The organism is Haloferax sp. AS1 (assembly GCF_014530665.1).
GTDB lineage: Archaea > Halobacteriota > Halobacteria > Halobacteriales > Haloferacaceae > Haloferax > Haloferax volcanii.
In genome coordinates this window covers 349,672-401,784 of record NZ_SPSA01000001.1, presented here as the reverse complement: position 1 = coordinate 401,784, position 52,113 = coordinate 349,672, and the positions used below count along the sequence as shown (strand labels likewise).

68 protein-coding genes and 3 tRNA genes (2 of these 71 cut by a window edge) are annotated in these 52,113 nt (G+C 64.5%); 23 read left to right on the top strand and 48 right to left on the bottom strand.

Translation table 11 applies throughout. The annotated features are described in order from the left end of the window. The 7 genes from E4P24_RS02175 to E4P24_RS02145 all read right to left on the bottom strand — a co-directional run. Positions 1-85, bottom strand: the 5' portion of a protein-coding gene (locus tag E4P24_RS02175; protein ID WP_004065334.1) for a hypothetical protein. 155 nt of this gene lie to the left of the window's left edge; 85 of the gene's 240 nt are visible here — the first part of the coding sequence; the start codon lies at positions 83-85; its stop codon lies beyond the left edge, outside the window. A gap of 96 nt (positions 86-181) precedes the next feature. Then, positions 182-556, bottom strand: coding sequence for a hypothetical protein (locus E4P24_RS02170; protein WP_115802113.1), 375 nt, complete (start codon positions 554-556; stop codon positions 182-184). A gap of 1,063 nt (positions 557-1,619) precedes the next feature. Then, positions 1,620-2,621: a site-specific integrase gene (locus E4P24_RS02165; RefSeq protein WP_188148045.1), complete on the bottom strand. Its 1,002-nt coding sequence runs from the start codon at positions 2,619-2,621 to the stop codon at positions 1,620-1,622. After that, complete coding sequence (locus E4P24_RS02160; protein ID WP_004044540.1) at positions 2,618-2,809, bottom strand: sigma factor-like helix-turn-helix DNA-binding protein; 192 nt, start codon at positions 2,807-2,809, stop codon at positions 2,618-2,620. Before E4P24_RS02160 ends, E4P24_RS02165 begins: the two co-directional genes overlap by 4 nt. After that, on the bottom strand, positions 2,806-2,976 hold the full coding sequence (locus E4P24_RS02155; RefSeq protein WP_188148044.1) for a hypothetical protein: 171 nt from the start codon (positions 2,974-2,976) through the stop codon (positions 2,806-2,808). Before E4P24_RS02155 ends, E4P24_RS02160 begins: the two co-directional genes overlap by 4 nt. After that, complete coding sequence (locus E4P24_RS02150; protein ID WP_004044541.1) at positions 2,973-3,206, bottom strand: hypothetical protein; 234 nt, start codon at positions 3,204-3,206, stop codon at positions 2,973-2,975. Before E4P24_RS02150 ends, E4P24_RS02155 begins: the two co-directional genes overlap by 4 nt. Before the next feature lie 106 nt (positions 3,207-3,312). Beyond that, the gene (locus tag E4P24_RS02145) at positions 3,313-3,498 is read right to left on the bottom strand and encodes a CopG family transcriptional regulator (RefSeq protein ID WP_188148043.1); all 186 of its coding nucleotides are present in this window, start codon (positions 3,496-3,498) and stop codon (positions 3,313-3,315) included. Positions 3,499-3,603: 105 nt separating this feature from the next. On the opposite strand from E4P24_RS02145, the gene E4P24_RS02140 reads away from it, so the two are divergent. Genes E4P24_RS02140 through E4P24_RS02125 form a run of 4 tightly spaced genes read left to right on the top strand, consistent with a single transcriptional unit; the run spans position 3,604 to position 5,261 of the window. Continuing rightward, a complete protein-coding gene (locus tag E4P24_RS02140; protein ID WP_188148042.1) occupies positions 3,604-3,840 on the top strand; it encodes a hypothetical protein in 237 nt (78 codons plus the stop codon). A gap of 15 nt (positions 3,841-3,855) precedes the next feature. Beyond that, positions 3,856-4,455, top strand: coding sequence for a hypothetical protein (locus tag E4P24_RS02135; protein WP_188148041.1), 600 nt, complete (start codon positions 3,856-3,858; stop codon positions 4,453-4,455). Next, positions 4,445-4,948 (top strand): hypothetical protein, encoded by a 504-nt coding sequence (locus tag E4P24_RS02130; protein ID WP_188148040.1) that lies wholly within the window; start codon positions 4,445-4,447, stop codon positions 4,946-4,948. Before E4P24_RS02135 ends, E4P24_RS02130 begins: the two co-directional genes overlap by 11 nt. Further along, a complete protein-coding gene (locus E4P24_RS02125) occupies positions 4,938-5,261 on the top strand; it encodes a hypothetical protein (RefSeq protein ID WP_188148039.1) in 324 nt (107 codons plus the stop codon). The genes E4P24_RS02130 and E4P24_RS02125 overlap by 11 nt, the downstream gene beginning before the upstream one ends. Before the next feature lie 12 nt (positions 5,262-5,273). Here E4P24_RS02125 and E4P24_RS02120 read toward each other — a convergent pair whose 3' ends face one another. The 7 genes from E4P24_RS02120 to E4P24_RS02090 all read right to left on the bottom strand — a co-directional run bounded on the left by E4P24_RS02120 (position 5,274) and on the right by E4P24_RS02090 (position 9,321). Beyond that, the gene (locus tag E4P24_RS02120) at positions 5,274-5,858 is read right to left on the bottom strand and encodes a site-specific integrase (protein ID WP_188148038.1); all 585 of its coding nucleotides are present in this window, start codon (positions 5,856-5,858) and stop codon (positions 5,274-5,276) included. Positions 5,859-5,973: 115 nt separating this feature from the next. Then, on the bottom strand, positions 5,974-6,393 hold the full coding sequence (locus tag E4P24_RS02115) for a hypothetical protein (RefSeq protein WP_188148037.1): 420 nt from the start codon (positions 6,391-6,393) through the stop codon (positions 5,974-5,976). A gap of 504 nt (positions 6,394-6,897) precedes the next feature. Next, entirely contained in the window at positions 6,898-7,560 is a 663-nt protein-coding gene (locus E4P24_RS02110) for a hypothetical protein (protein ID WP_188148036.1), read from the bottom strand. Positions 7,561-7,618: 58 nt separating this feature from the next. Continuing rightward, positions 7,619-8,233 (bottom strand): ATP-binding protein, encoded by a 615-nt coding sequence (locus tag E4P24_RS02105; protein WP_004044547.1) that lies wholly within the window; start codon positions 8,231-8,233, stop codon positions 7,619-7,621. A gap of 2 nt (positions 8,234-8,235) precedes the next feature. Next, complete coding sequence (locus E4P24_RS02100) at positions 8,236-8,688, bottom strand: hypothetical protein (protein WP_188148035.1); 453 nt, start codon at positions 8,686-8,688, stop codon at positions 8,236-8,238. Beyond that, positions 8,681-9,142 (bottom strand): hypothetical protein, encoded by a 462-nt coding sequence (locus E4P24_RS02095; RefSeq protein WP_223173866.1) that lies wholly within the window; start codon positions 9,140-9,142, stop codon positions 8,681-8,683. Before E4P24_RS02095 ends, E4P24_RS02100 begins: the two co-directional genes overlap by 8 nt. Next, the gene (locus E4P24_RS02090; RefSeq protein WP_008612835.1) at positions 9,139-9,321 is read right to left on the bottom strand and encodes a hypothetical protein; all 183 of its coding nucleotides are present in this window, start codon (positions 9,319-9,321) and stop codon (positions 9,139-9,141) included. Before E4P24_RS02090 ends, E4P24_RS02095 begins: the two co-directional genes overlap by 4 nt. Before the next feature lie 129 nt (positions 9,322-9,450). On the opposite strand from E4P24_RS02090, the gene E4P24_RS02085 reads away from it, so the two are divergent. The 10 genes from E4P24_RS02085 to E4P24_RS02045 are packed head-to-tail and all read left to right on the top strand — an operon-like array spanning position 9,451 to position 12,973. Then, positions 9,451-9,648: a sugar kinase gene (locus E4P24_RS02085; protein WP_188148033.1), complete on the top strand. Its 198-nt coding sequence runs from the start codon at positions 9,451-9,453 to the stop codon at positions 9,646-9,648. Beyond that, positions 9,649-10,155: a hypothetical protein gene (locus E4P24_RS02080; protein WP_188148032.1), complete on the top strand. Its 507-nt coding sequence runs from the start codon at positions 9,649-9,651 to the stop codon at positions 10,153-10,155. 10 nt (positions 10,156-10,165) lie between these two features. Further along, a complete protein-coding gene (locus E4P24_RS02075) occupies positions 10,166-10,606 on the top strand; it encodes a hypothetical protein (RefSeq protein WP_144859981.1) in 441 nt (146 codons plus the stop codon). Positions 10,607-10,639: 33 nt separating this feature from the next. Then, the gene (locus E4P24_RS02070; protein WP_144859979.1) at positions 10,640-11,086 is read left to right on the top strand and encodes a hypothetical protein; all 447 of its coding nucleotides are present in this window, start codon (positions 10,640-10,642) and stop codon (positions 11,084-11,086) included. Beyond that, on the top strand, positions 11,079-11,207 hold the full coding sequence (locus E4P24_RS19135) for a hypothetical protein (protein WP_255505159.1): 129 nt from the start codon (positions 11,079-11,081) through the stop codon (positions 11,205-11,207). The genes E4P24_RS02070 and E4P24_RS19135 overlap by 8 nt, the downstream gene beginning before the upstream one ends. Continuing rightward, the gene (locus tag E4P24_RS02065) at positions 11,207-11,812 is read left to right on the top strand and encodes a hypothetical protein (RefSeq protein ID WP_223173865.1); all 606 of its coding nucleotides are present in this window, start codon (positions 11,207-11,209) and stop codon (positions 11,810-11,812) included. The genes E4P24_RS19135 and E4P24_RS02065 overlap by 1 nt, the downstream gene beginning before the upstream one ends. Continuing rightward, on the top strand, positions 11,809-12,237 hold the full coding sequence (locus E4P24_RS02060) for a hypothetical protein (RefSeq protein WP_188148031.1): 429 nt from the start codon (positions 11,809-11,811) through the stop codon (positions 12,235-12,237). The genes E4P24_RS02065 and E4P24_RS02060 overlap by 4 nt, the downstream gene beginning before the upstream one ends. Next, entirely contained in the window at positions 12,237-12,635 is a 399-nt protein-coding gene (locus E4P24_RS02055) for a hypothetical protein (protein WP_144859284.1), read from the top strand. Before E4P24_RS02060 ends, E4P24_RS02055 begins: the two co-directional genes overlap by 1 nt. Continuing rightward, entirely contained in the window at positions 12,628-12,831 is a 204-nt protein-coding gene (locus E4P24_RS02050; RefSeq protein ID WP_144859282.1) for a hypothetical protein, read from the top strand. The genes E4P24_RS02055 and E4P24_RS02050 overlap by 8 nt, the downstream gene beginning before the upstream one ends. Continuing rightward, complete coding sequence (locus tag E4P24_RS02045) at positions 12,821-12,973, top strand: hypothetical protein (RefSeq protein WP_186372523.1); 153 nt, start codon at positions 12,821-12,823, stop codon at positions 12,971-12,973. The genes E4P24_RS02050 and E4P24_RS02045 overlap by 11 nt, the downstream gene beginning before the upstream one ends. A 184-nt stretch (positions 12,974-13,157) precedes the next feature. On the opposite strand, the gene E4P24_RS02040 is transcribed toward E4P24_RS02045, so the two are convergent. The 9 genes from E4P24_RS02040 to E4P24_RS01995 all read right to left on the bottom strand — a co-directional run bounded on the left by E4P24_RS02040 (position 13,158) and on the right by E4P24_RS01995 (position 21,252). Continuing rightward, complete coding sequence (locus E4P24_RS02040; RefSeq protein WP_144859280.1) at positions 13,158-13,568, bottom strand: hypothetical protein; 411 nt, start codon at positions 13,566-13,568, stop codon at positions 13,158-13,160. 217 nt (positions 13,569-13,785) lie between these two features. Next, positions 13,786-14,238, bottom strand: coding sequence for a hypothetical protein (locus E4P24_RS02035; RefSeq protein WP_223173864.1), 453 nt, complete (start codon positions 14,236-14,238; stop codon positions 13,786-13,788). 184 nt (positions 14,239-14,422) lie between these two features. Beyond that, a complete protein-coding gene (locus E4P24_RS02030; protein WP_144859278.1) occupies positions 14,423-14,878 on the bottom strand; it encodes a hypothetical protein in 456 nt (151 codons plus the stop codon). Between the two features lie 277 nt (positions 14,879-15,155). Next, a tRNA-Ala gene (locus E4P24_RS02020) sits at positions 15,156-15,227 on the bottom strand. A 254-nt stretch (positions 15,228-15,481) separates the two neighbouring features. Further along, positions 15,482-15,790: a 30S ribosomal protein S10 gene (rpsJ, locus tag E4P24_RS02015; RefSeq protein WP_004044563.1), complete on the bottom strand. Its 309-nt coding sequence runs from the start codon at positions 15,788-15,790 to the stop codon at positions 15,482-15,484. 2 nt (positions 15,791-15,792) lie between these two features. Next, entirely contained in the window at positions 15,793-17,058 is a 1,266-nt protein-coding gene (tuf, locus tag E4P24_RS02010) for a translation elongation factor EF-1 subunit alpha (protein WP_004044564.1), read from the bottom strand. 191 nt (positions 17,059-17,249) lie between these two features. Further along, the gene (locus E4P24_RS02005) at positions 17,250-18,203 is read right to left on the bottom strand and encodes a homoserine dehydrogenase (protein ID WP_115802112.1); all 954 of its coding nucleotides are present in this window, start codon (positions 18,201-18,203) and stop codon (positions 17,250-17,252) included. Beyond that, the gene (locus E4P24_RS02000; protein ID WP_004065336.1) at positions 18,200-18,769 is read right to left on the bottom strand and encodes a hypothetical protein; all 570 of its coding nucleotides are present in this window, start codon (positions 18,767-18,769) and stop codon (positions 18,200-18,202) included. Before E4P24_RS02000 ends, E4P24_RS02005 begins: the two co-directional genes overlap by 4 nt. 299 nt (positions 18,770-19,068) lie before the next feature. Next, positions 19,069-21,252: an elongation factor EF-2 gene (locus tag E4P24_RS01995; RefSeq protein ID WP_004044567.1), complete on the bottom strand. Its 2,184-nt coding sequence runs from the start codon at positions 21,250-21,252 to the stop codon at positions 19,069-19,071. Between the two features lie 190 nt (positions 21,253-21,442). Between E4P24_RS01995 and E4P24_RS01990 the strand changes: the two genes are divergently transcribed. Continuing rightward, on the top strand, positions 21,443-22,198 hold the full coding sequence (locus E4P24_RS01990) for a DUF5781 family protein (RefSeq protein WP_004065337.1): 756 nt from the start codon (positions 21,443-21,445) through the stop codon (positions 22,196-22,198). A 107-nt stretch (positions 22,199-22,305) separates the two neighbouring features. Here the strand turns inward: E4P24_RS01990 and E4P24_RS01985 are convergent, their stop codons facing one another. The 9 genes from E4P24_RS01985 to E4P24_RS01945 form a co-directional block, all read right to left on the bottom strand. Continuing rightward, the gene (locus E4P24_RS01985; RefSeq protein WP_004044569.1) at positions 22,306-22,920 is read right to left on the bottom strand and encodes a 30S ribosomal protein S7; all 615 of its coding nucleotides are present in this window, start codon (positions 22,918-22,920) and stop codon (positions 22,306-22,308) included. A gap of 2 nt (positions 22,921-22,922) precedes the next feature. After that, entirely contained in the window at positions 22,923-23,351 is a 429-nt protein-coding gene (locus tag E4P24_RS01980) for a 30S ribosomal protein S12 (protein WP_004044570.1), read from the bottom strand. A 227-nt stretch (positions 23,352-23,578) separates the two neighbouring features. After that, complete coding sequence (locus E4P24_RS01975) at positions 23,579-24,472, bottom strand: mechanosensitive ion channel family protein (RefSeq protein ID WP_004065338.1); 894 nt, start codon at positions 24,470-24,472, stop codon at positions 23,579-23,581. Positions 24,473-24,526: 54 nt separating this feature from the next. Further along, positions 24,527-24,946, bottom strand: a complete 420-nt coding sequence (locus tag E4P24_RS01970) for a NusA-like transcription termination signal-binding factor (RefSeq protein WP_188148030.1) — start codon at positions 24,944-24,946, stop codon at positions 24,527-24,529. Between the two features lie 2 nt (positions 24,947-24,948). Next, positions 24,949-26,208 (bottom strand): DNA-directed RNA polymerase subunit A'', encoded by a 1,260-nt coding sequence (gene rpoA2 / locus E4P24_RS01965; protein ID WP_004044573.1) that lies wholly within the window; start codon positions 26,206-26,208, stop codon positions 24,949-24,951. Next, positions 26,201-29,125, bottom strand: coding sequence for a DNA-directed RNA polymerase subunit A' (locus tag E4P24_RS01960; RefSeq protein ID WP_006600744.1), 2,925 nt, complete (start codon positions 29,123-29,125; stop codon positions 26,201-26,203). Before E4P24_RS01960 ends, rpoA2 begins: the two co-directional genes overlap by 8 nt. A 12-nt stretch (positions 29,126-29,137) precedes the next feature. Beyond that, the gene (rpoB, locus tag E4P24_RS01955; protein ID WP_004044575.1) at positions 29,138-30,967 is read right to left on the bottom strand and encodes a DNA-directed RNA polymerase subunit B; all 1,830 of its coding nucleotides are present in this window, start codon (positions 30,965-30,967) and stop codon (positions 29,138-29,140) included. A 1-nt stretch (position 30,968) separates the two neighbouring features. Next, positions 30,969-32,534, bottom strand: a complete 1,566-nt coding sequence (locus E4P24_RS01950) for a DNA-directed RNA polymerase subunit B'' (protein ID WP_004044576.1) — start codon at positions 32,532-32,534, stop codon at positions 30,969-30,971. Then, complete coding sequence (locus tag E4P24_RS01945) at positions 32,531-32,758, bottom strand: DNA-directed RNA polymerase subunit H (protein ID WP_004044577.1); 228 nt, start codon at positions 32,756-32,758, stop codon at positions 32,531-32,533. The genes E4P24_RS01950 and E4P24_RS01945 overlap by 4 nt, the downstream gene beginning before the upstream one ends. Positions 32,759-33,025: 267 nt before the next feature. On the opposite strand from E4P24_RS01945, the gene E4P24_RS01940 reads away from it, so the two are divergent. After that, a tRNA-Asp gene (locus E4P24_RS01940) sits at positions 33,026-33,098 on the top strand. 29 nt (positions 33,099-33,127) lie between these two features. After that, positions 33,128-33,200, top strand: a tRNA-Asp gene (locus tag E4P24_RS01935). Positions 33,201-33,606: 406 nt separating this feature from the next. On the opposite strand, the gene E4P24_RS01930 is transcribed toward E4P24_RS01935, so the two are convergent. Genes E4P24_RS01930 through E4P24_RS01920 form a run of 3 tightly spaced genes read right to left on the bottom strand, consistent with a single transcriptional unit; the run spans position 33,607 to position 35,365 of the window. After that, a complete protein-coding gene (locus tag E4P24_RS01930) occupies positions 33,607-33,963 on the bottom strand; it encodes a CrcB family protein (RefSeq protein ID WP_006600745.1) in 357 nt (118 codons plus the stop codon). Then, positions 33,960-34,295 carry a CrcB family protein gene (locus E4P24_RS01925; protein WP_004065342.1) on the bottom strand — a complete coding sequence of 112 codons (336 nt, stop codon included), beginning with the start codon at positions 34,293-34,295 and terminating at the stop codon, positions 33,960-33,962. The genes E4P24_RS01930 and E4P24_RS01925 overlap by 4 nt, the downstream gene beginning before the upstream one ends. A 20-nt stretch (positions 34,296-34,315) precedes the next feature. Next, on the bottom strand, positions 34,316-35,365 hold the full coding sequence (locus E4P24_RS01920) for an ATP-binding protein (protein WP_188148029.1): 1,050 nt from the start codon (positions 35,363-35,365) through the stop codon (positions 34,316-34,318). 75 nt (positions 35,366-35,440) lie between these two features. On the opposite strand from E4P24_RS01920, the gene E4P24_RS01915 reads away from it, so the two are divergent. Continuing rightward, entirely contained in the window at positions 35,441-35,884 is a 444-nt protein-coding gene (locus tag E4P24_RS01915; RefSeq protein ID WP_004065344.1) for a hypothetical protein, read from the top strand. A gap of 24 nt (positions 35,885-35,908) precedes the next feature. On the opposite strand, the gene E4P24_RS01910 is transcribed toward E4P24_RS01915, so the two are convergent. Then, on the bottom strand, positions 35,909-37,177 hold the full coding sequence (locus E4P24_RS01910; protein ID WP_188148028.1) for a tRNA(Ile)(2)-agmatinylcytidine synthase: 1,269 nt from the start codon (positions 37,175-37,177) through the stop codon (positions 35,909-35,911). A 142-nt stretch (positions 37,178-37,319) separates the two neighbouring features. Between E4P24_RS01910 and E4P24_RS01905 the strand changes: the two genes are divergently transcribed. Then, a complete protein-coding gene (locus tag E4P24_RS01905) occupies positions 37,320-38,294 on the top strand; it encodes a transcriptional regulator (RefSeq protein ID WP_004044583.1) in 975 nt (324 codons plus the stop codon). 58 nt (positions 38,295-38,352) lie between these two features. Here E4P24_RS01905 and E4P24_RS01900 read toward each other — a convergent pair whose 3' ends face one another. The 6 genes from E4P24_RS01900 to E4P24_RS01875 form a co-directional block, all read right to left on the bottom strand. After that, entirely contained in the window at positions 38,353-38,607 is a 255-nt protein-coding gene (locus tag E4P24_RS01900) for a glutathione S-transferase N-terminal domain-containing protein (protein WP_004065346.1), read from the bottom strand. 102 nt (positions 38,608-38,709) lie between these two features. Continuing rightward, positions 38,710-40,098 carry an aryl-sulfate sulfotransferase gene (locus E4P24_RS01895; RefSeq protein WP_004065348.1) on the bottom strand — a complete coding sequence of 463 codons (1,389 nt, stop codon included), beginning with the start codon at positions 40,096-40,098 and terminating at the stop codon, positions 38,710-38,712. Positions 40,099-40,189: 91 nt separating this feature from the next. Further along, positions 40,190-41,602, bottom strand: coding sequence for an NCS2 family permease (locus E4P24_RS01890; RefSeq protein WP_004065350.1), 1,413 nt, complete (start codon positions 41,600-41,602; stop codon positions 40,190-40,192). A gap of 186 nt (positions 41,603-41,788) precedes the next feature. Further along, positions 41,789-42,502 (bottom strand): phosphoribosyltransferase family protein, encoded by a 714-nt coding sequence (locus E4P24_RS01885; RefSeq protein ID WP_004044587.1) that lies wholly within the window; start codon positions 42,500-42,502, stop codon positions 41,789-41,791. 74 nt (positions 42,503-42,576) lie between these two features. Next, positions 42,577-43,107: an orotate phosphoribosyltransferase gene (gene pyrE, locus E4P24_RS01880; protein ID WP_115802110.1), complete on the bottom strand. Its 531-nt coding sequence runs from the start codon at positions 43,105-43,107 to the stop codon at positions 42,577-42,579. 66 nt (positions 43,108-43,173) lie between these two features. Then, on the bottom strand, positions 43,174-43,716 hold the full coding sequence (locus E4P24_RS01875) for a CDP-2,3-bis-(O-geranylgeranyl)-sn-glycerol synthase (RefSeq protein ID WP_004044591.1): 543 nt from the start codon (positions 43,714-43,716) through the stop codon (positions 43,174-43,176). A 126-nt stretch (positions 43,717-43,842) separates the two neighbouring features. Between E4P24_RS01875 and E4P24_RS01870 the strand changes: the two genes are divergently transcribed. Further along, entirely contained in the window at positions 43,843-44,682 is an 840-nt protein-coding gene (locus E4P24_RS01870; protein ID WP_004065353.1) for a proline dehydrogenase family protein, read from the top strand. 81 nt (positions 44,683-44,763) lie between these two features. Beyond that, positions 44,764-45,408, top strand: coding sequence for a DUF502 domain-containing protein (locus E4P24_RS01865; protein WP_008605695.1), 645 nt, complete (start codon positions 44,764-44,766; stop codon positions 45,406-45,408). A gap of 79 nt (positions 45,409-45,487) precedes the next feature. Here the strand turns inward: E4P24_RS01865 and E4P24_RS01860 are convergent, their stop codons facing one another. After that, complete coding sequence (locus E4P24_RS01860; RefSeq protein ID WP_004044594.1) at positions 45,488-46,426, bottom strand: branched-chain amino acid transaminase; 939 nt, start codon at positions 46,424-46,426, stop codon at positions 45,488-45,490. An 89-nt stretch (positions 46,427-46,515) separates the two neighbouring features. On the opposite strand from E4P24_RS01860, the gene E4P24_RS01855 reads away from it, so the two are divergent. Then, complete coding sequence (locus E4P24_RS01855) at positions 46,516-47,400, top strand: NAD(P)-dependent oxidoreductase (RefSeq protein WP_188148027.1); 885 nt, start codon at positions 46,516-46,518, stop codon at positions 47,398-47,400. Between the two features lie 30 nt (positions 47,401-47,430). Here the strand turns inward: E4P24_RS01855 and ribB are convergent, their stop codons facing one another. The 3 genes from ribB to E4P24_RS18945 form a co-directional block, all read right to left on the bottom strand. Next, entirely contained in the window at positions 47,431-48,120 is a 690-nt protein-coding gene (gene ribB / locus E4P24_RS01850; protein ID WP_004044596.1) for a 3,4-dihydroxy-2-butanone-4-phosphate synthase, read from the bottom strand. Then, the gene (locus E4P24_RS01845; RefSeq protein ID WP_188148026.1) at positions 48,117-48,857 is read right to left on the bottom strand and encodes a DUF120 domain-containing protein; all 741 of its coding nucleotides are present in this window, start codon (positions 48,855-48,857) and stop codon (positions 48,117-48,119) included. Before E4P24_RS01845 ends, ribB begins: the two co-directional genes overlap by 4 nt. A gap of 443 nt (positions 48,858-49,300) precedes the next feature. Continuing rightward, positions 49,301-49,453: a hypothetical protein gene (locus tag E4P24_RS18945; protein ID WP_008577007.1), complete on the bottom strand. Its 153-nt coding sequence runs from the start codon at positions 49,451-49,453 to the stop codon at positions 49,301-49,303. 212 nt (positions 49,454-49,665) lie between these two features. Between E4P24_RS18945 and argS the strand changes: the two genes are divergently transcribed. Further along, positions 49,666-51,429: an arginine--tRNA ligase gene (gene argS / locus E4P24_RS01840; RefSeq protein ID WP_115802105.1), complete on the top strand. Its 1,764-nt coding sequence runs from the start codon at positions 49,666-49,668 to the stop codon at positions 51,427-51,429. A 45-nt stretch (positions 51,430-51,474) separates the two neighbouring features. On the opposite strand, the gene E4P24_RS01835 is transcribed toward argS, so the two are convergent. Both E4P24_RS01835 and minD read right to left on the bottom strand, forming a co-directional pair. Beyond that, the gene (locus E4P24_RS01835; protein WP_004065378.1) at positions 51,475-51,612 is read right to left on the bottom strand and encodes a hypothetical protein; all 138 of its coding nucleotides are present in this window, start codon (positions 51,610-51,612) and stop codon (positions 51,475-51,477) included. A gap of 39 nt (positions 51,613-51,651) precedes the next feature. Beyond that, a protein-coding gene (gene minD / locus E4P24_RS01830; RefSeq protein WP_188148025.1) for a cell division ATPase MinD crosses the window boundary here: on the bottom strand, positions 51,652-52,113 show its 3' portion. Its footprint extends 1,320 nt past the window's final position; the window shows 462 of its 1,782 coding nt (coding positions 1,321-1,782); the start codon falls outside the window, past its right edge; it ends in the stop codon at positions 51,652-51,654.

The window sequence follows — 52,113 nt, the reverse complement described above, 5'->3', positions numbered from 1 at the left end:
CGGTGTTCTGGTAGGTGGTGACGCCGCCGCTCGACTCGTAGGGCGTGAGCGACGACCGGAGTTCGTCGAGTTCCTCGTCGTTCATGGACGTGTTGTGCGCGCGGCGTGCGTATAATTCTTCACGGTCGGACATCGGTCACGGTCGGACGTGGCAGCGGATTGCCGACTCGCGACTGCCGGCTCACGACCGCCCGGCGTCGTCCAGCCCGCAGACCCACCGGAAGTGCGGGTGCACCCACGACAGCCCCGCGGCGTTGGCCTCGACCCACGACGACGGGTCGCTCAGCCGACGCGACAGCACCTCCGCGCGCTCCTCGTGCGTTCCCTCCCGGTCGAACGGTATCAGTTCGAGCGTCTGCGACGCGGGGTTGAAGAAGACCGCCCGCTGGGTGTCCGCGTCGAGTCCGACCAGCCGCGAGCCGTTGGCGTCTCTCTGGAGCAACGCCTGCGCCATCCGGTGTTGGTGGACCCCGCGGCGCGTCTCGCGGAGTTTCGAGACGATTGCTCGAAAGAGGGCCGTCGGGTCCGACGGGGGTTCGCCTCGTCGTGTTTCCATACCGACGCCCTCGGAGCGAGACGGTAAGAGGGTCCGCCATGAGCGGAGTGAAAGTGTCGGGTTCGGCGGAAGTGAACGATGTTTCCGAGCGCGCTCGACGGCCGAGTCACGCTCGGACGACGAACAAAGCCGGTTTTCGTTCAGCAACGCTGACCGGCCCGAGCTCGTCCGGTACGACGGGGAGTGGTACTTCGTTCGGGTCGCGATTGTGTAGTCGTAGAGCGCGACGACTCAGTATTCACCACGGTGGGAAGTGTCACAAAAACAGCGGTAGCCTAGGCTGTGAGGTACTGTGCAGAAATGACAATTTTAAAATAATTCTCTGCGTACGATGAGACTATGGACGTCCCTCCAAAAGACTTCATGCTGGGGCGGTCCAGCGCATGGTCCAGTAGATTTGTACTGGTAATTGTTTCGTTTCCTTCGATTGGATTCGCTGCGGTCGTATCTCGATTTCTTGGTATCAGCTCACCGAATTCAATCGTTGAACTTCTCTATTTTATAAGCACGTACTGCACTCTACTTGCCATATCGATGTTCAGTTCGTACTTCGCGGCATATCAACTCGGCATTGGACGGCAATGAGAAACGGGACGTACATCTGTTCGCGACGCAGTTGATACTCGCAGGGCTCCTGACGGAGTCACGACTCATCGTGTTGCGTCGCGAAAATGGTAGTGGACTTGCGGGTCCCCACGAGCAGTGCGAGACGACCGTGTCGTCTCGCTGGCCATGCGGGCGACTCACGGGTCGCTCGCAGACGAAGCGAGTGGGGGCAAGCGAGTCCAGTGACTGACGGAACGAAGTGACGGAAGGAAATGGACTCGCGGGGATATTGAACCACGGTCACTCCCGTTCGCTCGCGCTGCTCGCTCACCTCTCGTTCCCTGATTCAAATCCCCGCTCAAACAGGCACTACATCACGCGACGCAGGAGGTACTCGTCGGACTCCTCGCGGAGTCACGACTCGCTGAGTTGCGTCGCGAAAATGGTAGTGGACTCGCGGGGAAGGTCCCGGTCGGGAATCGCACGGGGCTGTGCGGCTGGCAGGTAGTGTTGTGACTCATGGCAGGTTCTGGATTCGAACGTTCATCTTCTCGCGCGGGGTCCGCGCGTCGTAGTGCTGGTACAGGATGTCGAGCGACACGTCCGACCGCTCCGAAATCGTCTCCGGCGAGACCTCGCGGTTGAGGTAGGCCGTGATGTGTCCTCGACGAACGGCGTGGGGCGACCGCGACGACGGACACCGACTCGGATAGCCGTCTGACCCGACCGCGTCGCACGTCGCTCGCTCGCGGTCGTGCGGACAGTCGCCGTACTCGCAGGGGCGCGTGAGCTTCCCGACCCACTTGTAGATGGTATCGCCGGTCGGACGCCCGTACTTCGACGTTATCAGCGGGCGGCGGCCGTGGTCGTCGACGACATCGTGCCGGTTCGTCGCGGCGTACTCGTCGACGACCTCGAACCACTCGGGACCGAGGTAGACCCACCGCTCGCCCTTCGTGCCGTTCTTCAGAGCGGTATCGGTCTCCGGCCGGTGGACCAACTCGACGGCGTGGTCGTCGGCGTGCAGGTCGCCGACATCGAGCGCCCGAAGCGCACCCCGGCGCATCCCGGTCCGCCAGAGCAACGCCATGATGACGTGCTCGCGGCTCGCGTACTGGTAGCGGTCGAGGTAGTCGAGAATCGATTCGGCGCGGTCCGCCGACAAGTGGATGTCGCGCGACTCGGCTCCGTCGGGAAGCTCCGGCGCGTGAACGCGCTCGCGAAGACCGTCCTCGACGCCCTCGATGTCGGCCCAGAAACCGAGCGCCGCCCGTACGGTGCTCAGTTGCTTCTGGAGCGTGATGGGCGCGATGTCGCCTCGACGCCACGCGACGAAGTCGGCGAGGTCGCGGCCGGACAGGTCGTTCAGGTTCTCGATGCCGACCTCCTCGCACCAGTCGAGGAAGTGGTTCAGCCGAGTGCGCGAGTTCTGCAGGGTCGACGCGCGGACGCTCGGTTCGCGGTGACGCAGGAAGCGCGTGACGCCCTCCTCGGGGGAGAGCGGTTCGAGGTCGGTCACGCTCCACCCCGCTTGTCGAGCTTGCGCCGAGCGCGGTACAGGAGCGTCCGCACAGTCGACGGGTCACGTCCGGTCCGGCGTGCGAACTCGGTCGGCGTCTCGTCGCCCTCGTCGACGGCGAGATAGGCGTCAGTCTCCGCGGGCGAGAGTCCGGCGGTGAACGTCCCGAGGTTCGTCTGGGCGCTCATGGCTTCCTCCAGCCGCCGAACACACGTTCGCCGCAGTACTCGTGAACGACGTAGTCGGTGACTCCCGCGACTCGCGCGAACTCGTCTAAGTGGTTGACCTCGACGCTCATGTGGGGGTCGTCAGCGTACACGCGCCGCCCGCAGACTGCGCAGGAAACGACGGTCACGCGCTGGCACCTCCGAGTTCCGTCTGGGCGTCGTCGTGTCGACGGCGACCGTCCGGCTGGATGGTTCGGATGTCGTCGGCCCACTCGCGCAGTCGCTCGCGGGCACCGTTCACCTTCTCGTCGAGTTCTTCGAGCGAGTCGGCCGAGACCTCGACCTGCATCTTCTCTTTGTCCTGCGACCCGGTGCCGCGGGTGACGACGAGCTTCACGTCGAACGAATCGTCACTCACGCTCAGAACACCTCGACGCAGTACGCAACGCTGGACTTACGTGCCGCGCGCGACTGCTCCGAACCGGGGACCGCAGAGTAGCTGGCAGGCTCTTTGGCTGGTCCCCTCATGCTTCTGCGGGCGGTTCGTCGGTCAGTTGGACTTCGGGCGTCTCGAACGGCGAGTCCGGCGCTTGGTTGATGAGGTGACGGACGTACGCCGACCGCGACATCCCGTGTTCACGGGCTCTATCGTTCAGTTTCTCGACCGTCTCTGGTGGGACAGCGACAGTCATGTTGACTGATAGTGCCATTGCACTCACAGCTACATGAGTGATTCACTTATTCTTTTGCATCAACTGCATCAGAACATCAGCCGTGATGTAACTTATTAGTGCATCACCGAATTATTGATTCACATGGCGAGGACGACGCTCACATACGAAGACAATATTGACGATTGGATTAAGAACCGGCTCGTAGCTGGACAAAACAGGACTATCTGGCTGAGATATGCCGTTGAAACTACATACGCAGTCGACGGGATGCTCGACGAGCTTTTCGAGCCGTACCAGTACGACAAACGGCAGGAGTTAATTGAGGCGGCAGTCAGGAAAGAAGTCGACCGGCGAAGGCGTGAAATTGGTGACAGCTAACCCTACGATAACACTATGGACCACATAGAGATTACAGGCGTTCGTGGCGGACCACGAATAGAAGGGGCGGGAGATATTCCTGGTGAGTTCGGTATTGAGTATGAAACTGTCCCTGATCTCAAGGACAAGGATGCCCGAGAGATTGAAGAGGAAGACTTGGAAGACAGCGATCTGGACTGGGAACAATTCCGTCCAGTTGTCGATTTTTTTGAGTTAGTGAGTGGTAATGAACTAGTCGAAGGGGTACCGTGGTACTATGAAATAAGATTTGAATATTATGGTTCAGAGCCGACAGATTTGGTGTTCAAGAACATAGAACAGATTCAACACCTCAACGGGGGTTCGAAACTGAGTAGCAAAAGCCAGGAAGAAACGATCTCAAATGTTGAGCCTGGAAAAGAATATACACATCAATTTAACCGTCCCAGTCCGCCACTTGATGGAATATTGCAGTTTGAATTTCAAGTATCTGTAGAGGGTGGAGATAGTCTTGTAATCAAGGAACCAGATGGGAGTGAAACGAAAACATATGTTCCAATTTTCAGGGTGAATGAAAATGAATCTCTCCGCCAACTATACCAATTAGCGAAACAGGGTGACAAGGATGGTGAATAGTTCCAAGATACATGACGACGACTCGGTTGAAACAGCTCCGAGTAGCGTTACCCGTGTCGTTCAGGAACACGAGTTCCACTGGGAGAATCTTCCTCTCGATGTCCAAGAAAGAATTGTTCAAGACTCAATAACGAACATTTCAGAGAGAATCACAGCTGAAGAGGTCTTCCACGAATCGGTTCTCCCAACCGAATCAGAAGGCAGCGAGATAGAGTATTCTGCCTTAGCAGAGTCCCTCAGTAAGGATCAATTACAGGTAATCGGAGAAAATATACAGCCACACGACGTTGTATCGGGTACGGAGGAAGAAAACATGACTACTCAATCGTCACTATCCAAAGCGGTTGATGCTGCCCTATTGGAGCATCCAGCGGCGACTCTATACGCCATGTCTGTAGTGACGTTCATGTGTGCCTTCTATTTCCAAAGCATTCTCATTGCTCTCGCAGGCGCGGCAATGTTGATTCTGACTACTCTTCACTATGCAGATTAGCGTCTCTGATTCTCTTTCAGCAATCACAAGCACCGATAACGTCTGGATCGCAGCAATTGCTGCTGCTACGTTCATAATCGTAGCAATCCTGCTGATTCGGTCCCAATCACAGACTGTGAAACTCGTTTTTCAGCGGCTGAATACCATTCTAAAAGCGGTTACCATCCTTGGTTACGCCGCGTTAGCGTTCGGGTTCTCCGCAATTTGGGTTGATGGGCAAATGGCCTTCATCGTCGCTCTGATTGTCACAGCATTACTCTCGCAGAAGGGGCTCATCTTTCTACATTCCCAGATTGAAGATGCACGAGAGTAGGCTACGGAAACGTTACAACCACTCGATTTTGTCCATCCCACGCGCCTGTGCTTCGAGACTGTACGCGCCGAGGTAGTGTTCTCTGAACGTTTCCCAGTCCTCCCAACCACCCCACTCCATCACCAGACCAGGCTCGACCTCCGCGCCGACCAGTAGCGTCCCCCACGTCCGCCGGAGGTCGTGCGGACCGAGGAACGACCAACCAACATCCTCGGTCTCCTCGACCAGCTGGTCGCCAGCCTTGGTGACCCAGTTCCGTACGGTTCGAGTCGTCCGGTCGACGACTGGTGTATCGCTCGACTCGTCGCGGTAGTCGCCGACCGCCGCGATCGTCGCCGCGAGGTCGGTCGGGATGGGCGTCTCTCGGTACTTCGAACCCTTCCCCTCCCACACCCGGAGGAACTTCCCGACCTCCGTGTCGACTACGTCGTCGGGCGTGACTTCCACGACCTCCGCGACACGGAGCCCACATCGCGCACCGAGAGCGAACGCGACTCGCTGTTCAGTCCCGTCGGCGACGTCGAGGAGCGTATCGACCTCGCTCCGACTGAGCCACACTTTCTTCCCATCCTTGCTCTCGTAGTCCTGCATCTTCATTTCCGGTTACCTCACATCTCGGAAGAATAGCGCCAGTATCCTAGTCTTTTCCCCGTGTCGAGGACTGAAATCGAGCCGATTCTTTCCGACTCTCAGGTCTTTTCGGAGAGCGAGCCTAATTCGTCAGAACAGTTTCGTCGTCGTACTGTTCCAGCCTGGGATAATTAGCAGCAGTATTAGCGTTCAGCCTCCACTGCTTACCCCCCTCGTGGTCCCTAATCAATACGAACTTGGCCGACATCAACTCCTGATTTGGAACGACACGAACGCTGTCCTCAGACGGTCCCAAGAAAACATGATAGAGAGGTCGGTCTGCTGATTCTGTGAGATTCCATGATCCCTGAAAATAGCCTTTTGGACCTCCAGATTCCTTGAACCACTTGCAGTAGTGAAGGTACGCTGTCTTCTGTCCTTCTTCAGTAGTGACTTTCCACATGGCTTTACTCACTTTCTCAATTCCCCTCACCGAAGGTGTTGAGAGAAGTTTCTCAATATACTCCTGATTACGCTCTGCAGACGTCGGTTTGTCAGACATCTGTAACTCAATTATATTGACACGGATATAACACTAACCTCGGAGTCCTGTTCCCACTTTCAGGTGTTTTCGGAGAGGGTGGTCAAAAATGCGTGTTCTTATTCTTCAGATGATTCACTATGTTCTGAGTTTTCTACGTTTTCACTTGCGGTGAGTGAACTAGTACTCGCAGTAGTTGTTTCAGCTTCATCTGTCACCTGAATCTGGAATACAAACAGAATTTCAGCAATAGAAATGCCAGAGATCGATATCCCAATCCAATAGGCACAGGATGAAGATAGGTAACCCCAATAATTCAAAGTGCTCACAAGCGCCCCAAAGAGGGTTAAAGAAACCAAAATAGACCGGGCATATTTTCGGAGAATGACCGCAACTTTACCTGTAAATCGGTGATAATCCACGGATATACCGGTCAACTCAATCTACCTGCTTATTGAGTAGGTATGGCCTCTTATTGAAATGTTTTCGGAGGAAGGGCACACCCGAGACCTCGTATTTTAGAAATCAGTTATCGTTCGAGTGAGTCTGTTCGTAGTAATAATTCAGCCGAGCCAAGGTAGTGATCCCTAACTCCCGAACTCTTGAGATCTCCCGCTCACTCAGCTCATCTTGTTCCTGAATCGCAATTTTGGTTAACTTGTTGACCTCTTGAAGCGCACGTATCCCATCGCGTGGAAAAAGAGTCTCTTTCCGAAGTGCTACGATTAGATCATCAAATGAAACATCATCCTGAGTAAAGTAATCTCCCACAATTTTTCGGAGAATGCGTTCTATCTCGTTTCTTAGTACAGGTAGTGAATCGAGTGGTGATATCCTAGACTGATAGACATATTGGTTAAACATACTTTCGGAGAGATAGTCAGTAATATCGGCATCCTCTGGAAAATCAAAGGCCTTTTCAACATTATATTTCGTGTTTTTAACACGTTTTCTGAATGTTATCCCCATATCTTTGACGTTGATGCTTTCGATAAGTGGTACAAACGGAACTAGAGCCAAAATACCGATTAAAGCGACCATCTGCCAATGAACATCAATTCTCTCTGGTATCAATAAGTCAAGGAGAACTATAACCAACACAAAGAAAAACACGATAGAAAGAGAGTATTCTCTCAACCTTCGGTCATTTGGAACTTTATTCAGAAACCAGTCACCAATTCGGCCCATGACTAAACATGGATATTCAGTAACATATAGTTGAGTTCCAAAGTCTGTCACAGAAACATCATGCGTACGCCTCCTGCGTCTCCGCGCGGTGCAGCACGTTCATCCGCTTGTCGAAGACGACGTACTGGTACGGCTCGGTCGGGAGGTCGTCGCGTGGAATCGAGAAGTACCGCAGAAAGCCGTCGTGGAACACGGCCCACTCACCGACCCACACCCAGAACTTGCATTGCTTGATGGGCGTGTAATCGAGGTCCGATGGGTCCTGCGTGGCGATAACGACCTTCAGCCCCTTGTCGCGGTCCTCGTGGAGCATCCGTTTCACCGGGTTGTCCGACTCGACCTCGCCGTCGGGAAGGACGTTCTGCGCCTCGTCGAAGATGACCTGCGTCGGGAAGCCCGTCGCCTCGTGGTACTCGTGGGCGACCGTCCGCGCCTGCCGCGCCGTTTCGAGCGGGGAGTCGGTCACCCAGTTGAGTCGCGTGGCGTCCGATGCGCGAGCTTCGCCGACCGACCGGACCGTCGCGGCGTCGTCGAGGTCGCGCCCGGTGATGCCGTCGGTGTTGGTGAAGTTGACCCAGATGCTCAGGCCGGGGAACTCGGCTTGCATCTCGCGCAGCAGGGTCGTCTTCCCACCGCCGGAGTCGCCGGTAACGACCGTGTGGTACGCCTGCATCGTCACGCACCTCCGACACCCGCGAGCGGCGCGAGGTCGTCGTCGAGGTCCTCGTCGTTCTGGCCGCTGTCGTTCTCGTCTCCGTTCCCGTCCTGCGCCGTCTCCGACGGGAGGTACTGGAGCCCGAGGAGAGTCGTTCCGACGGCTCCGTCGACCACGGGCGGCGTGCCGTCGCCACCACTCACGCGGATGAGCATCCGCAGGAGGTAGTGCGACCCTCGCGGGAGGTCCGGGTACTCTGACCGAAGCTGGCTGACCGCCGGACCCGTCGCGTCCGCGTCGAAGAGCGCCGCGAAGACTCCGCCCGAAGAGTCACCGTCGTTCTTCCCCGCGTCAGCCTCCGCACCCTCAGCGGCCGCGTGGTTCGCCGCACCGCCCACGTTCGGGACGCCGGCGTTGCGGACGAACGTGTCGCCCGGCGAGGGTGGTGACGGCGTCTCGCCGTCCTCAGGCATCGTACGCCTCCCCGCACTCGATGCAGACGCGGTCGTACTGGGTCAGGACCGCCGTGTTCTTCGCGGACGGGTTGCGAGCGCGCAGAACAGCGTCGGCGTCGACGTAGTCGTCCGACCCGCAGTCGGGGCACCCGTCGACTTCTTCGGTGTCCTTGCCACCGTCCGTGATGGGCTCAGGCGCGCCGTGGATGGGGTTTCCGCCGTCGGTCATCGCCTTCTGAGTGTCCGACACTTCGATGTCCCCCGATTCGGGCGGGTTCGACGGGTCAGTATCGGGGACTGAACCGCGCTCGCCGGCTGGCTCACCAGCGCCGTCGAGGGGCTGAATCATCGTGTCCCAGTCTCGAAGAGGGCACCCCGGCCGGTGATTGTGGATTCCCTGCGCCGCGTAGAACAGTCCGCAATGCTCGCATTGCTGGTCCGTGGGGTTCTGAGGCTCTTTCCTGCCGTTCATGCGATGAGTCCTCCGAGCATCGAGACGCCCGACTGAGTGGCGTGTACTGCACCGCTGAGTGCGCCACACTCGCCGAGGATGCCGATTCCGAACGCTCCTTTCACGAATGGTCTCGTCTCGTCCGAAGCCCGGAGATAGGCCACGAGCGTGCCGAGAACTAGTGTCGGGTAGCCAATCATACTGTGTCGAACAGTCAGGCGACCGTGAATGTAAAATAACGAGTGCTGTACGACGCTCAATAATTGAATTGTTGAGCGTATTCTACTACACTTCCAACTTTTTCACAATCGCCCGTTGTCGGAAATGGAATGACGAAAGTACCACTTGAACTACTCGGCATCGAGGTCGACACCGACGACCCCGGTGAATCCGCACAGAACCTCGGTCTCGGGGTTGTCGGCGTCGCCCTCACGATGGGCGTCGTCGGAGCAGGAGCGTATCTGTACAACACCGCACGGCAGAAGGCCGGCGTCACCGACGACGACGTGAACATCCCGGGGGTCTAGATGCCGGGAACACTCAGCTACAACGCGGACCTCGCCGAACTCGACGGCGACGTGCGACCCATCCGCGGCGACGACCTCGACCAAGACACGCTCAAGGCCGGCGCGGAGGTCACGGTCTACCGCGAAAAAGTCCCACAGGACAAGGACGAATGGTTCGGTGCGGGCGGGAAGGACCGCGCGAGTGCGGACGCCTCGCCCATGCACGCCGACGTGGTCGCCACCGGCAACGGCTCGGGCACCGCCGGCGACACCATCGGCGGCACGCTATACGCCGCCATCACCGACTCCGATGGGCGGGCCCTCTACACGCGCAAGCTCGGCGACCTGACGCTACTCTCCGAGTTCGCCAGCGAGCCACCCACCGAGCGCCCGCTGATGTACTCGCTCGCTCCGTACGCGACGGCGGGTCGATACATCGAGTTCCGCATCGACGCCGACAGCGCATCGGACGGCAAGGAAATCGACCCGGCTAACAGCGACGTGATGCTGTACCGGAGTTCGCTGTAGAGGTCCCACCATGGGAATTTTATCGAAGCTCACGACCGACGAGCGCCGCGAGACGCCGCACATCCAAGACGAGGTACCGGCCGACACCACCGACCACGAGGTCGCGTGGACTGCGCCCGCCGACTGCACCGTCGAGCAGCTGTCGCTGTGGGCAGTACCCAATTCCGAGGATGCACTCCGGCTCCGGCCGGTGATTCGGCGCGTCCGCGGTGACCCAGACAACCCCGAGTCCGCCGAGGACACCGATATCCCGAGCTACGGCGACGGAGAGAAGTTTATCACCGGTGAGCCTGACGGCGACCGCTACTACGTGAACGCAGAAATGAGAGAAGGAGACCAAATCGTCATCATCGCCGACAATTCGAACACCGACTACGGCTACCGATTCAGAGCGTTGCCGACTGTCGACTATCTCGGTGGGATTCGGCGTGTCATCGGGGGGGTGTTCTAGATGCCGGGAGGTGGACGGCCGTGGTCGAAGCCGATGAACCAAGTCAGCAACTCCTCGCGAGACATCAAGTACCTCCAACTCTCCCAAACTGCAGATTTGGAAGCGGGAGAACTCCAGACGACCGTGCTAAACGCTCCAGAGGGCAAAATCTGGAAGCTCATCGCGCTTTACCTCAAAGCAGATAGCCCCGCCGGAAGCAACAGCGGCAAGCATGCGTTCTTCGTGCAGCCCGACGGCCTCTACATCCCGGTTCTGGAGGGCAAATCAGAGCACATGGACCCGGTCGAGTTCAAGGGCAACGAGTGGAGCAAGACGAGTACCTATCAAATCCCACAGGACGACGAGACGAACGTCCTCAACGCCCTTCGGACCGACAGCTCACAGGGCATCCGCATCCAGTACTCGAACGCGACCGACGTGAGCCAGACCAACACTCGGACCATCAACGCGATTGTCGAGGAGGAGGACGTGAATGCCTGAAAATACCGAAATCATCAACGCTGAGACGGGAGAGGTAGAGAGCTTCGAAGTCATCCACGAGACGACTGGCGACGACGGTCATCGCGTACGCCAACTCGTCCGGTCTGGAGGGAGCAACTGATGGTCATCGCAGACCCCGACTCCGACGACCGCATCGACCCGGGCGGCTACATTGACGACCTCGATGACGACGACTCGCCCGGCGGGAACAGCACAGACGACGACAACACCATCGACACCGGCGACTACCTCGACGACGGTGGGACCGGCGGGTACGGAAGCATCGACCGCGATGACGATGACGACGACGATGACCTCGGCCTCGACCCCGGCAACTCTGAGAGCGGGATGCCGGGCGGAGGTGACCCGGCGAACGACGCCGTCTCCCCCGACCCGAACGAAAACAGCGACGGTGACGAGGTCACGGTCAACCCCGACGGCTCAGTGAGCATCGACGAGGACCGACTGAGCGGCGGATACGAGAGCGTCGAGGATGTCGTCGACGAGGTCCGCAACATCGTCGGCGGCGGGTCGAGTGAGACGCCGCAAGTCGGTGAAATCACCGCTCTGGAGGAGCAACTTCGCAACCTCCGCGAAAGTCTCACCGGGATGGGCGAGTCGACCGGCGACTCGTCGAGCGGCGGGCTTCTCGCGGTTGGCGCGGCTGGCATCGCGGTCGTCGTCGCCATCGGCGCGGCGGTTCTCGCGGGAGGTGACGACAAGTGAGCGGTCCGCTCGGACTCGAATGGGTCGATAACTCCGAGGAGTGGGACCCGTCCGACCCGGCCGTGCTTGCGACCGTCCGCGAGCACGGCGGCGACACCTTCGCCGACCGAATCCATCTCTTAGCAGATGGACGAATCCGGCAACAGGTCATGATGGACGGCGACCCGTTCGCGTCGACCTACTTCGACATCGACATCGACTCGTCGCTCGCCTCGACGAGCGAGAGCGACGACGGCGAGACCTCGGTCGGCGGTGGGTCGTCGCCGGGCGGCTCGTCGAGCCCGTCGACGGACACCGACGACTCGACTGAGAGCACGTCGGGCGTCGGCTGGCTCCTCGACGGCGATGGGTCACGAACGAACTTCATCGCGCTCGCGGCGGCCGCGGTCGTCGCCGGCGTCGGCATCCTCGCGGGGTGGTCCTGATGGTGGGCTTCTTCGACGGCATCGGCAACACCGTCGACGAGATAACCACCGACCAGGGCGACCCCGGCTGGGGGCCGGACGACACCGAGGCGGCGCTCGACGGGCTCGCGGGCTCGACCGACGAGTGGGTCTCGCGCAACCCCGTCACCGACGGCGCTATCGACCTCGTCTGGGAGGGTCACGAGGGCGACAGCATCGACGTGCTCGGCCCCGGTCTGTGGGGCTCCGACGGGTCGGTGACCGACGTGCTTGTCGACGTCGACGGCGAGAGTCACGCCGGCGAGACGACGACGACGCTCTTCCTCTGGGGCGGGCTCGCGCTCGTCGTCCTCTATCTCGTCCGCCCGCTGCTGACGGTCGCCGCCGACATCGTCGCCGGAGTGGTCGACGATGAGTGAGCTAACCGACCTCCTGCTCCAGACGACCGACCCGGTGACGGCACTGCTCCTCATCGGACTCGGCGCGCTGATGCTCTGGATTCACCGCGACCTGCACGGCGACCTCGTCGTGATGCGCGGCCGCGTGCGGCGCGTCGAGGACTGGGTCGTCGCTACCGACGGCGGCGTCGACCAGGAGGACGATGATGGTTGCTGACCTCGGCTGGCTCTCAACGAGCGTCGACGTGCCGCTGTGGGGCCTGTTCGTCCTCGGCGGCTACCAGCGGGTCACTCGACTGCTAAAAGGACCGGCCGGAGAGACGGCCCGTGAGTCCGGCGACAAGGGCACCAAAAAATGAGCTACGGAACCATTCGACAGCGGAGAAGAACAGGACCTCGCAACGCTCCTCGCCAACGAGGACTCGCAACTCGGCGAATTCAAGGACAAATCGGTACGTGCTAGGGTGCTACTTGGAAATGCAAACCACATAAAAACCGAACCTTGTCCGTCACCTCTTGATTAGTAGTGTTTGGAGCTCAAATTCAGATCAAACCGAACATTCGCAACCCGGAAAGGGAACTAACGACCCAAGGGACATTTTCCTTGAGCCAGGTGTATGAGTCCTGAATTTTTGACTCATGATCTTCCGGTCCAACCTCCGCCAACATCAGGAGCTTGCTCAGATGTTCTACCGTCTCTAATCTCTTCGTAACTGATGTATCTGATATACACGCGTTCAGCTCCCCGATATCGACGCCGGATATATTACCACTACCAGTCGCTTCCATGTCTACCGCCTTCATGTTCTCTCCCTTCACCCCAGCAATCGTCACGTTCGAAATATCGCCGCCTTCCCCTTGCACTCCCTCTGTGGTCATAGATATGACTGCAGGAGGTTGTTGAATAGCGTCAATCACTTTTCGAATCAACTCGGCATCCTCTTGAAATCCCATGTGCAGAAATGAATTCGAATCAACATAAGTGTGAGTAGGGGATGGGACCGTGCTCATAGTATAGTGTATCGCTGGGTTGGAGGTCGCGAAGATAGGGAACCAACCCGGTAGTTATGGGCCCCACATTCAGCACTCCTGTGCGTCTAAATAAAATAGAACTACTTAGCGCCCGTTTCAGCATTTTACCGCCGGAAAAATAGACGGACAGCGACTCTTCTTAGCTACTCGTACTCTTCTTCGTCGGGGTGCCCCGAGTCGCACTCGCGTTGGCTTCCTCGGGCTGGTAGACGATGATGTCGCCCCACTTCGGTGCGATGTATCCCTCTTGTTCGAGCGGCTTCAGGACGCGACGACGGACGGCGTCTTTCGGGATACCCGCTCGCTCGGCGACCTTCGAGATAGCGGTCCCAACGTCGAGGCGACGACCGCTCGGGTCGTAGGCCTCGGCGGTCCGCCGGAGCGCCATGTAGCCGTCTCGAAGCGCCTCGTCGTCTGGGAGGTTGTCGTCGTCGGGCTCGTCGCGCACGGTTCGCGCGACCTCTTCCATGTGCGTCCGCAGGTCGTCGCTTATCGACCCGTCGAGGGCGCTGGTGTAGTCGTCCTTCAGGTTCTCGTCGACGCGGACGGTCACCGTCGTGCTCTCGGTCCGCTCGGTCTTCATCCGGCTCATAGCGCACCTCTGTACTGCATCGTATCACACCCGTAATACGCAGACGGGGCGGGGATACGGAGTATGGCAGTACGCCCCCCCGTGGTCGTACGAGGAGGCCTATTCGCGCGGGGGTGTGCGCGCCCGCGTGAGCGCCGGGGCTGGTCGACTCGTGGTGCTGGTGCTCGGGAGTAGGTGGTGCAGGTCATAGCTGGTCCTCCGGGCGGCCGAAGACGCGCCCGTCGTGTCCGGTGGTCGGTGCCTCGACGATGTCACCACCGTCGGCGACAAGGTCGGGCTCGGGTTCGGTTGCGTTCGGTGCGACGTGCTCGGCGGTATCGTGGGCGGTGATGGGGTCGTCGGTGACATCGCGCCCGGCGGCGTCTCCGAAGTGGTTGTGTGACCACTCGGCTTTCCGCAGGACGCACAGGTGGGCGCACGGCGAGTCCTCGTCGTCGCGGAACTCGAAGCCCTTGCAGTCGCACCCGCCGACACGAGCACCGCGCTCCTTGCCGTACTCGACGGCGTGCGTCTCGCCACCCGGCAGGGTAACGAGATAGGTCGTCGGACCGGTGCGCTCGACCAGCGCGGCGACAGGGTCGCCTCGCTCCCACGAGGTCGTCGCCTCGTCACGCTCGCGTTTGAAGTCGAGATACTGCACTACGCTCCACCCCCGTTGCACTCGGGACAGGTACGACGAGGGAGTCCGCCGCGACTCGTCGTCGTCGCGAGACGGGACCCACAGGACGGACAGAACCGTCTCATCGCTGACCCCCGAAATCACTCGATTTATCGACGGACAGCGGAGACCCGACTAACCGAGTCTCGTGAACTCTCGATAGGCGGGGTCTTTCTTCCGACTTCCCGAACGCGAGAAATGGAGCTACGAAAGCTGTCGCTCCGGTTTTTGGAACCTTCGAAAGCGAGTTAAAATTTGATGGACTCGCGGGGATTTGAACCCCGGGCCTCTTCCTTGCGAAGGAAGCGATCTGCCACTGATCTACGAGCCCTCATTCCCACGGAGTCGTGGGATACACTTATACCCTATGTTTTGTCCGCAGTCGGGCATGCGATAGCATCCCGTTCCGTCGGGCGATTCTGCGGGCGTCTGCTCGCGCGTCGAACGGAAGTGAGATGACACGCGCCTTAGCGCTGAAAGTCAGCTCGGAGGCAGAGTCCTCCGGACGCGCGCCTCGACAACCGCGAGTGTGACGGGCGGGCCGTCACGAACGGGCGGCCCGGGAGAGCCCGGACAGCGCCGTCGTTAGTCTTCGAGGACGATCTCGATGCTGACGTCGTTCGGAACCTGAACGCGCATCAGCTGGCGCAGAGCGCGTTCGTCAGCGTCGAGGTCGATGAGACGCTTGTGGACGCGCATCTCCCAGTGCTCCCACGTCGCCGTCCCCTCGCCGTCAGGCGATTTGCGGGCGGGGACTTCGAGCGTTTTCGTGGGCAGCGGGATCGGCCCGCTGAGGTTGACGCCCGTCTTGTTCGCGATCTCGCGGACGTCGTCGCAGATATCGTCGAGGTCTTCCGGACTCGTGCCGGCGAGCCGAACGCGTGCCTGTTGCATCGTTATCGCTCGTTGACTTCGAGCACTTTGCCGGCCGCGATGGTCTGACCCATGTCACGGACAGCGAAGCTGCCGAGCTCCGGAATCTCGGAGGACGGCTCGATGCTGAGCGGCTTCTGCGGACGGACGGTCACGATGGCAGCGTCGCCGGACTTGATGAAGTCCGGGTTCTCCTCAGCGACCTCACCCGACGCGGGGTCGAGCTTCTGGTCGATGGACTCGATGGTACACGCGACCTGCGCCGTGTGGGCGTGGAAGACCGGCGTGTAGCCAGCGGTGATGACCGAGGGGTGCTGCATGACGACGACCTGCGCCTTGAACGTCTCGGCGACCTTCGGCGGGTCGTCGGCCGGGCCACAGACGTCGCCGCGGCGGATGTCGTCCTTGCCGACGCCACGAACGTTGAAACCAACGTTGTCGCCAGGTCCGGCCTGGTCGACTTCCTCGTGGTGCATCTCGACGGTCTTGACCTCGCCGCCGACGTCAGAGGGCTGGAAGCTCACGTTGTCGCCGGGGTTGAGGGTACCCGTCTCGATACGGCCGACCGGGACCGTACCGATGCCGGAGATGGTGTAGACGTCCTGGATGGGCAGGCGCAGCGGCGCGTCCGTCGGCGGCTGCGGTGCCGGCAGGTTGTTGAGTGCTTCGAGGAGGATGTCGCCGTCGTACCACGACGTGTTGTCGGAGCGCTCGGCGATGTTGTCGCCCTCGAAGGCCGAAATCGGGACGTAGGTCGCGTCGTCGGAGTTGAAGCGGACCTGCTTGAGGAGCTTGTTGACCTGCTCCTTGACGTCCTTGTACTTGTCTTCGCTGTAATCGACGACGTCCATCTTGTTGACCGCGATGATGAGTTCGCCGATGCCCAGCGTGCGGGCGAGGAAGACGTGCTCGCGGGTCTGCGGCGCGACACCGTCGTCGGCGGCGACGACGAGTACCGCGTTGTCAGCCTGCGAAGCACCGGTGATCATGTTCTTGACGAAGTCGCGGTGGCCAGGACAGTCGACGATGGTGAAGTAGAACTCGTCCGTGTCGAACTCCTGGTGGGCGATGTCGATGGTGACACCGCGCTCGCGCTCTTCGGCGAGGTTGTCCATGACGTAGGCGAATTCGAATCCGCCCTTGCCCTTCTCCTCGGCTTCCTCTCGGTGCTGCTCGATGACGTGCTCCGGGACGGAGCCGGTCTCGAACAGGAGTCGGCCGACGAGCGTACTCTTACCGTGGTCGACGTGGCCGATAATGGCCAGGTTCTGGTGGGGTTTGTCGCTCATTGGTGTGGTCACGCGCTAAGGCGCTCTGTGGGGAATGTTTTTGCTGAAACCCCTAAAACGATTTCGATACGCGCTACGGGCCGTCTAACCGCCGTACTGCGATTTGCGGAACCATACCACGGTCGTAGGGGCAGGGAGTTTAGCTGAAGTCGACAGTCGAAGAAAACGAGAGGTACGAGCCCTCTGTACGCCTATTCGAGCCGAGAAACGTCGGACAAGACGGCCGTCGCCGTCTCGGGACCGCCCGCTCCGCGGCCGCTGATGTTCAGCTGCCCCGCGTGTTTGGTCTCCAACTGGACGATGTTCTGCGTGCCCGTGACCGACAGCGCGGAGCCCTGCGGAATCAGCCGCGGAGCCACGCGAACCCCGTCGGCGGTCGCCTCACCGATGAGTCTGACCGTCCGGCCGTCCTCGGCGGCGAGGTCGAGCGCCGTCCCCGGGACGTTGCGGATTCCCTCGACTGCGGCGTCGTCGAGCGCGTACTCCGTCTCGCCGTCGGAGAGGACGTTCGCGAGGATGACGAACTTCAGCGCGGCGTCGATGCCGTCGACGTCGAAGGTCGGGTCGGCCTCCGCGACGCCGAGGTCCTGCGCCTCCGCGAGGACGTGCTCGTAATCGAGTCCCTCGGCGGCCATCCGCGAGAGGATGAAGTTCGCCGTCCCGTTCAGCACGCCGCGCGCGGCGGTCACGTGCGGCGCGCCGAGGTCCGAGATAGTCGAGAGGATGGGAATCGCGCCGCCGACGGCCGCCTCGAACTGCACCGTCCCTCCGCTTTCGGCTTCGAGCGCGCGCAGGTCGGCGTACCGTTCCGCGACCGGGCCTTTGTTCGCGAGCACCACGTGGCGGTCGTCGGCCAGCGCCCGCTCGACGTGCGAGAAGCCGGGTTCGGCGTCGCCGAGCGTCGTCGGCGTCGCCTCCACTAACACGTCGTAGTCGGCGTCGAACACCGCTCCGGGGTCCGCCCCGCCGACCACGCCCTCGCGTTCCTTGCGGTCGTGGACCGCGCTCGGGTCGAGACCGTCCGGGTCGACCACGGAGGACGACGAGTCCGCGAAGGCGACGACCTCGTGCCCGTAGTCGCCCGCGAGGTCGAGCACCGAGCCGCCGACCGCGCCCGCGCCGAGCACGGCGAGTCTGAGGCTCATTGGGACCCCTCCGCGAGCGGTTCGACGACGTGTAGCTCCTTCTCGGCGGCGATGTCACGGACGACCCCGAGCGTCTCGTCGACGCGCCCGGAGCGGACCGCGAGTCGGAGCCGGGCGCTCGACGCCTCGTCGGTCCCCTCGCGGGCGGACAGCGACAGGTCCTGAAGCGTCGCGTCCGCCGAGGACTCGATTCGGTGGAGCGTGTCCGAGAGGTCGGAGTCGACGATGTCGCCGACGAGGATAACCATCACCTCTTCGCCGAAGTGCTCCGCGCCGGCGCGGATGACGTTGACGCCAGCGTCGCGGAGCGCCTCGACGATACGCGCGAAGCGGTCGGGCGGGCATTCGAGGTCGACCTCCACGGGGATGTGTCCGCGCGGCGTCAGGCTCCCGCGCTCGTGGAAGATGGAAAGCAGATTCCCGCCGTTGTCGGAGATGGGCTTGAGCGCGGCCAAAAGCTGTCCGGGCTCGTCGACGAGTTCGAGCCGAATCGTGTGCGGTTTCGGCATCTCGCCGCTTCCGTCGGCCTCGGCGTCGCTCTCGCCGTCGAGGTCCTGTGCGCTCATCGCCCCACCTCCGTGGGCCGTCCCGACGCTGTTGTCCGCGACGCGCGGTTCGGTCGTGGTTTCGCGTCGTCGCGCCAGGAGTCGAGAGACGTACCCTTACGCATATCTACCCGTGATTCGGCCACGCGGTATAAGCCTTCGCAGCCGACACGGTTTGCCGACGCCGGGAGCGTGCTGGCATGTGTCACAGACGGCCGCCGAGAAGCGAAGCGAACGGTAGATGCGGCGCGGATGGGGCCGACGGACCGGGGCTATCGCTGCCCGGGTGAAAAAACGAAAGAAAGCGCGAAGGGTCGCGCTTAGATGTAGTCGATAGCCTGCGAGAGCTCGAGCTTCATGCCCTTGCGCTCGCGGATCTCCATAATCTTCTCGCGCTGGAGGTTGTCCGAGAGCACGCGGAAGCCGGCGTTCTCCGTGTTCCAGGAGGCGCGACCTTCCGTCGCGGAGCGCACGTCAGACGAGAAGCCGATCATCTCTTCGACGGGTGCGATGCCCTCGATGACCATGAGGTCACCCTCCTGGTACATGTCGTCGACGCGGCCGCGGCGACCCTGAATCTCGCCGGAGGCCGAGCCCATGTACTCGGACGGAACGTCGATGCGGACGTTCTGGATGGGTTCGAGGAGCTTCACCTGGCCCGCGATGAGCGCGCGGTGGACCGCGTCGCGCGTCGCAGGGATAACCTGGGCGGGACCGCGGTGGATGGTGTCCTCGTGGAGCCGCGCGTCGTGGAGTCGCAGGAGCGTCCCCTGAACGGGTTCCGCGGCGAGCGGACCGTCGTCGAGCGCCTCTTCGAGACCCTCGATGACGAGTTCCATCGTCTCGTTGAGGTGCTGGATACCCTTCGTGTCGTCGATGAGGATGTTCGTCCCGTGGATGTGTTCGACGTTCTGGGACGTGTCCTTGTCCATGCCGGCTTCCTGCAGCGCCTCGCGGCGCTCCAGTTCGGGCATGTCCATCGAAATCTCACCGAGCTTGATGGAGTCGACGATGTCCTGCGAGAGGGGCTCCGCCGTGATGTAGAACTTGTTGTGGCGGTTCGGGGAGACACCTTCGACCTCGTGGGACTCGCCCTGGACCTGCTCGCGGTAGACGACAATCGGCTCACCGGTGCGGACCGGGATGCCCTGGTTGTCGCGGATACGCTGGGTGATGACTTCGAGGTGGAGCTCGCCCTGACCGGAGATGAGGTGCTCGCCCGTGTCCTCGTTAATCTCGATGCGGATGGTCGGGTCCTCCTTTGCGACCTGCTGGAGCGTCTGGATGAGCTTCGGCAGGTCGTCCATGCGCTCTGCCTCGACGGACTTCGTGATGACAGGCTCGGAGATGTGCTCGATGGACTCGAACGGCGTCATCTCGACGGACGAGACGGTGGAACCCGCGATGGCGTCACGGAGCCCCGTGACGGCCGCGATGTTCCCCGCGGGAACGCCGCGGTCGAGTTCCTCGCGCTCGCCGCCCATGAACACACCGACGGACTGGACGCGGTTCTTGCCCGCGGTCCCGGAGACGTAGAGCTCCTGGCCCTTGCGGATGGTCCCGGAGAACAGGCGACCCGTGGCGATTTCGCCCGCGTGGGGGTCCATCGAGATGTCGGTCGCCATGAAGACGACTTCGCCGTCGTCGTCGACTTCGCGCATCTGGCGCGCGAGGTCGGACTCGGAGTCACCGCGCCAGACCGTCGGGATACGACGGGGCTGGGCGTCGAGCGGGTTGGGGAAGTGCTCCGCGACCATGTCGAGGACGACGTCCGAAAGCGGCGTGCGCTCGTGGAGTTCCTGGCGGTCGCCGCCGCGTTCGAGTTCCATGATGTCGCCGAAGGAGATGCCGGTCTCCTCCATCGACGGCATGGAGACGCCCCACTTGTAGAGGGCGGACCCGAAGGCGACGGTGCCGTCTTCGACGGAGACCGTCCAGTCGTAGTCCTTCTCCTCGGTCATCCCGCGGATAAGCTCGTTGACGTCGGAGATGACGTCGACGAGGCGCTTCTGCATCTCCTCGGGACCTTCCTGCAGTTCGTTGATGAGGCGGTCGACCTTGTTGATGAAAAGCGCCGGCTTGACGCCCTCGCGGAGCGCCTGACGCAGGACCGTCTCGGTCTGCGGCATGGCTCCCTCGACGGCGTCGACGACGACGAGCGCGCCGTCGACGGCGCGCATCGCGCGGGTCACGTCGCCACCGAAGTCGACGTGGCCCGGCGTGTCGATGAGGTTGATGAGGTGGTTCTCGCCTTCCCATTCGTGGGTCATCGAGACGTTTGCGGCGTCGATGGTGATGCCGCGTTCCTGTTCGTCTTCCTTCGTGTCCATCGCGAGCTGCTGGCCGGCAGTCTCGTCGGAGATCATGCCCGCACCTGCGAGGAGGTTGTCGGAGAGGGTCGTCTTACCGTGGTCGACGTGAGCGGCGATGGCGATGTTCCGGATCTGCTCCGGCTTGTCCATCAGTTTCTCACATTCCTGGACGATCTTCTTTCGTCGGCCCATTATACAGGGGTCTACCGGCAGGAGGGTCAAAAGAGTAGTGTTTTTTCCGAGCGGATTTCCCATTTTCAGCCGCCCTACCGCCGGGGTATGAGCATTTTTGTCACGATAGGCGCGACTGTCCGCCGGACGCGAATCTCGTCGCCGCGCTCGGCGCAAGAGTCATGTTGGTTGATAACATTCCTCAACTTGAATGGACCTCCGAGTCGTCGGGGGCGCACCGGCAGACCCGTTCTTGAGCGCCGCCGACCTGTTCGAAACCGAGTTCGAGCTTTCGTACCCCGTGTTCGTGCGCGTGCGGGACGACCCAGACTCCCGAACGTGGGCCGGCCACTATCAGGACCGTCACGTCCTCAACATCTCCCGACAGGCCGCCACCAGCGCGATGGCCCGCGAGCTCGCGCTCCACGAGCTCTCGCACATGGCCCGAAACGAGGAAGGCCACGTCTCGCACTACCAGTCGACGCGCGAGGCGGTCTTTCTCGCGCTCGCGGGCCGGACCGTCGAGCGCCGAAAGCTCGCGCACTGCTATCAGATTGCCAACCACTGCAAGGACATCTACGCCGACGACCTGACGCTGTCTGTCGCGCCCGCGGACAAACTCGTGCAGTTCCTCGAATCGCAATTGGCCGCGGCGCTCGCCGACCGGCCGCAGGCGTCCGGGCGGCCGGGCTCTCGGCTCGTCACCGCCGGGTCGGACCCCGAAATCACGGCCGTGAACGCCGCGTTTGCGCTCGCGCTCGTGGAGCGACACGACCTCGTCGGGTCGGACCACCGGCTGTACGACCTCGCGCACGCCGCGGCCGACGACGCGCCGTCGGTGTCGCTCGACACGTTCAAAGAGCGGTTCCGAACGCTCGCCGCCGACCCCTCGAAAAGCGAGTACCGCCGGACGCTCGTCGACGTGGTGAAACGCTACGTCGTCAACCCCGGAGTGGCCGCCGACTGAGCGCCGCGCACCGACCGCGAGCGGACGGGCGAACGGTCCGCGAGCGTGGCGTGCCGGCGTACGGCGTCGCCACTCGGCGCAGTGAAAAACGAAAGAGAGTGGAGAGATTACCGGGCGGCTTCGGCGACGCGCTCTTTCTCCTCTTTCTGGGAGATAGCGTACGTCTGGACGTCGTAGTCGGCCGCGCCGATGAGCTGCTGTGCGAGCGCCTCGGCGGCGGTGGTCGTCGTCTTGTAGGAGCCGCTGAGCGTGCCCTGCGCGATGAACTTCAGCGCCTCGTCGACGCGGCGCTGCGGGGCGACGTCGACGGCCTGCGGGACCGAGATGCCGCCGTACTTGAGGCGGACGGTCTCCTCGCGGGGACCGGCGTTCTCGACCGCGCGGATGAGCACCTGCACGGGGTTCTCCTCGGTGCGCTCGTTGACGATTTCGAACGCGTCCTTGACGATTTTGCTCGTCTTCTGCTTGTGTCCCGTGTTGTCCTCGGTCTGCATCAGGCGGTTGATGAGCCGCTCGACGATGCTGATTTCGGACTTCTGGAACTGCTTCGAGGCGTGACGACCCATCGTGTGGGCGATGGGCGTCGCCTTGATGTACCGGCTCATGCTGGGGTCGGTGTACTCCATCTCGGAGACGTCCCAGACGCCGAACAGAAGCGCGTTCTCCTTCGCTTCCTCGCTGCTCGCCGGGGACTCGGGTTCGGGTGCGTCGCTTTCCGACATGGTTAGCGCACCGGCTTTTCGGCGTTCCCGCGGACGAGTTCGATCATCGAGACGCCGTTGACCTTCTCGACCTTGTAGTTGACACCCGAAAGGTCACCCATCGCGCGACCCTTCGCGCCACCGATACCGGCGATGGTAACTTCGTCGTGCTCGTCGATGAACGAAATCGCGCCGTCACCGGGACAGAAGGCGGTGACCTGCTTTCCGTTCTTGATGAGCTGAACACGGACACATTTCCGAATCGCCGAGTTCGGCTGCTTTGCTTCGATACCGACCTTCTCGAGGACGATGCCGCGACCCTGCGGGGCACCCTCGAGCGGGTCGGACTTCTTGCCGAGACCGCGCTCACGGCGCGCGTACTCAGAGTCGGACCAGCGGCGCTTCTGCCGGTCCTGCTTGAGCTTGCGCGCGGCGTATTTGCCGTTCGCCATAGTGAACAACAGTTCCGGATGGAGCTACTTAAGCCTCCCTTTTCGAATCCGACGAGACGGCTTCAGGAGCGATTAGCGACCCCTAAGGAGGCATCTGAGGTCGTTTCGTAGATTCGAACGACGGCGCCTCCGCGTCGAAGAGGGACTAAACCGCCCGGAGATGGTGTCGTTTCACCCACGCATGCGAACGACCGCCACACCGGGGGGTTTCCGGTCTCGCGGGCGGCTCACTCGCCGTCGCGCCCCCCGACGAGGTCCACGTCGAGGCGGCCGCTGACTTCGCGGCCCGACGCCGGCCCGAGCGTCAGCCCCTCCTCGTCGAACCGTCGCTTGACGCGCCGTCGGTACTGCGAGCGAACATCGACGAGATTTGCGTCCATCGGCGAGCCGACCCAGAACTCCGTCTGGAGCCCGACCGAACTCCCGGCGAACTCGACGATGCGCGCGGTCGGCTCCGGGTCGTCCAGCACGCGGTCGTCCTCCCGCGCCGTCTCGACGAGTTCGCGGAGCGCCAGTTCCGCGTCGTCGGCGTACGCGATATCGACGCGTTCGGTGAGTCGGTAGCGCTCTCGGCCGTACGGGCGGGTGAGGGCGTTCGTCGTCAGCTCCGTGTTCGGCACGGAGATGGTCTCGTTGTTCACCGTCCGCACGCGCGTGACCCGGAAGTCGACCGCCTCGACGACGCCCTCGCCGCCCGGCCACGATATCCAGTCGCCGACGTTGAAGTCCGGGTCGGCAACGAGAAAGAGCCCGCTGATGAGCGCGCCGATGACCTCCTGTCCGGCGACGCCGACGACGAGCGTCAGCGCCGCGACGATGAGCGCGGTGTCGGTCAGCACCGAGGCGTAGCCCGCGCCGACGACGCCCGCAAGCGTCGCGAGCGCGATGACGACGGCGTGCGCGTAGGTCTCCGTCGCCGACTGCAACGTCGGGTTGTTCCGGTTCCGGGCGCTGACGAGTCGCGTCACGCCGGGGACCAACAGCAGCCGGCCGACGAGATAGACCACGACCGCCGCGGCGGCGAACCCCGCGGTCGCGCTCGCGAGCTCCTCGTAGTCCGCAAACTGCGTCGGGTCGAGTTGCCCGGCGGCGACCCCGACCGACGGTCGTATCGACGACATGCGTAGCTCGCCGTTCGGTGGGGACAAAAACGTGTGGTCGAGTCGGCCGCCGCGTTACGTCAACTGGATGTCGTCGATGTCGTAGTGGCGACGCGCCAACTCGCGGGCGGTGTCGATGGTCTTCCCGCTCGCGCCGATGGCGACGCCGCGGTCGGCTTCGGCGACCTCGACGTACGCGACGGTGTCGTTCTGCCGCGAGAGCGTTACGTGTCGGACGGCCGCCGGCGCGAGCGCGCTCGCGACGAACGCCTCGGGCGTGTCGGCGTCCTCGACCAGTTCGACCGTCCGGCCGAGTTGGCGTTCGACCGACTGGACGGTCCGCCCGCCCGGACCGATGGCCGTCACCATGTCGCCCGCGGCGACGAGGAAGACGACCCGGTCGTCGAAGACGAGACAGTCGTGGGCGGTCGCCTCCGTCTCCTCCTCGAAGAGGGCGATGAAGCGCCGGGCCGTATCCGACAGCGTAACTTTCATCGTCAGTCGTCGGACGGTTCGGGTGCCGCGTTGGCGTCCGCGTCCTCGACGTCGAGCGAACCCATGCGGAGGTCCACGTCGCCGGTGCCGATAGCGATCGGCTTGCCGACGATGACGTTCTCGATGACGCCGTCGAGGTCGTCTTCCTCGCCGTGGATGGCGGCGTCGAGCAGGTGGTTGACCGTGACCTCGAACGCGGCGCGGGCGAGGACGGAGTCCTTCGACCCGGAGATACCGTGACGGCCGATGGACTCGATGGTCCCGTCGTTCGTCATGATGTCCGCGACGAGCATCAGGTGGCGGATGTTCACGTCGTCGAGACCCTGCTCGCGCAGCGTGTTCATCGTCTCGTCGATGATGGCCTCGCGGGCGGCCTCGATGCCGAGCTGCTTGTGCACCTCGTGGATGTTGTTCGAGGTGGTCCGGGAAGCGTCGACGCCCTCGATGGCGAGCGCGTCGCCGAACGCCGAGCCCTCGGTGTAGAGGACGAACTCCTCTTCGTCGGTGTCCTCGTTGTTCTCCTTCCGGATGACGACGCGGGAGACCTCCTCGATGCCCTTGAACACGATGTCGCGCAGCTCCTCGACGAGTTGGAGGAGCCGGCGGTAGCTCGGGCTCTCGGGGCCGAACTCGATGAGCGTCCCCTCGCGGCGGGTCTTGATGCCGAGCGCGTCCTCGATGGTTTCGGCAATCTCGCTCGCGACGACGCCCTCGTCGTCGTACGTCGGCCAGCGTTCGAGGAGCGTCTCGTCGTTGAGGTTGACTTGCACGACCATGTCGGCGACGTTCGTCGAGATATCGCCGAGCGCCAGAATCTTCGTGGACTCGATGTTCCAGACGACCTGGTGGGCGAGTTCGCGGTTGTTCGCGTACTCGTCTTCGAGGTACACCGTCATCATCGGCGTGTCGGGGGTCTTCCGCGCGTCCACCAGCTCGATGAGCCGCGGCAGCCCCTGCGTGACGTCGATTTCGGCGACGCCCGCGTAGTGGAACGTGTTCATCGTCATCTGCGTCCCCGGCTCACCGATGGACTGCGCCGACACCGTCCCGACGGGGTCGAGCGGGTCGACGCGGGTGTCGAGGTAGCGCGCCTCGACGGCCTGCGCGATTTCGCCGGCCTGGTCGAGGGTGACGCCCTCGCGCTCTTCGATGGTCTGGTAGATGCGGTCCTTCAGGCGTCGAGACAGCTCTTTGGACTCGACGACGTCGACGATGGCGTCGTCGACGAACTCGTAGTCGGCGGTTGCGTCGGTATCAGTCATCGGATTCGACCCCCGCACGGGCGTCGACACGCGGTTCGGCGTGCTCGGAGAGGTTGGTCGGCGGTGCGCGCTCGCCGAGGAAGCGTTCCTTCTCCTCGTCGGAGCTGAACTCCGAGGTGAGGATGCGGTCGGCGATGTTCTCGACGTCGATAGGCGTCTCGTCGTCGGACGAGACCTTCACGGGGCTCGTGCCGTCCTCACCGAACTCGAACTGGACGATGGTCCCCGACGTGTCGCGGACGGAGCCGTCGTACTGCGCTTCGAGCTCGGACAGCGCGTTGATGAGCCGACGCTGCAAGTACCCGGACTTCGAGGTCCGGACTGCCGTGTCGACCAGCCCTTCGCGACCACCCATCGCGTGGAAGAAGAACTCACGCGGGGTGAGGCCGGCGCGGTAGGAGTTCTCGACGAAGCCGTGGGCCTCGGCCGAGAGGTCGCCTTTCTGGTAGTGGCTCAGGGTGCGGCCCTCGTAGCCGCGGTTGATGCGCTCGCCCCGAACCGCCTGCTGGCCGACACAGCCGGCCATCTGGGTCAGGTTGAGCATGGACGCACGCGCGCCGGACTTCGACATCACGACCGCGGGGTTGTCCTCCTCGAAGTGGTCCTCCGCGATTTCGCCGGCGGAGTCGCGCGCCTTGCCGAGGCGCTGCATGATCTTCATCTCCAGCGTCTCGTCGACGGAGCGACCCGGCAGCGATTCGAGCTCGCCCGCCTCGTAGATTTCGATGAGCTCCTGAATCTTGTCGTAGGCGGCGTCGATGGCCTCGTCGACCTGCGCCGTCGCCTCGTCCGGGATGGACTCGTCGTCGATACCGATAGACAGCCCGAAGTGCATGATGGCGCGCATCGCCAGCGAGGCAATCTCGTTGATGAAGATGCGCGAGCGCGTCTTCGAGTAGTCCTTGGCGAGGGCGTCGACGATTTCGCCGCCGAACGCGCCGACGGCGTCCTCGTCGATTGTGCCCTGCGTGAGTTGGCCGTCCTCGATGGTGACCGTGTCGCCGACCTTCGAGGTGAACTCCATGTTCAGGTCGTCCGGCAGGAGTTCGGAGAAGATCTGCTGGCCGGTCCAGTAGGGCTGACCGTCCTCGTTTTCGCCCGCGGGCTCTGGGAGCGTGTCCACGCGCGTCGCGCGAAGCAGGTCGAGCGCCTGCGTCTCGACGAACTCGGGGTTGTCGTGGGTGAGCAGGTAGGTGCCCGAAATGTGGTCCTGAATCGCGCCGATGATGTTCTCACCGAAGCGCGGCGAGAGAATCTGCTCTTGGACGCGCATGAGAACGCGCGCCTCGGCACGGGCCTCCTCGTTCTGGAGGGCGTGCATGTTCATCTCGTCGCCGTCGAAGTCGGCGTTGTACGGCGGACAGACGACGGTGTTCAGGCGGAACGTCTTGTACGGCATCACGACGACTTCGTGCGCCATGATGGACATCCGGTGCAGCGACGGCTGTCGGTTGAAGATGACGATGTCGCCGTCGACGAGGTGGCGGTTGACCTCCCAGCCGAGTTCGACCTTCTCCGCGAGTTCCTCGCAGTTCTTCTCTGTCACCTTCAGGCGGCGGCCGTCCGGGCGGCGGACGTAGTTCGCGCCGGGGTGGCTCTCGGGGCCGTTACGGACGTACTGCCGAGCCTCGTCGATGTTGCGCTCGGTGACGTTCATCGTCTGGGTCATCTCGGACGCGACGCGGTCCGGGACGCCGACCTCGTTGAGCGAGAGCGTCGGGTCCGGCGAGATGACGGTACGCGCCGAGAAGTTGACGCGCTTCCCGGACAGGGAGCCGCGGAAGCGACCCTCCTTGCCCTTCAGGCGCTGGCTGAGCGTCTTCAGCGGGCGGCCGGAGCGGTGACGCGCCGGCGGCGTGCCCGAAATCTCGTTGTCGATGAACGTGGTGACGTGGTACTGGAGCAGTTCCCACAGGTCCTCGATAATCAGCTGCGGCGCACCCGCCTCGCGGTTCTCCATGAACCGCTGGTTGATGCGGATGATGTCCACGAGCTTGTGGGTCAGGTCGTCCTCCGAGCGCTGGCCGTTGTCCAGCGTGATGGAGGGACGCGCCGTGACCGGCGGGACGGGGAGGACGGTCAGAATCATCCACTCGGGGCGCGACCGGTCGGGGTCGATGCCGAGCGTGACGAGGTCCTCGTCCGGGACGTCCTCGAACCAGTCGCGGATGTCCGAGGGCATCAGCTTGTTCATGTCCTCCTCGGTGAGGTCGAGGTCGAGCGCCTTTTCGAGCGCCTTGCGGTCGTCGCCGACCGGGCGGAACTCGCCGGCGAGCACCTGATTGACGCGCTCGGCGTCGAGACCGGTCTCGTTGGCGAGGGTGACGGGGTCGACGCCCTCGTCGTCCTCGTCGTCGGGGTCGGGCTGCATCGCTTCGGCGATGCGCTCGGAGTAGTCCCCGGCGAGCACGTTCTGGACCTCGTAGTAGGTCGTCGGCTTCTCGTGTTTGATGTCGTGCTGCGGCGAGCCGCAGTGGGGACAGCGGTTGGCCTTGCGGGCCTGCCGGACCGCCGACTTCATCACGTCGCTCCAGTCGTCGCCGAGTTCCTTCGTGCGACCGAGCTTGTCGCGGTACTCGTCTGCTTCCTCGTCCGTCAGCGAGAGGCGACCGCACTCCCGACACGTCGAGCGGAGCAGGCGACGGATGAGCTTCGTGAAGCCGACGTGGATGACGGGCGCGGCCAGTTCGATGTGGCCGAAGTGCCCGTTACACGACCCGGAGTGCTGGCCGCAGGTGCGGCATTGCAGCCCGGGGTCGATGACGCCCAGCCGCGGGTCCATGAGACCCATGTCGATTGGGTAGCCGTCGTCGTCGTAGGTGTCCGCGGTGATGACCTTCGTCGCGGACATGTCTCGGTACGTCTCCGGGTCCATCAACCCGAACTGGATGCTGCCGATTTCTTTGGGTGTCTGCATTGACATGAGTGGTTAGACCGCGTCCTTCAGTTCGATTCGCGGGCGGACGCCGAGCGCGACCATCTCGTCGAGAAGCAGCTTGAACGCGTAGCTGATCTCGATTTCGTGGATGTTGTCCTCGTCGCCGGTGACCGGGTCGTAGATGCGGCGCTGGTCGCGGTCCTCGACGGCGACCATGCCGGTGTCGGCGGAGATGTAGACCTTCTCCTTGTCGGAGGAGTCGAGCAGGCGCTCCTGGAGCACCATCGCGGCCCCGTGGCCGATGACGGTGTCGCGCTCCATCTCCCCGAGACGGAGGCCACCCTCGCGGGCGCGACCCTCCGTCGGCTGGCGGGTGAGCACCTGCACGGGACCGCGCGAGCGGGCGTGCAGCTTGTTGCTCACCATGTGGTACAGCTTGTGGTAGAAGATGATGCCGACGAAGATTTCGGCCTCGATCTTCTCGCCGGTGACGCCGGAGTACATGACCTCCTTGCCGGAGGACATGAAGCCGCGCTCTTCGAGCGCCGAGCGGAGTTCCTCTTCGTTTTCGCCCTGGAAGGCGGTGCCGTCGACGCGGCGACCTTCGAGCGCACCGACCTTCCCGCCGAGCATCTCCAGCACGTGGCCGACCGTCATGCGCGACGGCAGGGCGTGCGGGTTGAGGACGAGGTCGGGAACGACGCCGTCGGCGGTGAAGGGCATGTCCTCCTGGGGAGCCAGGTGGCCCACGACGCCCTTCTGTCCGTGACGGGACGCGAACTTGTCGCCGAGTTCCGGAACGCGCTGGTCGCGGACGGACACCTTGGCGAGCTTCGAGCCGTCTTCGCCCTCCATGAGCGTGACCGTGTCCACGACGCCGGATTCGCCCGAGCGCATCGTGACTGAGGTCTCGCGGCGCTTCTGCGGCGAGAGTCCCGCCATGTCGTCGGGTTCTTCGAGGAACCGCGGCGGCGAGGTCTTGCCGAGCAGCACGGAGTTCTCGTCGACGACCGTCTCGGGGTTGACGAGGCCGTCCTCGTCGAGGTGCGAGTACGCGTCTTCGCCGCGCGCGCCGCGCACGTCCTGCGACGGAATCTCGAAGCGGTCTTCCTGACCGCCGGGGTAGCGGCGCTCTTCGCCCTCGTAGGTGCGGAAGAAGTGCGAGCGGGCGAGGGCACGTTCGACCGAGCCCTTGTTCATGACGAGCGCGTCCTCGATGTTGAAGCCCTCGTAGGACATGACGGCCACGACGAAGTTCTGGGCCGCGGGTCGCTCGTCGAACCCGATTTGCTCCGTGGTCTGCGTTTTGACCATCGAGAGCTGCGGGTAGTGCATGAGGTGCTGGCGGGTGTCCGGGCGGATGCGGTAGTTCGCCGCGGGCAGCCCCAGCGACTGCTTCATCATCCCTGCCCCCATCGTAATGCGGGGCGAGGCGTTGTGTTCCGGGTACGGAATCATCCCGGCACCGATGCCGAAGATGAGCTGCGGGTCGATTTCGAGGTGCGTGTGGTCCTCGTTGAGTTCGTCCTCGTCGACCGCGACGTAGATGTCTTCTTCCTCCTCGGCGTCGATGAACTCGACGAGCCCGCGCTCGACGAGGTCGTCGAAGTCGAGTTCGTCGTTGTCGAGCGCCTCGACGTGGTCGTCGTCGAGGAGCGGCTCGCCGTCTTCGACGACGATGAGCGGACGGCGGGCGCGGCCCGCGTCGGCGTTGATGATGACTTCACGGGTGCGCTCTTTGACGGAGACGTTCACCATCTGGCTCACGTCGCCGCGGCGGCGCGCCTCTCGAATCTGTGCCGCGAGTTGGTTGGGGTCCGGGTGGGTCCCGACGAGACTACCGTTGACGTATACTTTCGCTTCTCGCTGTGCCTGAGCCATGTTAGTCGTCCGCGGGTGCGGCGTCGACGCTGTCGATGCCGGGGATACCCTCGACACCCATCGACGCGAGTTCTCGTTTCAGCGACTGTTCGTCTTCGACGTTCTGGGAGAGCTCCATCGCCTGCGCGAAGTTCTTCACCAGCCCGCAGTTCGGTCCCTCGGGGGTCTCGGAGGGACAGATGCGACCCCACTGGGTCGCGTGCAGGTCGCGCGCCTCGAAGTGCGGCTGCGACCGCGACAGCGGACTGCGAAGGCGGCGAAGGTGCGACAGCACACCCATGTAGTCGGTACGGTCGACGAGCTGGGAGACGCCGGAGCGGCCGCCGACCCAGTTGCCCGTCGCGATGGGGTGTTCGAGCCGCTCGGTGAGCACGTCGGACCGGACGACGGTGTTGACCGTCAGGTTCCGGTTCCGCATGTTAGCGCGTTCGAGCTGGTACTTCACGTCGCGCGCCAGCTTGTTGAGCGCCGTCCGGAAGAGGTCCTTCATGAGGTCGCCGGAGACCTTCAGGCGCTTGTTGGCGTAGTGGTCCTTGTCGTCGGAGTCGCGGCGCTGGAGCGCGAGTTCGAAACACGCCTCGGCCATGCGACAGAGGTAGTACGCCTTGTTCATGCGCACCTCCTCTTCTTCCGCGCCCTCCTCGTGGAGGTGCGGAAGCAGGTAGCGGTCGATGACGTAGTTGGCGCGCTTAAGCTGGTAGTTCTTGCCCTGCCCGCCGGCGACGCGCTTGCCGAGCGCCTCGATGGCCTGCTCTTGGGTCTGCACCTCGGCCTCCTCGAGGTTCTCGAGCATGAACTTCACAATCTCCGGGTCGTCGGAGACGCGGTGGACGATTTCCTCGTCCGATTCGAGACCGAGCGCGCGGACGAGCGTGACGAAGTTGACGCTCCCGGAGACGGACGGGAACGACACTTCGAGGAGTCCCTCGCGGTTGCGTTCACAGAGCACGAGCGCGCGGTAGCCGCGGCGCTGGCTGAACGTCTTCGCGACCTGAATCTCGTCGCCGTACTTCGTGTCGTACTCGGCGAGAATCTTGTTCGGCGCCAGGTCCTCCGAGGTCATGAGCACGCGCTCGGAGCCGTTGACGATGAAGTAGCCGCCGGGGTCGACGGGGTCCTCGCCGATTTCGACGAGGTCCTCGTCGGAGAGCTCCGCGATGTTGCACTTCGAGGAGCCGACCATGATGGGCATCCGGCCGACCTTCGTCTCCGCGGTGTCGACGACGACCTCCTCTTCTTCCTCGCCGCCGCGGACGATGGACATCTCCATGAACACGGGGGCGGAGTAGGTGATGTTACGCAGGCGCGCTTCCTGCGGGAAGAGCAGTTCCTCGGAGCCGTCGGCCTCGCGGACGCGGGGCGTCTCCACGCGGACGCCACCGAGCTCGACGTAGACGGGTTCCTCGCCCTCCTTGTCGCCGATGTCCGTTTCGATGGTCGCCTTCTCCTCGACGACGTCCATCATGCCGCGTTCGAGGAACGCGTTAAACGAGCGGAAGTGGTGTTCAGCGAGCCGTTCTTCGGAGAAGTACTTGCGAGAGACCTCGCGTCGCGCTTGTCGGTTCATTCAATCACCAGTCGGTATACGACTGCTTTGTCTGTCGTTCGAGAGTTCCGAACGATCTTGATGACGTCGCCGGGCTCTGCGTCCTCGGGGAGCGCCGGGTCCTTCAGCTTGATCTTCGGGAGATTCGTCTTCTCGACGTTGTACTCCTGTAACACGTCCTCGACGGCCTCGTCGTCGAGTTTCGTGTGTTCCGGAACCAGTTTGTGTTGGCTTACGTCTACCATGTATGGTGCTGCTGGGTGCTGGAAGAAGCTGTCACGGGATACTACGGCTGATTTTGGGACGCACCCATTTAACCCTTGCCAACTGCGTCGAAGAAAGGCGACGCTATCGGCAGTCACGCACCGGAGATGCGCGAATCGTCACACGTTGGCATGGGGTGTCACGATATAAATGTCTTCGGGGCGAGAATCGCGGTACCGCGGGCCAAGGGCAGCCCAGATGGTAAGTCTTATCTATAAACCTCGGCTACGGATGAGTGCAGACGGAGGGCCCGGGTGGTGTAGTGGCCCATCATACGACCCTGTCACGGTCGTGACGCGGGTTCAAATCCCGCCTCGGGCGCTCTCCGTACCGCAAACTCACTTCAGTGAGCCCGGGTGGTGTAGTGGCCCATCATACGACCCTGTCACGGTCGTGACGCGGGTTCAAATCCCGCCTCGGGCGTACTTTTCGATGAATTACTCGCTGAGCGCCGAGTCTCGTCTCGGCGCGGCCGTAATTCTCGTGAATACCCCAAAAGGGATTGAACCCGACGACGAGCGAGAGAAACGAGCGACGTCGGCACGGTTCAAATCCCGCCTCGGGCGCTTCTCTGATTTCAACTCCTCCAGCGAGGCGTCTCGTCGCCAAGCGACAGCGAGTGACATTTGTGAACGTTGGCAGATAGGATTTGAACCAAGGAGCGAAGCGAGCGATAGCGAGCAGAGCGACTGAGGTTCAAATCCCGTCACACCCGTTCGTTCACGTCGTTCACTCACGGGAGTTCCTGAGTTCACCTCACGCTGTTCGGTGAACTCCCGCCTCGGGCGTACGTTTCGACGAATTACCCACCTACCGCCGCGCTCCGCAGTCAGCCAACCAACCCACCGACCACACCACCAATCGCCACGCCGACCAACGCCGCCACCAACGTTCCGAAGGCGTACCGAGCGGCCGTGTCGTAATCGCCCGCCTCTGCGAGTTCCGCGACGCCGACCGCAAACGACGAAAAGGTCGTGAAGGCCCCGCAGAAGCCGGTTCCGGCGAGCTTCGCGGCCGCGTCGCCGACGGACGCAGTGACGATGAATCCCAGCGCGACGCTCCCGAGGACGTTGACGGTGACGGTGCTCCACTTGCCGACGACTCGCTGGTCGACGGTGTGCCGGGCGACTGCGCCACCCATCCCGCCGACGCCGACGAGGACGGCCGAGAGCAGCGAGGGAGTCACCGCCGCCCCCCGAACGCGAGGCCGAGCGCGGCGGCGGCGAAGCCGAGCGCGTAGTTCGCGCCGACGTTGAGCGCGCCGCCCACCGGCGACAGCGACGCGGTCTGGACGGCGAACGTGCTGTACGTCGTGAACGACGAGAGCAGCCCGGTTCCGAAGAACAGCTGCGCCCGGCGGGAGGAGACCGACGTGATGAACGTCCCGAGGGCGAAGCTCCCGAGGACGTTCACCGCGAGCGTGCCGCCCGCGCCGGGAATCGCGACGGAGACGGCGTAGCGAAGCGTCGCGCCGGCGAACCCGCCGAGGGCGACCAACGCCAGTTCCGAGCGGTCCATACGGCAGTACTCCGGGGAGGCTACTCTATGGTTTCGGAACTGCCAGGCGCGGAGACCGCCCGCGGCGTCGCGCCGCCGTCGGGCGTCTCGCGGGGGCGAACCCGAACGTCGTGGACGGTCTCCGTGGTGTCGTCGACGACGAGCGCACAGCCGCGTTCCCGCGGGAGCCGAGCGCGGAGCGACTCGTCGAAGTACGTCGGGTCGGCGGCGGCCATCGCCGACACGTCGGGGCCGGCGGTGAGTCGGTGGACGACCCGGAGGTCGGCCTGCGAGACCGCAACCTCGGGGAGCGCCGAGGGGCGCTGGGTCGCGAGGACGACGCCGACGCCGGGGGCTCGCCCGCGCGTGAGAAGGGTTCGAAGCGCGGGGTCTGCGAGCCCGCCGGCGAACGCGTGGGCCTCGTCGAGAAGCAGCCACGGGATTCGGGAGACCGAGCCCGCGACGCGGGCGTCGTAGAGGCCGCGGGCGACGACGCGAACCACGGCGCTCGCGGGGGTCGCCTCCAGTCCCGAGAGGTCGAGCACGTCGGGTGAGGAGCCGCAGAGCGACCGCGGGTCGAGTCCCTCGGGGTGAAACACGTCCCACGAGTCGGCCAACGCGAGGTGGTTCGCCGCGGCTCTGCGCGTCTCGGGGGCGGCGTCGTCGTCGTCGACCGCCCCGCGCATCGCCACCAACGAGTCTTCCTCGGCCGCGAGTCGCCAGACGAGCGACCCCGCGGGCGCGGTCGGGTCGAGACCGAGCAGCTCCGGCCACGCGCTCGGCGGGAGCGCGTCGGCGCGGACGCGCGGCGAGTCGTGAACCGTCGCGTCTATCGGCGACTCGGTGAGGCCACAGAAGACGCCCATCGGGTCGATGACGACCGGCGCGACGCCCGCAGCGCGTGCCAGTCCTTCGGCCATGACGCCGAGCGTGTGGGACTTCCCGCTGCCGCGCTTGCCGACGACGACGGCCGCGTGCGGACGGTTCACGTCGAGGCCGACGGTCGCGCCGTCGCTCCCGTCGCGGGCGCGGTAGCATCCGAGTCGACAGGCCGGGCCTTCCTCGTCCGACTTGCGGCCGATGGTGTGCATGGCACGGACTGGCCGCGCGATGCGACTTGAACCCCCGGACGAGGATTTATATACGAACCCGCGGCCAGACGGTCCATGCTCGATATGTTCCGGTCAGACACGCGCGCTATCGAAGGACTGCCAGTTCGTCTCGTCGTCGCTCTCGTCGTCGGCGTCGCCAGCATGAGCGTCATGCTCAACATGCTCTCCGGGGTGCAGGGGCTCGCCACCTCGGAACTCGACGTGAAGCCGACGCCGGACGTGGTCGGCCCCGGCGAACAGGCGCTGGACTTCACCGTCGTCGACCACGAGGGGAACCCCGTGGAGGGCGCGACAGTCATCGTGAAATCGGGGACCGCCGAAATCGACGGCGTGGCGACGGCGAAAAGCGATGACGGCGGGTCTGCGACTGTCAACGTTGACGCCGAACTCGGCGCGAACCGCGAGGACGGAACGCTCATCGTGGACGTGAAACCGCCCGCCGGGGAGTCGTTCGTCGACCGCCGCGAGAACACGAACGTGCTGGTGGTTCAGGACTGAGCGCCGAACACGCGAGCCGCGACCTCAGCGCTCCGGGTGCGTCGCCGCGTCGAAGCCGCCGCGAACGAGCGGCTTAGCGATGTGTCGGCGGGCGCACGGCGGCACCTCGTACCAGCCGGGTTCGAGGTCGCGGTCGACCGCCCGCTCGACTTTGCCGGGTGCGTCGGTCCCGCAGTCGCGGCACCGGTAGCCCTGATTCCGTCCCGCGCTTTTCATCGTCCGCCCGCAGTCGGGGCAGACGGGCGTCCCGGGTTCCGTCCGCACGAGGTCGCGGACCGCGAACTTCTCCAGTTTGAGCGTGCCGTCTCCGACCTCGCCGCAGGCGGTGACCGCGTCGCCGACGCGGAGCGCCCGCACCCGGTTTCGGAAGCGCTTCGTCGGTTCGAAGGCGGCGACAGCGACCACCGCGTCGCCGGCTTCGAGGTCGAAAAAGACGTGGCCACCCCGTCGAGTCTCCGGTTCGGAGGCGACGGTGCCGGCGACGCGGTAGGCGCGGCCGTCGCGGAGGTCCGAGACGACGCCGTCCCGGAGGTGGGCGTCGGTCCCCTGATTCGTGCGAAACGTCGCCGAGCGGTCGACGGGTTCCGAGTCGATGGCGGCGGCGACCTCCCGGACGGTGTCGGCGTCGTCGCCGCGGATGCCGTGGAGAATCGGTCCCGGCGCGTTCGGCACGCAGACGGCTTCGCCCTCCTCGCGGTCCACAGTGTCCCACGCGTCGGGATACGCCGCGTCGGCGGCGTCGAAGACGGAGTCGACGTCGACCTCGCGGGGCGTCCCGCAGCGGTGAAACTCGCGGTAAGAGATGTGTTCGTAGGTCCACTCGTCGAAGGCGGCCCACGCGCCGACGGCCGCGAGCGCGCCGATGCGGCCCCGGCCGCCGTGCCACCCCTCGGTCAAGAAGCCGGAACGCTCCGCGAGGGCGACCGCGTCGTCGAGGTCGTGGAAGTCGCGGACGGCGTCGCGGGCGAAGTCGGCGACGGCGGTCGAAACCGTGTCGGGAGACCCCGGCGCGACGACGACACCCGGGCTGGTCCGGTCGTCGTCGAGGACGGCCCAGCGGTCGAGTTCCTCGCGGGCGAGGTCGAACGCCGCGCCCGCGGGGAGGTCGGTGTGAATCGCCAGCGCCGCGTTCCCGCGGGTCTTGTGCTCGACCGCCGGGTTCAGCCGGACGAGGAGTCGCCGCTCGACGGTCCCGCCGCGCGCCTCGACGGCCTCGGCGACGAGCGTCGCCAGATAGGTCGTACACATCCCGAGGGTGCGGGAGTCGGTGTCGTCGAGGCCGATGACGGTCATACGCGGAGATTGCCGGACGGCGCAGTAACGCCTTTCGGGTCGATTACGGCTATATAAATGCGGCATCGAGAAGGGAGATACCACGGCGAGGGCGGCGGTATCGGGGAAAACGCTTTATGGGCCGAATCGCTTATTGCCCCCTATGTCCCGGTCAGCGCTGGTTGGTAATGTCGCCGCGATGCTCCAAGACGCGGGCTTCGTCGTGAGCGACCGCATCGCCATCCGGCCGAAGAGCTTCGACCTCGCCGCTCGGAGGGGCGAGGACCTGTTGCTCCTCAAGATACTGGGGAACATCGACGCGTTCGACGGCGTCACCGGCTCGGAGATGCGACGCCTCGGCTCGTATCTCGACGCCACGCCGTTGGTCGTCGGGCTTCGAACCCGAGACGAGGACCTCAAACCCGGCGTCGTCTACTTCCGCCACGGCGTGCCGGTGTTGAACCCCGACACCGCCATGGACCTGTTCGTCGAGGAGGTTCCCCCGCTCATCTACGCCGCCCCCGGCGGACTGTACGTGAGCCTCGACGGCGACGTGCTCGCCGAAGAGCGGCAGGAGCGCGGATGGAGCCTCGGGCAGCTCGCGACCGAACTCGGCGTCTCGCGGCGCACCGTCTCGAAGTACGAAAACGGCATGAACGCGAGCATCGAAGTGGCGATTCACCTCGAAGAGCTGTTCGACCGCCCCTTCTCGAACCCGGTCGACGTGCTCACGGGCGCGGAGGACGTGCGCGACGCCGAGCCGACGCCCGACGACCCCGACGTGGACCCCGACGACGAACACGTCCTGTCGGTGCTGACGCGCGCCGGCTTCACCGTCCATCCGACCGCCCGCGCGCCGTTCAAGGCCGTCAGCGAAGACGCCGGGCGGAAAAAGGAGACGAACGTCCTCACCGGACACTCGCCGTTCACTCGAAGTGCCGAGAAGCGCGCCCAAATCATGTCGTCGCTCGGCGAAATCACGCGGACGCGCTCCGTCTACTTCGTCGAGGAACAGCAGAAGCGCGAGTCGGTCGACGGCACCGGCATCGTCAGCTGTGAGGAACTCGCCGCCATCGACGACCCCGACGAGATTCGCGACCTGATTCGCGAGCGGACCCGCGACCCCGCCGAGAGCTAATCGTCGCGGGGTGCGCGGCGAGCTGTACTGCCGGCGGAAAAATCAGTGACGGTCGCGCTTACGCCGCCGAGCCGTAGGTCTCTTCGAGGTAGTCGACGATATCGTCGCTCTCGGGCATCCCCTCGACGCCGTGTTCCTCGTCGACGAGGACGGGGACGCCGGTCTGGCCGCTTACCTCTTCGACTTCCTCGCGCTCGGCGTGAGCGCTGGGGACCATCCGCGACTCGTATTCGAGGTCGAGGTCGGCGAGTTTGTCCTTCACCTTCGCGCAGTACGGACAGCCTTGCAGTTCGTAGAGGATGAGGTCGGACATCAGCCTGGGGTATGGAGCCGCGGCTAATGAGTGCCATGGTCTTCTGCAATCGAACCACACGACCCCGAAAGGCGCGCCGCGGGGTCGGCCGCGGGGTCAGCGTTATCTCCCGAACAGCCCGCGGACCGCGTCGAGTAGTCGCTGACGCATCAGATACAGTTCGCCGGCGGTCGCGGTGAGCCCGACGCCGACCGCGCACGCCGCCCAAAACAGGTCCCACGGCGTCATCCACACCGGGCGGAGCCACGGCAGGACGTGCGACAGTCGCGTCGAAAGCCCGCTCATCGGCTCTTCGAGCGGCGTCCCGGCGAACGTCGACTGAACCCGCGAGACGAAGCCGACGCTCCCGTCTCCGCCCGCGGTGATGTTCGCGCTCCCGGTGATGGGGTACGAACCGCTGGCGTTCAGGTCCCGAATCGTCGGCCCCGAGGACTCGTCGCCGTGGGCGACGCGCTCGGCGTCGTACGGCCCCCACGTCGCGTAGTACTCCCAGACGACCTCGCCGGTTGGCGTGACCTCTATCACTCGGTGGTTGAGCGTGTCGACGATGAGCGTGTTGCCGTTGGGGAGGCGGTCGGCGTCGCGCGGCCAGTTGAGCGTGTTCTTTCCGACGGACCACGTCCGGACCCACTCGCCGTCTTCTTTCGCGTACTCGACGACGCGGTTGTTCCCGCTGTCGGCGACGAGCATGGTCGGGGTGCCGTTCTCGCTGACCAGCCAGTCGGGATTGTGCTGTTCGTTGAGTACGTCGTAGTCGTCGTCGGTGCCGAGGCGCTCGACGATGTCTTTCGACTCCATGTCGACGACGATTGCCTGGTCGAAGTTTCGCGGCGACAACAGGAGCCGACCGTCGCCGATGTAGTCCACGTCGTTGACGTGGCTCCAGTCGGCGTTGTAGCCGCCGTCGGTGTCGGCTGGGAAGTGGTTCTTGAAGTACCACTCCCACGTTATTTCGTCGGTCGTCCGGTTGTACACCACGATGCGGTCCTCGCTGACGCCGGCGGAGTCGTTCCACTCGCGCATGTTGGCGATGAGGAGTTCGTCCTCGCCGAAGGCGTCAACGTCGTGGGTGTCCTCCATGTCGAAGCGCTGTTCCCAGACGCGTTCGCGGGTGTCCGGGTCGAGTTCGAAGACGACGGTGTCGGTCCCGCGCGGCGACGAGACGAGCAGGTTCCCGTTCGGGAGCGGGTCGACGTCGAAGAACCACGCGTTCCCGTTGACCGAGTCGTCGTACGTCCACTGGAGGCTCCCGCGTTCACCGACCGAGACGACCCGAGCGGGTTTCTTCGGGTTCGTGTTGCCCTGGAAAGTGTAGCCTTGGACGCTCACAATCGTCGACCCGTTGGCGGGGCTGGTGACGGTTCCCGGTTGGAGGCTCGTCTGCTGCCCGGGGTCGTACGTCACGGCAGAGACGGCCGAAGGAGCGAGAAGGCCGATAATGAGGAGGAACACGGCTCCGCGGAGGGCGAGCCGTTCGTTGGGAATATTCATACGGAGTGGGTTAGCACCGGGGTTGTTCAATACTTTATGAATCCGATTAGGTCGTGAGAAAATCAGCGCGACGAGAGAGTCGTCGGCGCGGTCAGACCTGCGCCTGGAGCATCCCCGAGGTGCGGACGACGAAGTAGAGGACGAACGCGACCGCGAGCGCCCACTGGCCGGCGCTGACGTCGTCGTACTCGCCGGCGGCGACCTTCACGAGCGGGTACGAGACGATGCCCGCCGCGATGCCGTACGCGATGGAGTACGTGAAGGGCATGACGAGGATGGTCATGCCGGCGGGGATGGTGAACGTCAGGTCGTCCCACTCGATGTCGACGACGTTGCGGAGCATGACGACGCCGATGACGACGAGCGCGATGTGGGAGGCGTACTGCGGGATAGCCGTCGCGAGCGGGACGATGGCGAGCGAGCCGAGGAACAGGAGGGCGACGACGAGCGCGGTGAGGCCCGTTCGGCCGCCCTCTTCGACGCCGGTGGCGGACTCGATGTAGGTCGTGACCGTCGAGGTGCCGAGCATCGCGCCCGCGGTGGTGCCGACCGCGTCGGCCATGAGGGGCTTGTCGATGTCGGGGAGGTCACCGTCGTCGTTGAGGAAGCCCCCGGCCTGCCCGACGCCGACGAGCGTGCCGGCGGTGTCGAAGAAGTCGACGAAGAAGAACGTGATGACGATGAGGGCGAAGCTGAACGCTTCGACGTTGCCGAAGCCGGAGATGAACGCGCCGGCCAGCGGCGTGATGTCGTAGGTGGCCGCCGAGGAGTTGGCGACGAGGCCGGCCTCGGCCGAGACGACGCCCGAGGCGGTGAGGCCCCAGCCGAGAAGCGACGTGCCGACGATGCCGATGATGATAGAGCCGGGGACGTTCGCCGCGTAGAGGGCGAACGTGAAGAACAGGCCGACGATGGAGACGATGGCGATGGGGTTCGACGCGAGGTTCCCCATCGTGACGAGCGTCGAGTTGTCGTTGACGACGATGCCCATCGCCTGCAACCCGATAATCGCTAAGAACAGCCCGATACCGGTGCCCACGGCCATCTTGACCGGTTCGGGGAACACCTTGATGATGGCTTCCCGCGCGCCGACGGCGGTGAGCGCGATGAAGATGAGCCCCTCGACGAAGACGGCCGCGAGCGCCGTCTGCCACGGGACGCCCAGCGCCCCGACGACGGTGAACGCGAAGAAGGCGTTCAGGCCAAGCCCCGGCGCTTGCGCGAAGGGTCGGTTGGCGTAGAACGCCATAATCGTGGTCGCGATGGCGGCCGCGATGATGGTGACGACGGCGAGCATCGACTGGACCTCGCCCGGCGTGTAGCCGGCGATGGCGATGCCGTCGACGCCCTCGATGTACGGTTGGTCTGTGAGAAGCGACGGGTTGACGACGACGATGTACGACATCGTGAGGAACGTCGTGATGCCCGCGAGAATCTCGGTCCTGACCGTGGACCCGTGTTTATGCACGTCGAAGTAGTTTGCGAGGGTTTCAGAGAGCCCCATGATGCACGACTAAGCATACCCAGGATTCCACACATAAGCATTACCATCCTGACGGGCGGATATACCCACGAACGTGGGTTAAACGACCCATTCGACGTGAACGAACGGCACAGAAGTGCCTATTTCTACGTCACCTGTGATTGAACTGAGCAGTTCAGAACAGTTTTTCGGCGGGTCCCTGAGCCGTCAGTCGAAACTGCTCAGCGCGCCGACGGGCGCGTCGGTGAGTTCGCGGGCGCGGTTCGTCCCCTCGTCGCCGACGGCGATGAGCGCGAAGACGCCGGCGATGTCGGCGTCGGCCTGCAAGGCGATGTCCAAGAGGAGTTCCTGGGTCTCGCCCGAGCGGATGAGGTCGTCCACGACGAGGACGCGCTCGCCGTCGTCGATGGCGCTGGCGGGGAGGTAGTAGGTGAGTTCGATGCCGGACGCGAGGCGCTGACGGGATTCGATGAAGTCCTCGACGGCGGTCTCTTTCGACTTCTTCGCGTACGCGAGGCGCGCGCCGAAGTAGCTCGCCATCGCCGCGCCGAGGGTGATACCGTCGGTCGCCGCGGTCAAAATCACGTCGGGGCGTTCGAGGTCCAGCGCGTTCGCCGCGACGGGCGCGACGAGGTCGAGGAACGACTGGTCGAAGACGACGCCGGAGTTGTCGACGTAGCCCTCGTCGTCGAATCTGACGCGGGCTTCGAGTTCGTCTGCGAGCGCGTCGCGGCCGACGCCCTCGACAACCTCGCGGGCGCGTTCGACTCCGGGCAGGACGTGCCCGTTGACGTAGCGGTTGAGGTCGCCGGCCGGCAGTCCCGTGAGTTCGGCCAGCTCGTCGTACGTCCGGGTCTCTTTGAGCATCCGGAGCACGGAGACAGCCTGCAACTGGAGTGCGGCCTTCTCTGCTCTGTTCATGCCTCCGGCTTCGTACTTGCACAAAAATGAATACTTCGATTACCGATTCCGAGTGAATTAGTCACAAGCGTGTATTAGCCGTCGGCGTCGGCCAGCAGGTCCTCGGCGGTGAGAAGCGACTCCAGTGCGATGTCGTGGTCGGCCAGCAGGTCCGCCGCGCCCTCCTGTCGGTCCACGACGACGACGACGCGGTCGACGACCGCGCCGGCCTCGCGGAGCGCCTCCACGGCGTCGACGGCGCTCTGGCCGGTCGTCGCGATGTCTTCGAGGACGACGACTTCCTCGCCCTCGTCGAGCGCGCCCTCGATGCGCTTTGCCGTCCCGTACTCCTTTGCCTTCTTGCGGGCGATGACGTACGGCTTGTTCGTCTCGACCGCGGTGGCGGCCACGAGCGGGACCGCGCCGAGCGCGACGCCGGCCAGTTTGTCGTCGTCCGCGACGCGCTCTGCGAACGCTTCGGCGATGAGCTTCAGACACCGGGGGTCGGTCTCGAAGAGGTACTTGTCCACGTAGTAGCTCGACGTGCCGCCGTGGGAGAGCTCGAACTCGCCGAACTGGACCGCGTCGGCGGCTCGGAGCGCCTCGATGAGTGCTGCGTTCGCCATCTTGTTTCGAGAGGGTTCAGGGAGGCGCTTAAGCGGGACGGTTCGGGTGAGCGGTAACCGCGTGGATTACCACGGCTCGTTTTTCAGTCCCAGCAAGTACGCGCCGACGTTGGTGACGACGTGGAGCACGGGCGTCATCACGAGCACGACCGCGAGCACGGGCAGGGAGAACGTCGCCGCGAACCAGCCGGGCGCGGCGACGAACGCGAGGGCGAGCGCGCCGACGACGAAGTCGAGTTGGTCGAGGCCGGGGAAGGCGGCCCCGCGCTCGCGACCCGAGCGACGCTTGATGAACGACGCGCCGATGTCACCGAGCATCGCGCCGAGCGCGAGTCCGAACCCGGCGGCGAGCGGGAACGTCGGGAGCGAGACGCCGAGCGCGCCCGAGGCCGCGGGCGCGGCGGCGTTGAGGACGACGGCGAGGAGCGTCCCGGCCAGCGTCCCGGCGGCGGTGCCGCGCCACGTCTTGCCGTCCCCGAGGACGCGCCGACCGCCCCACGTTCGGCCGCCGTCGATGGGGCGGCCGCCGCCCGCGAGGACGGCGGCGTTGTTCGGCACGTACGCGGGCAGCATCGCCCAGAAGGCGGTGGCGACGAGAGAGACGACCATACCGACCCGTCGGCGGCGAGGACTGTAAGTTCCGACGGTTCGTCGCCGGGGGAGGCGACGGTGTCGTTCGATTTCGCGTCCGAATCGATGATAACCCTCAATAGCTGACGGTCGCAATCGTTTATTATGATTCCGCCCATCGCGAGCAGGTTCGTCGCGGGAGAGTCCGCGGCGGGAGCGCTCGACCACGCCCGACGGATGAACGACGACGGCGTGGCGGTCATCCTCAACCTCCTCGGGGAGCACTACGCCGAGCGCGCCCCCGCGGACGAGGACGCGGCGGCCTACGTCGACCTCGTCGAGGACATCGCCTCGACCGGCATCGACGCCTGCGTGTCGGTCAAGCCCTCGCAAATCGGCCTCGACGCGGGCGACCACGTGTTCGAGGAGAACTACCGGCGCATCGCCGAGGCGGCCGACGAACACGGCGTCTTCCTGTGGTGCGACATGGAGGACCACGAGACGACCGACGTGACCCTCGACGCCTTCGAGGAGCTCGCCCGCGAGTTCGACGGCGGGATGGGACTGTGCGTGCAGGCGAACCTCAAGCGCACGCCCGACGACCTCGAACGCCTCGCCGACGTGCCGGGGAAGATCCGCCTCGTCAAGGGCGCGTACGACGAACCGGCCGCGGTCGCCCACAAGCAGAAATCGGCGGTGAACGAGGCGTACAAGGAACTCCTCGCGTACCTGTTTCGGGAGTACGACGGCGGCATCGCCGTCGGGAGCCACGACCCCGAGATGATTGACTACGCCCGGGACCTCGGCGCGGAGTACGACCGCGACTACGAGGTGCAGATGCTCATGGGCGTGCGCGAGGACGCCCAGCGCGAACTCGCCGCCGACGGCGTCGAGGTGTGGCAGTACGCGCCCTACGGCGACAAGTGGGTCTCCTACTTCTATCGCCGGGTCCGCGAGCGCAAGGAAAACGCGCTGTTCGCGCTCCGCGCCGTCGTCGGCGTCTGAGCGAGCGCCGAAGCGCGAGGCGTGTCTCTCGTCCCACACTAGAAATCCCCTTATGCCCGCGGGTTCACGTACCCGATATCAATGTCCTCGTGGAGACGCGATTTTGCCAGCGGTCTCGTAGTCCTCGTCCCGCTCATCGTCATCCTGTACATCCTCGCCTTCTTTTATAACGGAATCACGTCGATTCCGTACGTTGCGACAGTTCTTTCCACCGACGGGACGGTGACGCCGCTTTCGGAGGCGCTCGGATTTATCATCTCCATCATCATCTTCCTGCTGTTAGTCCTCTCGGTCGGCTACCTGATGCGGACGACGGCCGGCCGCCTGCTCGAATCCGGCCTCGACGCCGCCATGAACAAGGTCCCGCTCGTCCGAATCGTCTACAACGCTTCTAAGCTCGCGGTCGAAACCGCGCTCACCGGCACCGAAGACCTCCAGAAGCCGGTCCGTCTCGAAACGTGGCCGGGCATCCGCATGACCGCGTTCAAGACGGGGAAGACGACCAAAGACGGCCGGGAAGTCGTCTTCATGCCGACCGCACCGAACATCACCACCGGGTTCGTGATGGAAGTCGACCCCGAGGATATCGAAGAAACCGGCGAGAAGGTCGAAGAGGCCCTCACGCGCGTCCTCTCGGCCGGGTTCGCAGAACAGGAAACCGTCGACGAGTTCGACATCGAAGTGACCGAGGAGTCCGGCGACGGGCAGGTCGCCGCCGACGAGTAAGGCTCGCGCGCCGGCCGTCGTCGCTATCGGCTCGCGTCGGGACCGCGGCAAAAAAACTGGTTTTCGCGGGCGTCTCGGGTTACTGCTCGTCGACGTAGGTGAACCACTCTTCGTGGTCGTCGGTGCGGCGCTCCACGAGGTCGAAGAAGGCGGACTGGAGCTCCTCCGTGACCGGGCCGCGGGTGCCCTCACCGATGACGACGTTGTCGACCTTGCGGATGGGAGTCACTTCGGCGGCGCTGCCGGTGAAGAACAGCTCGTCGGCCGTGTTGAGTTCGCCGCGGCTGATAGTCGCGCTGTCGTCGACCTCGTAGCCGCGCTCGCGGGCGAGCGTGATGACGGTGTCGCGGGTGATGCCGTCGAGGATGCTCTGGGAGAGGCCGGGCGTGTAGATTTTCCCGTCGCGGACCATGAAGATGTTCTCGCCGGGACCCTCGGCGACGTTGCCCTCCTTGTTCAGGACGATAGCCTCGACGTAGCCGTTGCGGCGGGCTTCCTCGCCCGCGAGCATGGAGTTCACGTACAGCCCGGTGGTCTTGGCGTTCGTCGGAATCTGGCTGGAGGCGTGCTTGCGCCACGACGAGACCATCACGTCGACGCCGTTTTCGAGCGCGTCCTCGCCGAGGTAGGTGCCCCACGGCCACGCCGCGATGGCGACCTCGGTCGGGTTGTCCTTGGGGCTGACGCCGAGCGAGTCGTAGCCGTAGAAGGCGATGGGGCGGATGTAGCCGCCGTCGAGGTCGTTGCGCCGGATGACTTCCAGCGTCGCCTCGGTGAGTTCCTCGCGCGTGTAGGGAATCTCCATGTCGTAAGGCTTCGCGGACTGATAGAGCCGTTCGAGGTGCTCCTCCCAGCGGAAGATGGCCGGGCCGCGGTCGGTGTCGTAGGCGCGAACCCCCTCGAAGACGCCCGTCCCGTAGTGGAGACCGTGGGTGAGGACGTGCACCGTCGCGTCCTCCCAGTCCTTGTACTCTCCACTCTGCCAGATCGTCGAGACATCCATCTCGTCAAATCCCATGTAGTGGCCTTCGGCGGCCCCCTCTAAAATCATGACGACCCGACTACCACGCCCCCGGCGGTTTTGTCCGCGGGCCGCCATGACGGGGTATGAGCCTCGAATCCGTCGCCGTCACGGGCGGGACCGGGAACCTCGGGCCGACCGTCGTCGCCCACCTCCGCGCGAGCGGCTACACCGTCACGAACCTCTCGCGACACAGCGAGTCGTCGCTCGCGGACCACGACTACCGCGTGAGCGCGCTCGACCCGGGCGACCTCACCGCGGCGCTCAGCGACGCCGACGCGGTCGTCCACCTCGGAACCATCTCGACGCCGACGAACGACCCCGGCCACCGCGTCTTCGAGAGCAACGTCCAATCGACCTACGTCGTCCTCGAAGTCGCCGCCGCGCTCGGCATCGACCGCGTGGTCGTCGCCTCCAGCATGAGCGCCATCGGCGGAAGCTTCGAACCCGACCCCGCTCGAATCGACTTCCTCCCGGTGGACGAGAGCCACCGCGCGACGCCCTCGAACCCCTACGGCCTCGGGAAGTACGTCGCAGAACAGACCGCCGCGGGGTTCGTCCGCCGCGCCGACGCCCCCGAGACGGTCGCCAGCCTCCGATTTCCGTGGATGCCGAGCGAGGAGGAGGCGAGACAAACGTTCGCCGAGGCCGACCGCTCGCTGTCGGGACTTCGGGACGCCGGGCACTTCCACACCGCGCGCAACACGCTGTTTTCGTACCTCGGCAGAGAGGACGCCGCGCGACTCGTCCGCCGGGCGCTCGAAGCAGACTTCGCGGGCCACGAGGTGTTCTGGGCCGCGGCCGCCGACACCTCGACGACCGTCGAATCTGCGACGCTCGCCAGCGAGGTCTACCCCGACGCGGAGACCCGAGAGCCGCTTTCGGGCCACGAAGCGCTCGTCTCGACCGAGAAGGCGAAGCGACTGCTCGGGTGGGAGCCGACGTGGTCGTGGCGCGACGGGCGCGCGTGAGAAGGTGAATCCGGGCGACCCCTCGGTCGCTCAGACGAGTTCGTCGATGAGGCCGTCGCCGTCGACGAAGGCGAAGCCGTGTCGGTCGGCGTAGTCGCGGGCGGCGTCTTTCGGGAGCGCCGCGCCGGTCTCGTCGTCGAGCATCTCGCAGACGACGACTGCGGGCGAGATACCCGCCTCGTCGGCCAAGGCGAGGCCGAGTTCGGTGTGGCCCTGGCGGTCCGAAAGCAGGTTCGGCGCGCCGCGGAGCAGGTGGACGTGGCCGGGCGCGCGGAACTCGCCGCCGAAGTCGTCGGCGTCGTACTCGCCGGCGCGGGCGGCCTCGGCGACGGGCGCGAGCCGAGAGATGGTCATCGCGCGGTCGCGGTCGGTGATGCCCGTGAAGGAGTCGCGGTGGTTCACCGTGAAGGAAAACGACGACCGCGAGTCGTACGCGAGGTCGTGAGACGACGCGGCCGGATGGTCGAGCACGTCGTCCATGAACGGGAGACCGAGGGACTCCGACACGTCGTTCGGAAGGGCGACGCAGACGAGGCCGCCGGCGTCGTTGCGCATCCGGGCCACGTCGGCGGAACCGACCGCGCCCGCGGGGTAGACGAGGTCGGTCTCGCCCTCGCGGTCGTCGAAGTCGTGGACGAGCACCGGCTCGCCGGCGCGGAAGGCGTCGAGGACGCGCGAGACGGCGTCGAAGTCGCCGGTCGACTCGGCGGTTCGGCTCATTCGTACTCCGCCTCCTCGACGCGGACCGTGACCGCGTCGCCGTCGTCGAGGTCGAGTTCGTCGCGGAGCTTGTCGGGCGCGATTATCTCCAGTTGCGACTCGTCGTGGTGGGTCCGCTCGGGGACGATGATGTGGACCGGCTCGTAGGAGTCGCCGCCGACCGCGACGGAGGCGGCGTAGCACGTCGCCGGGCCGAAGGTGCGCTCGTCGTCCTCCCAGCCGTCGATGGGAACCGCGTCGAGGGCGGTCATCCCGGCGCGGGCGCGGACCGCGTCGTCGTCGAGGCGGACGTTCAGCGTGCCGGGGAACGGCTCGTAGCCGAGTCGGTCTTTGAACTGCTTCATGTAGCCCGAAAGCGAGATGTAGTGGCGACCCTCGCCCATCCCGCCGGTGACTTGGCCCTCGAGGACGACCACGGAGGGCGTCTCGAAGATGCGTCGGTAGTCGGCGTACTCCTGTCTGAGCGCGGACTCGCCCGCGTCGGTGATGGTTATCCACTGGCCGTCGGAGACGACCTCGCGGTCGATGAAGTCGGCCTCTTCGAGGCGTTGAAGCCGGCGAGAGGCCGTCTGGTTCGACACGTCGAGTCGATTCGCGACGCCGGAACAGGAGAGCTTGACCGGGCCGGAGCGCCCGCCGTCGAGCGCGACGAGCTTGAGCGTGGCCAACTCGTCGTACCCGACCGCCGCGGCGACTGCCGATTCTGACATACTCCCGGCTTCGAACGCGCGCCCCATAAGCGTATCGTAAGTGGAATGCATTCCAAAAATGAGACAAGTGGCGGGGAGAGAACCGGCGGGGTGGAACCGCCGTAGATACGCGACAGTTCCAATCGGGAACGGGTAAGTCCGTCGGTCAGTCTACCGCGGTGAGAAGGAATGGGTCCGGCGAAGCGCGGCCGCACCGCGTGATTCGACGAGTGGGCGTCAGCCGTTGGAATCGGTGGGGCGCGGCTCACGGCCGGGGTGGCGGTCCGCGGCCGGGGGCGATGGACCGGGACCGAATCGGGGCACGTCGGGCCGAGTTGGGGCGACGTCGAACGGGTCCGAGGCGCGTGGAACGGTGGGGTACGACACGGGGCGCTGTGGGGAAGCGAGGGAGTGATACCGCGGGTGCGGTTCCGCGCGTCCGAATCCGTGAATTCGTCCGAATCCGTCGGGTCGACGACCGAACGGCGTCCTCAGAGCGACGACGCCCGCCGCTCGGAGCTGACCTGTGAGATACCCGCGTTCGCCGAGCAACTGGGACACGCGTAGACGTTGCCGTCCTCGTCACCGAAGACGCGGACGAAGTTGTTCGACACGAACGCATCGCAGTGGTTGCATTGACTCATGGGTGGGTGGTGAGAGCGGCGGGTCGCCGCCCCGTGGTTTGAACGTCGTCCCCGGGCGATATACCACTACTACCTTACTAGTAAGGTATCCACGCGGGTTGCGCTAAGACCCCCCCGAAAACCGAGGGGAACGAACGTCCCCGGTCGGCGCGGGGCGCGGTCGCCCGGACGGTTCGGAAAGGCCTTTAGCCGCCTATCGAGAATCCGCGTACATGTTCAGACAGTTCCGTGAGGAGGTCGAGACGGCGCTCTCTGCGGCGCTTTCGTCGCTCGACCTGCCCACCGACGACCTCGGGGTCGAGGAGCCGCCGGAGGACGTACCCGCGACGCTCGCCTCCAGCGTCGCCTTCCGACTCGCCGGGGTCGTCGGCGCGCCGCCGCCGAAAATCGCCGCCGACATCGCCGAGGAACTCTCCGTCGAGGGCTACGACTACCTCGCCGCGGTCGACACGCAGGGGCCGTACGTCAACTTCCACGTTTCGGACGCCTACTACGACGACACCCTCGAATCCGCCGCGACCGACGAGGAGTACGGTCGCCTCCCCGCGACCGGCGACAGCGTCGTCGTCGAGCACACGAGCGCGAACCCGACCGGACCGGTCCACGTCGGCCGCACCCGCAACCCGGTCATCGGCGACGCCGTCGCCAACCTGCTCGACTTCGCCGGCAACGACGTCGACCGCCACTACTACGTGAACGACGCCGGCCGCCAGATGGCCGTCTTCACGTGGGCCTACGAGACGTTCGACGAGGACGACCTCGAAAGCGAACCCGCCCGCGAGCGCGTCGAGTACGACCTCGTCCGCTACTACCGCAAGGGCAACGCCTTCCTCGAAGAGGCCGACCCCGAGGAGGTCGAACGGGCCGAAGCCGAAATCACCGAAATCCTCCAGGGCATCGAGGAGGGCGACGAGGAGACGTACGCCCGCGTCGAGACCGTGGTCGACCAGGTGCTCGGCGGCATGCGCGAGTGCCTCGAACGCCTCCCCGCGGAGTTCGACGAGTTCGTCAAGGAGACGCGGTTCATGTTCGACGGGAGCACCCGCGACCTCGCGGAGCGCCTCAAGGAGACCGACCACGCCGTCTACGAGGAGGACGCGTGGCAGCTCGAACTCGACGATTACGGCTTCGAGAAGAACCTCGTGTTCCTCCGGTCGGACGACACCTCGCTGTACACGACGCGCGACCTCGCCCACCACGAGTGGAAGTTCGACAACTACGACCGCGCCGTGACCGTCCTCGGCGAGGACCACAAGCTCCAGTCCGGCCAGCTCCGCGCCGCGCTCGACATCCTCGGCAACGACGTGGACAAACTGGAGAACGTCATCTACTCGTGGGTCAACCTCCCCGGCGGCGAGACGATGTCCACCCGCAAGGGGACGGGCGTCATGCTCGACGACCTCCTCGACGAGGCTATCGACCGCGCCCGCGACGAGGTCGAGACCCGCCTCGAAGGCCGCACCCGCGACGACGACCTCGACGAGGCCGACATCGACCGCATCGCCCGGCAGGTCGGCATCGGCGCGGTCCGCTACGACATCGTCTCCAAACAGCCCACGAAGACCATCACCTTCGAGTGGGACCAGGCGCTCAACTTCGAGGCCCAGTCCGCGCCGTACATCCAGTACGTCCACGCGCGCTGTTGCGGCATCGCAGACGAGGCGGCCGCCGCCGGCCTCGACGCGAGCGAGGCCGACCCCGCCGTGCTGACGACCGACGCCGAGCGCGACCTGCTGGCGACCATCGCGCGGTTCCCCGCGGTCGTCGAAACCGCGGCCGACGACCTCGAACCCCACACCGTGGCGACGTTCGCCCGCGAACTCGCAGAGGTGTTCAACACCTTCTACCGCGAGTGTCCCGTGCTCGACGCCGACGAGGAGGTCGGCGCGGCCCGACTCGCGCTCGTCGAAGCCTCGCGGAACGCGGTGGCGAACGCGCTCGCTATCGTGGGCGTGGAAGCGCCCGAGTCGATGTGACCGCGGGCGAATCGGGTGTCTCGGTGACGGCGTTTTTCGAGCGGTTCAGAAGAAAAACGGGAGCGCGACGGCCCCGGAGATGAGCGACCCGCCGACCGAGAAGACGACGGCGGCTCCGCTGCCGAGCGCGAGAACGAGAAACAGGACTATCCACCAGAAGGGAACGGACTCGGATTCTGCCATAGAGGGCATTCCGCAGACGCGAGTAAAAGACCTTCCCGTTTAGCCGAGGAAGCGACTGAGGAACCCCTTTTTCTTCTCGTCGCGCTCGTCGTCGTCGAACGACTCGACCTCCTCGACGAGCGAGGTGGTGTAGACGCCCTCCTCGTCGTCGTCTTCGGGTGAGTCGTCGGCGTCCGGATCGGCCTCAGTGGCGTCCGATTCGGCCTCGGCCGCGTCCGGTTCGGCCTCCGCGACGAGCGGTTCGTCCGCGCCGGGCGCGTCCGCCCCCTCGACCGACGCCGAGGACGCCGAGCGCGACTCGTCTGCGACCGCGCCTTCCGCGAGCGGGTCCGCGTCCGCCGAGTCGGTGTCGGCGTCGACGTCCGACACGACTTCGTCGTCGGCCACGGCGACCGTCTCCTCGTCAGCAGCCGGCGTCCCGCGGGTGACCGCGTCGAGGTCAGCCGCCAGCGGGTCGGTGTCGGACTCCTCGTCGCCGACCGGGTCGGAGTCCGCGAGTAC

Bases quoted from the DNA above. Each gene is read 5' to 3' on its own strand.
- E4P24_RS02170 (WP_115802113.1), bottom strand. From the start codon at position 556: ATGGAAACACGACGAGGCGAACCCCCGTCGGACCCGACGGCCCTCTTT.
- E4P24_RS02160 (WP_004044540.1), bottom strand. From the start codon at position 2,809: ATGAGCGCCCAGACGAACCTCGGGACGTTCACCGCCGGACTCTCGCCC.
- E4P24_RS02145 (WP_188148043.1), bottom strand. From the start codon at position 3,498: ATGGCACTATCAGTCAACATGACTGTCGCTGTCCCACCAGAGACGGTC.
- E4P24_RS02140 (WP_188148042.1), top strand. From the start codon at position 3,604: ATGGCGAGGACGACGCTCACATACGAAGACAATATTGACGATTGGATT.
- E4P24_RS02135 (WP_188148041.1), top strand. From the start codon at position 3,856: ATGGACCACATAGAGATTACAGGCGTTCGTGGCGGACCACGAATAGAA.
- E4P24_RS02130 (WP_188148040.1), top strand. From the start codon at position 4,445: ATGGTGAATAGTTCCAAGATACATGACGACGACTCGGTTGAAACAGCT.
- E4P24_RS02125 (WP_188148039.1), top strand. From the start codon at position 4,938: ATGCAGATTAGCGTCTCTGATTCTCTTTCAGCAATCACAAGCACCGAT.
- E4P24_RS02120 (WP_188148038.1), bottom strand. From the start codon at position 5,858: ATGAAGATGCAGGACTACGAGAGCAAGGATGGGAAGAAAGTGTGGCTC.
- E4P24_RS02115 (WP_188148037.1), bottom strand. From the start codon at position 6,393: ATGTCTGACAAACCGACGTCTGCAGAGCGTAATCAGGAGTATATTGAG.
- E4P24_RS02110 (WP_188148036.1), bottom strand. From the start codon at position 7,560: ATGGGCCGAATTGGTGACTGGTTTCTGAATAAAGTTCCAAATGACCGA.
- E4P24_RS02105 (WP_004044547.1), bottom strand. From the start codon at position 8,233: ATGCAGGCGTACCACACGGTCGTTACCGGCGACTCCGGCGGTGGGAAG.
- E4P24_RS02100 (WP_188148035.1), bottom strand. From the start codon at position 8,688: ATGCCTGAGGACGGCGAGACGCCGTCACCACCCTCGCCGGGCGACACG.
- E4P24_RS02095 (WP_223173866.1), bottom strand. From the start codon at position 9,142: ATGAACGGCAGGAAAGAGCCTCAGAACCCCACGGACCAGCAATGCGAG.
- E4P24_RS02090 (WP_008612835.1), bottom strand. From the start codon at position 9,321: ATGATTGGCTACCCGACACTAGTTCTCGGCACGCTCGTGGCCTATCTC.
- E4P24_RS02085 (WP_188148033.1), top strand. From the start codon at position 9,451: ATGACGAAAGTACCACTTGAACTACTCGGCATCGAGGTCGACACCGAC.
- E4P24_RS02080 (WP_188148032.1), top strand. From the start codon at position 9,649: ATGCCGGGAACACTCAGCTACAACGCGGACCTCGCCGAACTCGACGGC.
- E4P24_RS02075 (WP_144859981.1), top strand. From the start codon at position 10,166: ATGGGAATTTTATCGAAGCTCACGACCGACGAGCGCCGCGAGACGCCG.
- E4P24_RS02070 (WP_144859979.1), top strand. From the start codon at position 10,640: ATGAACCAAGTCAGCAACTCCTCGCGAGACATCAAGTACCTCCAACTC.
- E4P24_RS19135 (WP_255505159.1), top strand. From the start codon at position 11,079: ATGCCTGAAAATACCGAAATCATCAACGCTGAGACGGGAGAGGTAGAG.
- E4P24_RS02065 (WP_223173865.1), top strand. From the start codon at position 11,207: ATGGTCATCGCAGACCCCGACTCCGACGACCGCATCGACCCGGGCGGC.
- E4P24_RS02055 (WP_144859284.1), top strand. From the start codon at position 12,237: ATGGTGGGCTTCTTCGACGGCATCGGCAACACCGTCGACGAGATAACC.
- E4P24_RS02050 (WP_144859282.1), top strand. From the start codon at position 12,628: ATGAGTGAGCTAACCGACCTCCTGCTCCAGACGACCGACCCGGTGACG.
- E4P24_RS02045 (WP_186372523.1), top strand. From the start codon at position 12,821: ATGGTTGCTGACCTCGGCTGGCTCTCAACGAGCGTCGACGTGCCGCTG.
- E4P24_RS02040 (WP_144859280.1), bottom strand. From the start codon at position 13,568: ATGGGATTTCAAGAGGATGCCGAGTTGATTCGAAAAGTGATTGACGCT.
- E4P24_RS02035 (WP_223173864.1), bottom strand. From the start codon at position 14,238: ATGAGCCGGATGAAGACCGAGCGGACCGAGAGCACGACGGTGACCGTC.
- rpsJ (WP_004044563.1), bottom strand. From the start codon at position 15,790: ATGCAACAGGCACGCGTTCGGCTCGCCGGCACGAGTCCGGAAGACCTC.
- tuf (WP_004044564.1), bottom strand. From the start codon at position 17,058: ATGAGCGACAAACCCCACCAGAACCTGGCCATTATCGGCCACGTCGAC.
- E4P24_RS02005 (WP_115802112.1), bottom strand. From the start codon at position 18,203: ATGAGCCTCAGACTCGCCGTGCTCGGCGCGGGCGCGGTCGGCGGCTCG.
- E4P24_RS02000 (WP_004065336.1), bottom strand. From the start codon at position 18,769: ATGAGCGCACAGGACCTCGACGGCGAGAGCGACGCCGAGGCCGACGGA.
- E4P24_RS01995 (WP_004044567.1), bottom strand. From the start codon at position 21,252: ATGGGCCGACGAAAGAAGATCGTCCAGGAATGTGAGAAACTGATGGAC.
- E4P24_RS01990 (WP_004065337.1), top strand. From the start codon at position 21,443: ATGGACCTCCGAGTCGTCGGGGGCGCACCGGCAGACCCGTTCTTGAGC.
- E4P24_RS01985 (WP_004044569.1), bottom strand. From the start codon at position 22,920: ATGTCGGAAAGCGACGCACCCGAACCCGAGTCCCCGGCGAGCAGCGAG.
- E4P24_RS01980 (WP_004044570.1), bottom strand. From the start codon at position 23,351: ATGGCGAACGGCAAATACGCCGCGCGCAAGCTCAAGCAGGACCGGCAG.
- E4P24_RS01975 (WP_004065338.1), bottom strand. From the start codon at position 24,472: ATGTCGTCGATACGACCGTCGGTCGGGGTCGCCGCCGGGCAACTCGAC.
- E4P24_RS01970 (WP_188148030.1), bottom strand. From the start codon at position 24,946: ATGAAAGTTACGCTGTCGGATACGGCCCGGCGCTTCATCGCCCTCTTC.
- rpoA2 (WP_004044573.1), bottom strand. From the start codon at position 26,208: ATGACTGATACCGACGCAACCGCCGACTACGAGTTCGTCGACGACGCC.
- E4P24_RS01960 (WP_006600744.1), bottom strand. From the start codon at position 29,125: ATGCAGACACCCAAAGAAATCGGCAGCATCCAGTTCGGGTTGATGGAC.
- rpoB (WP_004044575.1), bottom strand. From the start codon at position 30,967: ATGGCTCAGGCACAGCGAGAAGCGAAAGTATACGTCAACGGTAGTCTC.
- E4P24_RS01950 (WP_004044576.1), bottom strand. From the start codon at position 32,534: ATGAACCGACAAGCGCGACGCGAGGTCTCTCGCAAGTACTTCTCCGAA.
- E4P24_RS01945 (WP_004044577.1), bottom strand. From the start codon at position 32,758: ATGGTAGACGTAAGCCAACACAAACTGGTTCCGGAACACACGAAACTC.
- E4P24_RS01925 (WP_004065342.1), bottom strand. From the start codon at position 34,295: ATGGACCGCTCGGAACTGGCGTTGGTCGCCCTCGGCGGGTTCGCCGGC.
- E4P24_RS01920 (WP_188148029.1), bottom strand. From the start codon at position 35,365: ATGCACACCATCGGCCGCAAGTCGGACGAGGAAGGCCCGGCCTGTCGA.
- E4P24_RS01915 (WP_004065344.1), top strand. From the start codon at position 35,441: ATGCTCGATATGTTCCGGTCAGACACGCGCGCTATCGAAGGACTGCCA.
- E4P24_RS01910 (WP_188148028.1), bottom strand. From the start codon at position 37,177: ATGACCGTCATCGGCCTCGACGACACCGACTCCCGCACCCTCGGGATG.
- E4P24_RS01905 (WP_004044583.1), top strand. From the start codon at position 37,320: ATGTCCCGGTCAGCGCTGGTTGGTAATGTCGCCGCGATGCTCCAAGAC.
- E4P24_RS01900 (WP_004065346.1), bottom strand. From the start codon at position 38,607: ATGTCCGACCTCATCCTCTACGAACTGCAAGGCTGTCCGTACTGCGCG.
- E4P24_RS01895 (WP_004065348.1), bottom strand. From the start codon at position 40,098: ATGAATATTCCCAACGAACGGCTCGCCCTCCGCGGAGCCGTGTTCCTC.
- E4P24_RS01890 (WP_004065350.1), bottom strand. From the start codon at position 41,602: ATGGGGCTCTCTGAAACCCTCGCAAACTACTTCGACGTGCATAAACAC.
- E4P24_RS01885 (WP_004044587.1), bottom strand. From the start codon at position 42,502: ATGAACAGAGCAGAGAAGGCCGCACTCCAGTTGCAGGCTGTCTCCGTG.
- pyrE (WP_115802110.1), bottom strand. From the start codon at position 43,107: ATGGCGAACGCAGCACTCATCGAGGCGCTCCGAGCCGCCGACGCGGTC.
- E4P24_RS01875 (WP_004044591.1), bottom strand. From the start codon at position 43,716: ATGGTCGTCTCTCTCGTCGCCACCGCCTTCTGGGCGATGCTGCCCGCG.
- E4P24_RS01870 (WP_004065353.1), top strand. From the start codon at position 43,843: ATGATTCCGCCCATCGCGAGCAGGTTCGTCGCGGGAGAGTCCGCGGCG.
- E4P24_RS01865 (WP_008605695.1), top strand. From the start codon at position 44,764: ATGTCCTCGTGGAGACGCGATTTTGCCAGCGGTCTCGTAGTCCTCGTC.
- E4P24_RS01860 (WP_004044594.1), bottom strand. From the start codon at position 46,426: ATGGGATTTGACGAGATGGATGTCTCGACGATCTGGCAGAGTGGAGAG.
- E4P24_RS01855 (WP_188148027.1), top strand. From the start codon at position 46,516: ATGAGCCTCGAATCCGTCGCCGTCACGGGCGGGACCGGGAACCTCGGG.
- ribB (WP_004044596.1), bottom strand. From the start codon at position 48,120: ATGAGCCGAACCGCCGAGTCGACCGGCGACTTCGACGCCGTCTCGCGC.
- E4P24_RS01845 (WP_188148026.1), bottom strand. From the start codon at position 48,857: ATGGGGCGCGCGTTCGAAGCCGGGAGTATGTCAGAATCGGCAGTCGCC.
- E4P24_RS18945 (WP_008577007.1), bottom strand. From the start codon at position 49,453: ATGAGTCAATGCAACCACTGCGATGCGTTCGTGTCGAACAACTTCGTC.
- argS (WP_115802105.1), top strand. From the start codon at position 49,666: ATGTTCAGACAGTTCCGTGAGGAGGTCGAGACGGCGCTCTCTGCGGCG.
- E4P24_RS01835 (WP_004065378.1), bottom strand. From the start codon at position 51,612: ATGGCAGAATCCGAGTCCGTTCCCTTCTGGTGGATAGTCCTGTTTCTC.